52 protein-coding genes and 5 tRNA genes (2 of these 57 only partly in view) are annotated in these 57076 nt (G+C 66.8%); 27 read left to right on the top strand and 30 right to left on the bottom strand.

Annotated elements, in window-relative coordinates; translation table 11 throughout:
- Nucleotides 1–361: the 3' portion of a DUF6069 family protein gene (locus ACTWPB_RS03235; RefSeq protein ID WP_446224244.1), read on the top strand. 74 nt of this gene lie to the left of the window's left edge; only the last 361 of its 435 coding nucleotides appear in the window; the start codon falls outside the window, past its left edge; its stop codon occupies nt 359–361.
- Nucleotides 362–413: 52 nt separating this feature from the next.
- Here the strand turns inward: ACTWPB_RS03235 and ACTWPB_RS03230 are convergent, their stop codons facing one another.
- Both ACTWPB_RS03230 and ACTWPB_RS03225 read right to left on the bottom strand, forming a co-directional pair.
- A complete protein-coding gene (locus ACTWPB_RS03230; protein ID WP_446224243.1) occupies nt 414–1133 on the bottom strand; it encodes a polyprenol monophosphomannose synthase in 720 nt (239 codons plus the stop codon).
- Between the two features lie 124 nt (nt 1134–1257).
- A complete protein-coding gene (locus ACTWPB_RS03225; RefSeq protein ID WP_446224242.1) occupies nt 1258–1941 on the bottom strand; it encodes a GAP family protein in 684 nt (227 codons plus the stop codon).
- A 222-nt stretch (nt 1942–2163) separates the two neighbouring features.
- On the opposite strand from ACTWPB_RS03225, the gene ACTWPB_RS03220 reads away from it, so the two are divergent.
- Genes ACTWPB_RS03220 through ACTWPB_RS03210 form a run of 3 tightly spaced genes read left to right on the top strand, consistent with a single transcriptional unit; the run spans nt 2164 to nt 4795 of the window.
- Complete coding sequence (locus ACTWPB_RS03220) at nt 2164–2472, top strand: hypothetical protein (protein WP_446224241.1); 309 nt, start codon at nt 2164–2166, stop codon at nt 2470–2472.
- The gene (locus ACTWPB_RS03215) at nt 2472–3758 is read left to right on the top strand and encodes a hypothetical protein (RefSeq protein WP_446224240.1); all 1287 of its coding nucleotides are present in this window, start codon (nt 2472–2474) and stop codon (nt 3756–3758) included. Before ACTWPB_RS03220 ends, ACTWPB_RS03215 begins: the two co-directional genes overlap by 1 nt.
- A gap of 8 nt (nt 3759–3766) precedes the next feature.
- Nucleotides 3767–4795 carry a hypothetical protein gene (locus ACTWPB_RS03210; protein ID WP_446224239.1) on the top strand — a complete coding sequence of 343 codons (1029 nt, stop codon included), beginning with the start codon at nt 3767–3769 and terminating at the stop codon, nt 4793–4795.
- A 98-nt stretch (nt 4796–4893) separates the two neighbouring features.
- Here ACTWPB_RS03210 and ACTWPB_RS03205 read toward each other — a convergent pair.
- Nucleotides 4894–4970 (bottom strand) — tRNA-Asp (locus ACTWPB_RS03205).
- Nucleotides 4971–5170: 200 nt separating this feature from the next.
- Here ACTWPB_RS03205 and ACTWPB_RS03200 point away from each other — a divergent pair.
- From ACTWPB_RS03200 to ACTWPB_RS03180, 5 genes are all read left to right on the top strand, one after another.
- The gene (locus ACTWPB_RS03200; RefSeq protein WP_446224238.1) at nt 5171–5497 is read left to right on the top strand and encodes a hypothetical protein; all 327 of its coding nucleotides are present in this window, start codon (nt 5171–5173) and stop codon (nt 5495–5497) included.
- Nucleotides 5494–8706 (top strand): carboxyl transferase domain-containing protein, encoded by a 3213-nt coding sequence (locus tag ACTWPB_RS03195; protein WP_446224237.1) that lies wholly within the window; start codon nt 5494–5496, stop codon nt 8704–8706. Before ACTWPB_RS03200 ends, ACTWPB_RS03195 begins: the two co-directional genes overlap by 4 nt.
- A gap of 307 nt (nt 8707–9013) precedes the next feature.
- Nucleotides 9014–9835 carry an SDR family oxidoreductase gene (locus ACTWPB_RS03190; RefSeq protein ID WP_446224236.1) on the top strand — a complete coding sequence of 274 codons (822 nt, stop codon included), beginning with the start codon at nt 9014–9016 and terminating at the stop codon, nt 9833–9835.
- 14 nt (nt 9836–9849) lie between these two features.
- Entirely contained in the window at nt 9850–11055 is a 1206-nt protein-coding gene (locus ACTWPB_RS03185; RefSeq protein ID WP_446224235.1) for an acyl-CoA dehydrogenase family protein, read from the top strand.
- Nucleotides 11056–11072: 17 nt separating this feature from the next.
- A complete protein-coding gene (locus ACTWPB_RS03180) occupies nt 11073–11762 on the top strand; it encodes a TetR/AcrR family transcriptional regulator (protein ID WP_446224234.1) in 690 nt (229 codons plus the stop codon).
- Nucleotides 11763–11826: 64 nt separating this feature from the next.
- On the opposite strand, the gene ACTWPB_RS03175 is transcribed toward ACTWPB_RS03180, so the two are convergent.
- The 4 genes from ACTWPB_RS03175 to ACTWPB_RS03160 all read right to left on the bottom strand — a co-directional run bounded on the left by ACTWPB_RS03175 (nt 11827) and on the right by ACTWPB_RS03160 (nt 12880).
- A tRNA-Phe gene (locus tag ACTWPB_RS03175) sits at nt 11827–11900 on the bottom strand.
- A 30-nt stretch (nt 11901–11930) separates the two neighbouring features.
- Nucleotides 11931–12004, bottom strand: a tRNA-Asp gene (locus ACTWPB_RS03170).
- 40 nt (nt 12005–12044) lie between these two features.
- A tRNA-Glu gene (locus ACTWPB_RS03165) sits at nt 12045–12117 on the bottom strand.
- A gap of 91 nt (nt 12118–12208) precedes the next feature.
- Nucleotides 12209–12880 (bottom strand): TetR family transcriptional regulator, encoded by a 672-nt coding sequence (locus tag ACTWPB_RS03160; protein ID WP_446224233.1) that lies wholly within the window; start codon nt 12878–12880, stop codon nt 12209–12211.
- Between the two features lie 731 nt (nt 12881–13611).
- Here ACTWPB_RS03160 and ACTWPB_RS03155 point away from each other — a divergent pair.
- From ACTWPB_RS03155 to ACTWPB_RS03145, 3 genes are all read left to right on the top strand, one after another.
- A tRNA-Lys gene (locus ACTWPB_RS03155) sits at nt 13612–13687 on the top strand.
- A 137-nt stretch (nt 13688–13824) separates the two neighbouring features.
- On the top strand, nt 13825–14412 hold the full coding sequence (locus ACTWPB_RS03150) for a DUF937 domain-containing protein (RefSeq protein WP_446224232.1): 588 nt from the start codon (nt 13825–13827) through the stop codon (nt 14410–14412).
- A 229-nt stretch (nt 14413–14641) separates the two neighbouring features.
- Nucleotides 14642–15598 carry an acyl-ACP desaturase gene (locus ACTWPB_RS03145; RefSeq protein WP_446224231.1) on the top strand — a complete coding sequence of 319 codons (957 nt, stop codon included), beginning with the start codon at nt 14642–14644 and terminating at the stop codon, nt 15596–15598.
- 63 nt (nt 15599–15661) lie between these two features.
- Here the strand turns inward: ACTWPB_RS03145 and ACTWPB_RS03140 are convergent, their stop codons facing one another.
- Entirely contained in the window at nt 15662–16231 is a 570-nt protein-coding gene (locus ACTWPB_RS03140) for a hypothetical protein (RefSeq protein WP_446224230.1), read from the bottom strand.
- Nucleotides 16232–16432: 201 nt separating this feature from the next.
- On the opposite strand from ACTWPB_RS03140, the gene dusB reads away from it, so the two are divergent.
- The 3 genes from dusB to phoU all read left to right on the top strand — a co-directional run bounded on the left by dusB (nt 16433) and on the right by phoU (nt 20637).
- Nucleotides 16433–17587, top strand: a complete 1155-nt coding sequence (dusB, locus tag ACTWPB_RS03135; RefSeq protein ID WP_446224229.1) for a tRNA dihydrouridine synthase DusB — start codon at nt 16433–16435, stop codon at nt 17585–17587.
- Nucleotides 17588–17833: 246 nt separating this feature from the next.
- A complete protein-coding gene (locus ACTWPB_RS03130; RefSeq protein ID WP_446224228.1) occupies nt 17834–19897 on the top strand; it encodes an LCP family glycopolymer transferase in 2064 nt (687 codons plus the stop codon).
- Nucleotides 19898–19983: 86 nt separating this feature from the next.
- Entirely contained in the window at nt 19984–20637 is a 654-nt protein-coding gene (phoU, locus tag ACTWPB_RS03125) for a phosphate signaling complex protein PhoU (protein ID WP_446224227.1), read from the top strand.
- A 179-nt stretch (nt 20638–20816) separates the two neighbouring features.
- On the opposite strand, the gene pstB is transcribed toward phoU, so the two are convergent.
- From pstB to ACTWPB_RS03090, 7 genes are all read right to left on the bottom strand, one after another.
- A complete protein-coding gene (gene pstB / locus ACTWPB_RS03120; RefSeq protein ID WP_378913935.1) occupies nt 20817–21593 on the bottom strand; it encodes a phosphate ABC transporter ATP-binding protein PstB in 777 nt (258 codons plus the stop codon).
- A 19-nt stretch (nt 21594–21612) separates the two neighbouring features.
- Nucleotides 21613–22518 carry a phosphate ABC transporter permease PstA gene (pstA, locus tag ACTWPB_RS03115; protein WP_446224226.1) on the bottom strand — a complete coding sequence of 302 codons (906 nt, stop codon included), beginning with the start codon at nt 22516–22518 and terminating at the stop codon, nt 21613–21615.
- Complete coding sequence (gene pstC, locus ACTWPB_RS03110; RefSeq protein ID WP_446224225.1) at nt 22518–23489, bottom strand: phosphate ABC transporter permease subunit PstC; 972 nt, start codon at nt 23487–23489, stop codon at nt 22518–22520. The genes pstA and pstC overlap by 1 nt, the downstream gene beginning before the upstream one ends.
- Before the next feature lie 91 nt (nt 23490–23580).
- Nucleotides 23581–24696: a phosphate ABC transporter substrate-binding protein PstS gene (gene pstS / locus ACTWPB_RS03105; RefSeq protein ID WP_446224224.1), complete on the bottom strand. Its 1116-nt coding sequence runs from the start codon at nt 24694–24696 to the stop codon at nt 23581–23583.
- A gap of 296 nt (nt 24697–24992) precedes the next feature.
- On the bottom strand, nt 24993–25901 hold the full coding sequence (mshD, locus tag ACTWPB_RS03100; protein ID WP_446224223.1) for a mycothiol synthase: 909 nt from the start codon (nt 25899–25901) through the stop codon (nt 24993–24995).
- A gap of 121 nt (nt 25902–26022) precedes the next feature.
- Nucleotides 26023–26787 carry a winged helix-turn-helix transcriptional regulator gene (locus ACTWPB_RS03095; RefSeq protein WP_446224222.1) on the bottom strand — a complete coding sequence of 255 codons (765 nt, stop codon included), beginning with the start codon at nt 26785–26787 and terminating at the stop codon, nt 26023–26025.
- Nucleotides 26788–26933: 146 nt separating this feature from the next.
- Entirely contained in the window at nt 26934–28367 is a 1434-nt protein-coding gene (locus ACTWPB_RS03090; protein ID WP_446224221.1) for an RNA-guided endonuclease InsQ/TnpB family protein, read from the bottom strand.
- Nucleotides 28368–28511: 144 nt separating this feature from the next.
- On the opposite strand from ACTWPB_RS03090, the gene ACTWPB_RS03085 reads away from it, so the two are divergent.
- The 6 genes from ACTWPB_RS03085 (at nt 28512) to ACTWPB_RS03060 (ending at nt 32662) form a co-directional block, all read left to right on the top strand.
- Nucleotides 28512–29360 carry an LmeA family phospholipid-binding protein gene (locus ACTWPB_RS03085; RefSeq protein WP_446224220.1) on the top strand — a complete coding sequence of 283 codons (849 nt, stop codon included), beginning with the start codon at nt 28512–28514 and terminating at the stop codon, nt 29358–29360.
- Nucleotides 29357–29791, top strand: coding sequence for a thioredoxin family protein (locus ACTWPB_RS03080; RefSeq protein WP_446224219.1), 435 nt, complete (start codon nt 29357–29359; stop codon nt 29789–29791). The genes ACTWPB_RS03085 and ACTWPB_RS03080 overlap by 4 nt, the downstream gene beginning before the upstream one ends.
- A gap of 279 nt (nt 29792–30070) precedes the next feature.
- Nucleotides 30071–30613 carry a DUF4395 domain-containing protein gene (locus tag ACTWPB_RS03075; protein ID WP_446224218.1) on the top strand — a complete coding sequence of 181 codons (543 nt, stop codon included), beginning with the start codon at nt 30071–30073 and terminating at the stop codon, nt 30611–30613.
- 32 nt (nt 30614–30645) lie between these two features.
- The gene (locus ACTWPB_RS03070; RefSeq protein ID WP_446224217.1) at nt 30646–31479 is read left to right on the top strand and encodes a sulfurtransferase; all 834 of its coding nucleotides are present in this window, start codon (nt 30646–30648) and stop codon (nt 31477–31479) included.
- A gap of 5 nt (nt 31480–31484) precedes the next feature.
- Nucleotides 31485–31790 (top strand): DUF1416 domain-containing protein, encoded by a 306-nt coding sequence (locus ACTWPB_RS03065; RefSeq protein WP_101464578.1) that lies wholly within the window; start codon nt 31485–31487, stop codon nt 31788–31790.
- 179 nt (nt 31791–31969) lie between these two features.
- Nucleotides 31970–32662 (top strand): FABP family protein, encoded by a 693-nt coding sequence (locus ACTWPB_RS03060; protein ID WP_446224216.1) that lies wholly within the window; start codon nt 31970–31972, stop codon nt 32660–32662.
- Between the two features lie 264 nt (nt 32663–32926).
- Here the strand turns inward: ACTWPB_RS03060 and ACTWPB_RS03055 are convergent, their stop codons facing one another.
- The 7 genes from ACTWPB_RS03055 to ACTWPB_RS03025 form a co-directional block, all read right to left on the bottom strand.
- A complete protein-coding gene (locus ACTWPB_RS03055) occupies nt 32927–33343 on the bottom strand; it encodes a hypothetical protein (protein WP_446224215.1) in 417 nt (138 codons plus the stop codon).
- Between the two features lie 59 nt (nt 33344–33402).
- On the bottom strand, nt 33403–34368 hold the full coding sequence (locus tag ACTWPB_RS03050) for an Rpn family recombination-promoting nuclease/putative transposase (protein WP_446224214.1): 966 nt from the start codon (nt 34366–34368) through the stop codon (nt 33403–33405).
- Between the two features lie 229 nt (nt 34369–34597).
- A complete protein-coding gene (cydC, locus tag ACTWPB_RS03045) occupies nt 34598–36268 on the bottom strand; it encodes a thiol reductant ABC exporter subunit CydC (protein WP_446224213.1) in 1671 nt (556 codons plus the stop codon).
- Nucleotides 36265–38286 (bottom strand): thiol reductant ABC exporter subunit CydD, encoded by a 2022-nt coding sequence (gene cydD / locus ACTWPB_RS03040; protein WP_446226220.1) that lies wholly within the window; start codon nt 38284–38286, stop codon nt 36265–36267. Before cydD ends, cydC begins: the two co-directional genes overlap by 4 nt.
- A 99-nt stretch (nt 38287–38385) precedes the next feature.
- Entirely contained in the window at nt 38386–39414 is a 1029-nt protein-coding gene (cydB, locus tag ACTWPB_RS03035) for a cytochrome d ubiquinol oxidase subunit II (RefSeq protein WP_446224212.1), read from the bottom strand.
- A 9-nt stretch (nt 39415–39423) separates the two neighbouring features.
- The gene (locus ACTWPB_RS03030) at nt 39424–40878 is read right to left on the bottom strand and encodes a cytochrome ubiquinol oxidase subunit I (RefSeq protein ID WP_446224211.1); all 1455 of its coding nucleotides are present in this window, start codon (nt 40876–40878) and stop codon (nt 39424–39426) included.
- A 137-nt stretch (nt 40879–41015) separates the two neighbouring features.
- Nucleotides 41016–41921: an aminodeoxychorismate lyase gene (locus tag ACTWPB_RS03025; RefSeq protein ID WP_446224210.1), complete on the bottom strand. Its 906-nt coding sequence runs from the start codon at nt 41919–41921 to the stop codon at nt 41016–41018.
- A 122-nt stretch (nt 41922–42043) separates the two neighbouring features.
- Between ACTWPB_RS03025 and ygfZ the strand changes: the two genes are divergently transcribed.
- The 4 genes from ygfZ (at nt 42044) to ACTWPB_RS03005 (ending at nt 45212) form a co-directional block, all read left to right on the top strand.
- Nucleotides 42044–43147: a CAF17-like 4Fe-4S cluster assembly/insertion protein YgfZ gene (ygfZ, locus tag ACTWPB_RS03020; RefSeq protein WP_446224209.1), complete on the top strand. Its 1104-nt coding sequence runs from the start codon at nt 42044–42046 to the stop codon at nt 43145–43147.
- Nucleotides 43144–43827 (top strand): MOSC domain-containing protein, encoded by a 684-nt coding sequence (locus ACTWPB_RS03015; protein WP_446224208.1) that lies wholly within the window; start codon nt 43144–43146, stop codon nt 43825–43827. The genes ygfZ and ACTWPB_RS03015 overlap by 4 nt, the downstream gene beginning before the upstream one ends.
- Before the next feature lie 31 nt (nt 43828–43858).
- On the top strand, nt 43859–44809 hold the full coding sequence (locus ACTWPB_RS03010) for an asparaginase (protein WP_446224207.1): 951 nt from the start codon (nt 43859–43861) through the stop codon (nt 44807–44809).
- Between the two features lie 175 nt (nt 44810–44984).
- Complete coding sequence (locus tag ACTWPB_RS03005) at nt 44985–45212, top strand: DUF3073 domain-containing protein (RefSeq protein ID WP_266297215.1); 228 nt, start codon at nt 44985–44987, stop codon at nt 45210–45212.
- 292 nt (nt 45213–45504) lie between these two features.
- Here the strand turns inward: ACTWPB_RS03005 and purM are convergent, their stop codons facing one another.
- The 6 genes from purM to ACTWPB_RS02975 form a co-directional block, all read right to left on the bottom strand.
- On the bottom strand, nt 45505–46584 hold the full coding sequence (gene purM, locus ACTWPB_RS03000; RefSeq protein ID WP_446224206.1) for a phosphoribosylformylglycinamidine cyclo-ligase: 1080 nt from the start codon (nt 46582–46584) through the stop codon (nt 45505–45507).
- Between the two features lie 83 nt (nt 46585–46667).
- A complete protein-coding gene (locus ACTWPB_RS02995; protein WP_446224205.1) occupies nt 46668–48356 on the bottom strand; it encodes an ABC transporter ATP-binding protein in 1689 nt (562 codons plus the stop codon).
- Nucleotides 48349–49299, bottom strand: coding sequence for an ABC transporter permease (locus ACTWPB_RS02990; RefSeq protein ID WP_446224204.1), 951 nt, complete (start codon nt 49297–49299; stop codon nt 48349–48351). Before ACTWPB_RS02990 ends, ACTWPB_RS02995 begins: the two co-directional genes overlap by 8 nt.
- A complete protein-coding gene (locus ACTWPB_RS02985) occupies nt 49300–50340 on the bottom strand; it encodes an ABC transporter permease (RefSeq protein WP_446226219.1) in 1041 nt (346 codons plus the stop codon).
- 68 nt (nt 50341–50408) lie between these two features.
- A complete protein-coding gene (locus ACTWPB_RS02980) occupies nt 50409–51995 on the bottom strand; it encodes an ABC transporter substrate-binding protein (protein WP_446224203.1) in 1587 nt (528 codons plus the stop codon).
- Nucleotides 51996–52295: 300 nt separating this feature from the next.
- Nucleotides 52296–52607 (bottom strand): type I restriction-modification enzyme R subunit C-terminal domain-containing protein, encoded by a 312-nt coding sequence (locus tag ACTWPB_RS02975; RefSeq protein WP_446224202.1) that lies wholly within the window; start codon nt 52605–52607, stop codon nt 52296–52298.
- Nucleotides 52608–52911: 304 nt separating this feature from the next.
- Here ACTWPB_RS02975 and ACTWPB_RS02970 point away from each other — a divergent pair, with 304 nt between their 5' ends.
- Complete coding sequence (locus ACTWPB_RS02970) at nt 52912–53580, top strand: hypothetical protein (RefSeq protein WP_446224201.1); 669 nt, start codon at nt 52912–52914, stop codon at nt 53578–53580.
- Nucleotides 53581–53656: 76 nt separating this feature from the next.
- Here ACTWPB_RS02970 and purF read toward each other — a convergent pair whose 3' ends face one another.
- Nucleotides 53657–55222 (bottom strand): amidophosphoribosyltransferase, encoded by a 1566-nt coding sequence (gene purF / locus ACTWPB_RS02965; RefSeq protein ID WP_446224200.1) that lies wholly within the window; start codon nt 55220–55222, stop codon nt 53657–53659.
- Nucleotides 55223–55427: 205 nt separating this feature from the next.
- Here purF and ACTWPB_RS02960 point away from each other — a divergent pair, with 205 nt between their 5' ends.
- Nucleotides 55428–56846 carry a YhgE/Pip domain-containing protein gene (locus ACTWPB_RS02960; RefSeq protein ID WP_446224199.1) on the top strand — a complete coding sequence of 473 codons (1419 nt, stop codon included), beginning with the start codon at nt 55428–55430 and terminating at the stop codon, nt 56844–56846.
- Between the two features lie 20 nt (nt 56847–56866).
- Here ACTWPB_RS02960 and ACTWPB_RS02955 read toward each other — a convergent pair whose 3' ends face one another.
- Nucleotides 56867–57076 carry the 3' portion of a sterol carrier family protein gene (locus ACTWPB_RS02955; protein ID WP_446224198.1) on the bottom strand. Its footprint extends 204 nt past the window's final position, so only the last 210 of its 414 coding nucleotides appear in the window; the start codon falls outside the window, past its right edge; it ends in the stop codon at nt 56867–56869.

Raw genomic sequence — 57076 nt, 5'->3', positions numbered from 1 at the left:
TGCCCTCGCCGTGGTGCTGAATCTGATCGTCTGGGCCATCGGCGCCGCCGCGGGCGGGTCGTTCGTCATGACCGACCAGGGCAAGGCTGCCAGTGTCGCGCCCGGCGGGGTGATCATGATGTCGGCTGTGCCGCTGCTGATCGGACTGACCGTCGCCGTGCTGGTGTCCTACGTGTGGACCGGCGTGCTGCGGACCGCCGCGGCGGTCGGGTCGGTGCTCTCGATCGCGACGATCGCGCTGACGGTGTCCACCGACTTCGACACCGCCTCCACCATCGCCCTGTCGGTGATGCACGTGGTGCTGGTGCCGGTCATGGTGATCGCGCTGGAAGGTGTGCGTCGCAGCATCACCGCGAAGTGACCCGACAAACAGCAAAGGCCCCGCCGAGGCGGGGCCTTTCGCGTGTCGAGTGCTAGACCGAGCGGCCGAACAGCAGCTTCCACGGCATGAGCGCCGACTCGAGCTGCACCTTCAGGCTCATCTTCGACGCGCCGATGGTGCGCTCCTCGAAGCGGATCGGCACCTCGGCGATCGTGTAGCCCTTCTTGATCGCGCGGTAGTTCATCTCGACCTGGAACGAGTAGCCGTTGCTGCGGATCGAGGCCACGTCGATCGCGCGCAGAGTATCGGCCTTCCAGGCCTTGAAACCGGCGGTCGCGTCCTTCACACCGAGGCGCAGGATCAGGTTCACGTAGAAGTTGGCCCAGGCCGACAGCGCCTTGCGGTACCACTTCCATTCCGCGGCGGTCGAGCCACCGGGCACGTAGCGCGACCCGAGCGCTACGCCGACATCGCCGGAACTCAGCTTCTCGAGCATCGACGGGATCACCTCGGCGGGGTGCGACAGATCGGCATCCATCTGGATCACCACGTCGGCACCCTCGTCGAGCGCCGCGGTGATGCCCGCGATGTAGGCGCGGCCGAGGCCGTCCTTCTCGGTGCGGTGCAGCACGCTCACCACGTTCGGCAGCTCAGCGGCCAGTTTGTCGGCGACCTCACCCGTGCCGTCGGGTGAATTGTCGTCTACCACCAGCACGTGCAGATCGGACACCGGCAGAGCCGTCAGCCGCTCTACCGCCACCGGCAGATTTTCCCGCTCGTTGTAGGTCGGCACAACAACGGTAACCCTCAAGGGTCGCCCTCCCTGCTCACCTGGATAGCCCCGCGGCCCAGGATGCGGGCACGGGGCATGTCATCGATTCGTTATGACGGTACTCGATGGTCCTGACGCTTTCCTACAGTGGCCGTGCGGGCGCTCACCACAGCCGGCCCGCGTGGACAAGCGCGTCGATGACCAATCCGATGCCGAACACGACGAAAAGCACCCTGATCGCCGGCGGCCCGAAGCGGGTGACGCCCCGCACGAGCAGGCGGTAGACCCGCCGTGCCCGCGGCGTTCGCCGCAGCGCCGATGCCAGCACCACCAGCGGCAGGACCAGGGCGATCGCGCAGTAGCCTGCCACGATCAGTGGCCACACCACCGGCAGCGGGCGCTGCGCGGACAATAGCGCGAGGGCCGCGAGGTACGGCACCGAGGTCGGCACCTTCGCCAGCCCCAGAGTGAACCCGATCACGCCCATCAGCCACGGGTATTTGCGCACCGGCTCGACCCAGCGGCCGCCGGTGGACGCGGTGGTGTCGACCGGCAGCGCGGCGACCGCGATCAGCACCAGGCCGATCACCAGCTCGCCCCAGTAGCGCAGGGCGGGGGTCAGCTCGAAGTCGAGGAGCCGGACCAGGAAGTCGATGCCGAGCACGGCGCACACACCGAAGGCCACCGAGACCGCGAAAACGCCGCCGAGGAAGCTGAGCACCCCTGTCATCGGCGAGCGCCGGGTCAGCCTGGCGTCGGCGACCACGGCCGTGGTGATCGCCACCAGCAGCACGTCGAGCGCGTCGAGCAGGGCGAACCCGAGCAGTGCGAGCAGCAGGACAGCCATAACGTGGCTGACCCTACTCGCCGGTCATGTTCGATCGCCGACCCGTCAGTCACACCAGCACCATGGGCGAGCCTCACGGTGAAAGTCCGTGACCTGCGCACTCTCTAGATCGATCCTGCCATCTGGACTGGACTTCCCCGCAAACGGCGCCGGGTGGTTACGCTTTTCAGCACCGGCCGTGCCGGGATCCGCGATCGTGAAGGGGCAGACATCGTGGCAGAAATGTCATTCGACCCGTCAGCGCTCGACGCTTATCAGCGTGCGGCAGCTCGGGTTTCCGAACTTCTTGGCACAGCGGCCAACGATACGACGATCGCGGCCGGGGTCGACCTGTCCGGGCTCGGCGTGCTCGGGCGTGAATTCGCCGCCGCCTGGACACAGGCCGCGGGCGACCACGCGTCGACGCTGAGTACCGCGGGCAATCTGGTCACCGCCTATCAGGACATCTTGAATCGCTTCGGCGCCACCGTGACCGGGATCGATACCGGGCTGGCAGGCGATCTGCGTGTGGCCGAGGGTGAGGTGGCGTGATGCGTGCCAAATCGCTGGTTACCGAGACCACGGTGAGCACGATCACGCCCGCCGAGGCCGAGGCGAGGATCGCGCCGGTGATCGCGCTGCTCGAAGTGCCGTTGCTCGAGTTGCGGAGCTCGTTGGGCAGTAATACTTCTGCCGATCCCGATGCCTCGGTGGTCGCCGCACTGACTTCGGCGTCGGCCGCCACCACGGCTACCGAGGACCCGCATCGGCTCGGGCTGTACGCGCTCGAGTCGACCGAGACCGCAGCGCCCGCCACACCCGCGCTGCGCCAGACCGCGACCGAGGTCTCGGCCGCGGCCGATCGTGGGACCAGACTGAGTTCCTTACTCGGGCAGGCGCATTCGACCCAGTCGACCGCGGCCGCCAAGGTCGATGCGATCATCGCCGACTTCCGGGCCAAGGCGAAGAAGGCCGCGCCCGCGGTGAACGGGAACAACCTCGACGCCATCGTCGAACTCGCCGAAGCGGCCATTTCGGAAGCGGTCGGCGTGGTGGGTAACGCCAGCACCGAGATGGATCAGTACACCCGCGACACCAGGGGACTCACCAGCGACCTCGGCGGGACCAACGGGGTGACCGTTCCCACCGGCGCGACGGAGGTGGCCCCCGGGGTCTACGTCCTCGGGACCGGCGGATCCGATACGTCGTCGTGGGACGACTCCTCGTGGGATGACAACAACAACATCGATCCGGCGACCGCGGCGCAGATCGCGTTGCAAGAGGCCCTGATCGACGGTGGGGTCGCACTGGGAACCGCGGCGATCGATGCCGGTGTCACCTTCGGAACGCATCTGATCGACAAGATCGCCGAAGTCGCGATGCACGGGCTCGACAAGGGTTCGGAGCTGGCGACGACCGGGATCGACACTCTCGCCGCGAATGCCGCCGGAGCCGAGGCGGCGGCCACCGCGCCCGCGGGCACCTCACCCACCGCACCGTCGACGAATGGCGGTGGGACCGGCACGAACACACTGTTCGGCGGATTGGGTGGCGGAACAAGCACCGGCGGCGGCACCAGCACCGGCGCCGGGGCGAACAACGACAGTGGCGCTTCGGCGAAACCGGAAACACCCGCCCCGGCTGCTCCGTTCCAGTCCAATCAGGCGCCGAAAACCGAACAGCCCCAGCAGGCTCCGAGCACGCCCGCGCCCGCTCAGCAGCCGATGCAAGGCGGAGTTTTGCCGCCGGGAGCTCGCCCCCAGCAGGATCAGGAGACCGAAAAGCCTTCCGCCGCACCAAGACACGGCCAACCGGGAGTCGTCCCGGCGTCGGCGTAGGACGCCGCATGGACAATCCGTTCGGGGCCTACTTCACCTCGCCGGACGCCACGCCGCCCGGCCGCCGCGGCCCGCAGGGTAAACGGCGGCGCAGGCGGCGGCGCGAGGCCGAGCCGCAGACGATCGGCACGAACCCGGAGATCTGGCCGCCGCCGGACCCGGAACCGTTCGACGACGGCCCGTTCCAGCCCGCGCCGCCCGTCGAACCGGTGTATCGAAATCCGGCCGATGACGACGGTTTCACCGGCGATTGGAACGACTGGAACGACGGCGACGTGCCGGCCGAGACCAAGCGCGGTGACGATGTCGACTGGAACGACTGGGCCACCACCACCGCGAGCGAGCAGAGCGGTGACCACGTCGAGATTCCGGTATTGCCGCGCCTCAAGGACTTCGGTGGCGGCGGCCAGATCGCACGGCGCCCCCGCAAGAACTTCGACGACGAACGCTATGACGAAAGCGGTGGCAAGGTGAAGGCCGCGGCCGCGATCAAAGGCATTGTCGGCGCGGTGGTATTCGTCGTGCTGCTCGGCGTGGCCGCCACCATTTTCCTCGGCCCCGCCGACAAGCCGACCACCACGACGCAAGCCGCCGTCTCCGGCACGCGGGCAACGACTTCCACCGTGGTGCCCCCACTTCCCGCACACGCCCTGTCCGGCTGCGAATCCTTCCGCACCCCCTCGATCACCATCAGTGCCGAACGTGGCGACACCGCCAGCCCCGAGGGCGCCATCCTCGGCTTCGAATACAGCTACTACGTCGACCGCGACGCCGCCAAGGCCCGTTCCTTCGTCACCGACAACGCCCACGTGGGCGACGCGTCCGCCCTGGCCGCCGGCATCGGCACGCTCCCCCTCGACGTCAAGTACTGCGTCCACATCACCAAAGCCGACGCCGCCGACCCCACCCTCTGGAACGTCACCATCCACCAGAAATGGCCGGGCGACGCCACCACCGAGAAGATCAACCAGATCATGCGCACCACCGAGGTGGCCCCAGGCCGACACCGCATCACCAGCATCGACCACCGCGTCTGAGAAACCCACCTCGACCTCGCTCATGCCGCGATGGGCTGGAGCCCGCTGATACGACAAAGTCCCCCGCACCGGAATCGGTGTGGGGGACTTTCCTCGTGTGGCGACCCTGACGGGACTCGAACCCGCGACCTCCGCCGTGACAGGGCGGCGCGCTAACCAACTGCGCTACAGGGCCTTGCTTCCTTATATCGGGGGCGATATTACCCGGTGAACTCACCGTTTCGGTAACCGAACAGGTCAGGTGGCAAATCGGTTGTAGACACTGACGTAAACGTCAATAACACTTGTGACGGTGACCACAAGCGAGGCGCAGGAACGGGCACGGTCGGGGCGGCCGAGGTCATCGGGGCGACCACACGGGCGTTCACGGAAGCCGTGTTCGCCAACGGCGCGCTGGTGGCGCTGATCGAGCACCGGGCGGGGATCGATCCCGCGATCGGCGCGCAGTGGTCGCGGGTGCGCACTCGCCTGCGCAAGCGGTTCACCACCTTTCTCGAACGCGACGAGATCGACCCGTGCTCCCCGCTGCCGCGGATCGTCGAGACCCTCGCCGACGCGCTGCTGATCGGCGCCTCCCGGCTCGCCGGAGCCGACCGCGACCGGCGCGAACAGTTCATCACCGACCACATCGCCATCGCCGAATGCCTGATCGGCTTCACCACCGAGCGCATCGCCGCCACCGAATCCGAGGACATCCCATGAAGCTGCTGATCGCCAATCGCGGCGAGATCGCCCTGCGGGTGATCCGCACCGCCGTCGAACTCGGCATCGACACCGTGGCGGTCTACGCCACCGACGACGCCGGCAACCCCGATGTGCACGCGGCGGGCGAGGCGATCGAGTTGGCGGGCACCGGCGCCACGCCCTATCTCGACCACGCCGCGATCCTGGCCGCCGCCAAGGAATCCGGCGCCGACTACCTCCATCCCGGCTACGGATTCCTCAGCGAGAACGCCGCATTCGCCCGTGCGTGCGCGGCCGATGGCGTGATGTTCGTCGGCCCCGATCCCGCGGTGCTCGACCTGTTCGGTGACAAGTCCTCGGCCCGCGCGACCGCCGTGGCCGCGGGCGTGCCCGTGTTGCCCGCGACCGAGGGACCGAGCACCGCCGAGCAGGTTCACGCGTTCTTCGGCACGCATCCCGGCGCGATCATGATCAAGGCGCTGGCCGGTGGCGGCGGCCGTGGCATGCGGGTGGTGCGGACCGCCGGGGAGATCGACCACGCCTACCGCCAGTGCGCCGCGGAGGCGCAGCTCGGTGTCGGTAATCCCGCGGTCTTCGCCGAGGTCCTGTTCGAGAACGCCCGGCACATCGAAGTCCAGATCATCGCCACAGGGGGCACGGCGCTCGCGCTCGGTGATCGCGATTGCAGTGTGCAGCGCAGGCATCAGAAGCTGCTCGAAATCGCGCCGGCTCAGGGTCTTTCGGAGGACCTGCGCAGGGACCTTCACACGGCGGCAGCGCGGCTGTGCGCCCAGGTCGGGTATCGCGGACTGGCGACCGTCGAATTCCTGGTCTCCGGCACCGAATTCGTGTTCCTCGAGGTGAATCCGCGAATCCAGGTGGAGCACACCGTGACCGAGGAGGTGACCGGTGTCGATCTGGTCGCCGTGCAGCTCGCGATCGCCCAGGGTGTGCCCTTCGACGACCTGGGTCTGCCGGGCGGAATCGTCTCCGACGGCACCGATTCCACCGGCGAACCCGCCGCCGCGGACGGCATCGCGATCCAGGCCAGGGTGAACATGGAGACGATGGCGGCCGACGGTTCGGCGGTGCCGACCGCGGGCACGCTGACCACCTTCGCACCGCCGACCGGGCCGGGCGTGCGAGTCGACACCTTCGGCCGCTCCGGGCTGACCCCGAGCCCGCGCTACGACTCGCTCCTGGCCAAGGTGATCACCCGTACCCGCGGCCAGTCCTTCCCCGCCGCCGCCCGCAAGGCCGCGACAGCGCTCGCCGAGTTCACCGTCACCGGCATCGGTACGAACATCTCGTTCCTGCGAGAGATCCTCGCCGACAGCACCTTCCAGTCCGGCCTGGCCACCACCGGCTTTCTCACCGAGCGACTGACCGAACTGGTCGCGGCGGCCCAGACCGATCAGCCAGCGGTCGCGGTCGCCGCCGTCGAGCTGTATCCGGGTCAGGAGGCCGTGCGCGCACAGCTCGCGGGCACGGTGGTCGAAATTGCGGACGAGGGTGTCGAGATCGGCGCCGGTGGTCAGCTCGCCGTGCTCGAGGCGATGAAGATGCAGCATGTGCTGGCCGCACCGGATGCCGCCAGGACCGTCCGGGTGCTGGTGCGCCCCGGCCGGGTCGTCGCGCCGGGCGACCCACTCGTCATCATCGTCCGCACCGGTGCGGACGAAACCGGCAGCGCCCGCGCCGATCTGGACCCCGACCGCGCCCGCGCCGATGTGGACGAGATCCGCGCCAGGCACCTGGCAACGCTCGACGAATCCCGCCCGGCGGCCGTGGCGAAGCGGCACAAGCTCGGTCGACGCACCGCACGGGCGAACATCGCCGACCTGGTCGACGCGGGCAGCTTCGTCGAATACGGCGCACTCACCCTCGCCGCGCAACGCAGCAGACGCACCGAAGCGGACCTGATCGCCAACACCCCCGCCGACGGCCTGATCACCGGCTTGGCGACCATCAACGCCGACCGCTTCGACAAGGCCGAGGCGGTGGTGATCTCCTACGACTACACCGTGCTCGCGGGCACGCAGGGCAAGAACAACCACGCCAAGACCGACCGCGCCTTCGAACTCGCCGAACGCAAGCGGGTGCCGGTGGTCCTGTTCGCCGAGGGCGGCGGCGGCAGGCCGGGCGACACCGACTGGACCGGCATGGGCCTCGACGTGACGACCTTCCGCGCGCTCGGCGCCCTGCACGGCAAGGTGCCGCTGGTGACGATCGTGTCGGGCCGCTGCTTCGCGGGCAACGCCGCGCTGGCCGGCGCCTGCGACGTGATCATCGCGACGCCGGACGCCACTATCGGCATGGGCGGTCCGGCGATGATCGAAGGCGGCGGGCTCGGCGCCTACCGCCCGGAGGACATCGGCCCGATCGACGTGCAGCGCCGCAACGGCGTCGTCGACCTGGTCGCCCGCGACGAGGCGCACGCGGTGGCGCTGGCCAAGCAGTACCTGGGCTATTTCCAGGGCCGGGTCGACGATTTCGAAGCACCCGACCCGCGCCTGGCCCGGCATGTGGTGCCGGAGAACCGGTTACGTGCCTACGACATCCATCGCGCCATCGACGCGATCGTCGACGTCGGCTCGGTGCTCGAGTTGCGGCCCGACTACGGGGTCGGTGTCGTCACCGCGCTGGTGCGGGTGCACGGCGAACCGTTCGGCTTGATCGCCAACAGCAGCCATCACCTGGGCGGTGCCATCGACGCCGAGGCCGCCGACAAGATGGGTGAGTTCCTCACCCTGTGCCAATCGTTCGGGTTGCCGGTCGTCTCCCTGTGTGACACACCGGGTTTCATGGTCGGGCCGGAGTCGGAGAAGACCGCGACGGTGCGCCGGTTCAGCAAGTTGTTCGTGCTCGGCGCCCAGCTGAGCGTCCCGTTCGGCACGATCATCCTGCGCAAGGGCTACGGCCTAGGTGCGATGGCGATGACGGCGGGCCATTTCCACGCGCCGAACTTCACCGTCGCCTGGCCCACCGGCGAGATCGGCCCGATGGGGCTGGAGGGCGCCGTTCGCCTCGGCTTCAGCAAAGAGCTTGCCGCCGTGGCGGATCCGGCCGAGCGCGAGACGCTGTTCCAGCAGTTGCTCACCCTGGCCTACCAGCAGGGCAAGGCGATCACCGCCGCAACCGGTTTCGAGCTCGACGACGTGATCGACCCTGCCGACACCCGCACCTGGATCGCCACCCTCGTCAGTAGCCGGGCGCGCGGCTACTGACCGCGGTGACCAAGGCCCGTATGCGGTCCACCGGCTCGGCATGGGGCGCGACGGCGGCTTCGATGGTGGTCAGGGTGTTCTCGACGGCTCCACGGACTCACACTGAGCAAGGTCTCCAACTTGAAGTTGACGTCAACTTCTAATAGATTCAAACCCAGCGGGTTCACCGAGGAGTCACTGATCATTGCCATGGGACTGATCACCACCCCGGCCGTCCGCGATCACCCGGAAGCGGCCAGGTACTGACCGATCCCCTTCGATACGACCGTTGCTCGGGCTGGGAACAGCCCGAGCGAAAGGATTTCCGATGAGAGTTGCCGAGAAAGTGGCCATCGTGACCGGTGGCGGCGCGGGCATCGGCGCCGCACTGGCCGCCGCGCTCGCCGCCGCCGGTGCGAAGGTCGTGGTCTCCGACCTCGACGCGGCCGCCGCCCTGGCCGTGTCGGCGCAGATCAACGCCGATCACCCCGGCACCACCGTCGGAATCGGCGCCGACGCCGCCGACACCGCGGCGATCAGCGGCCTCATCGCGTTGGCGCAACAGCAGTTCGGGCCGGTCGACCTGTACTTCGCCAACGCGGGCATCGTCGGCGCACCCGGGCTCGACGTCACCGACGACGACTGGGACCGCGCGCTCGCGGTGAATCTGCGCGCCCACATCCGCGCCGCACAGCTGCTGGTACCCCAGTGGGTCGAACGCGGTGCGGGCTACTTCGTCAGCACCGCCTCCGCCGCGGGACTGCTCACCCAGATCGGTTCGGCCACCTATTCGGTGAGCAAGCACGCCGCGGTCGGGTTCGCCGAGTGGCTCAGTGTCACCTACGGCGACCAGGGTGTTCGCGTGAGCTGCCTGTGCCCGATGGGCGTCAACACCAAACTGCTGTACGCGGGCCAGGATTCGGGCGAGGAGCTCGGTGTCGCGGCAACCCGCGCCGTCGTCTCGGCGGGCGAGGTCCTCGAACCCGCCGACGTGGCCGACATCGTGCTCACGGCCGTCGCCGCCGAGGAATTCCTGATCCTGCCGCATCCGCAGGTGCTGCAGATGTACCGCCACAAAGGTGCCGATTACGACCGCTGGCTGGGCGGCATGCGTCGCTACCAGTCGTCGCTGCTGGCCGAAACCCGCTGAGCGAGAGAGAAACCATGTCACTGTTCGATCTGAGCGACCGCTCGAAGAAGTACTCCGAAGACCTGCTCGACTTCATGGACGCGCACGTCTACCCGGCCGAGGCCGTCTACTCCGCGCAGATGCGCGAATCCGGCGACCCGCATTTCCAGCCGCCGATCCTGGAAGAACTCAAAGCCGAGGCCAGACGGCGCGGCCTATGGAACCTCTTCCACCCCCACCCCGGCCGCGGCCCCGGCCTGACCAACCTCGAATACGCGCCGCTGGCCGAGATCATGGGCCGCAGCCATCTCGCGTCCGAGGCCTGCAACTGCAATGCCCCCGACACCGGCAACATGGAAGTACTCGAGCTGTTCGGCACCGACGAGCACAAAGAGAAGTACCTCGAGCCCCTGCTCGATGGCACCATGGCCTCGGCCTTCGCGATGACCGAACCGCGGGTGGCCAGCTCCGATGCCACCAATATCGAACTGTCGATGGTGCGTGACGGCGATAACTACGTGCTCAACGGCCGAAAGTGGTTCGCCACCAACGCCTTGCACAAGAACTGCCGCGTGATGATCGTGATGGGCAAGACCGATCCCACCGCGGCACCGCACCGCCAGCAGACCATGATGGTGGTCCCGATCGACGCGCCGGGCGTCACGATCCTGCGCGGGCTGCCCGTATTCGGCTACCAGGAACGCGAAGGCCACGCCGAAATCGACTTCGCCGACGTGCGGGTGCCCGCCACCGACGTGCTCAAAGGCGAGGGCGAGGGGTTCGCGATCAGCCAGGCCCGGCTCGGACCCGGCCGCATCCACCACTGCATGCGCAGCATCGGCATGGCCGAGCGCGCACTGGAGATGATGTGCAAGCGCGCGCAGGCGCGGGTCACCTTCGGCAAGCCGCTGGCCGACAACGCCAACATCCAGGACTGGATCGCCGAGTCGCGCATCGATATCGAGATGATCCGGCTGCTCACGCTCAAGGCCGCCCATCTGATGGACACCGTCGGCAACAAGGCCGCGCGCACCGAGATCGCCGCCATCAAGGTCGCCGCGCCGAACATCGCGCTGAAGGTCCTCGACCGGGCCATTCAGGTGCACGGCGCGGGCGGGGTTTCCGACGACTTCCCGCTCGCCGCCGCCTGGGCGCAACTGCGCACGCTCCGCCTCGCCGACGGCCCCGACGAAGTACACAAGCGCGCCATCGCAGGTCAGGAACTACGCAAATGGCGCTGACCGGCATAATTACAACCATGGAACGAGCCGCGGACACCGAGAGCGAGGGCGCGCTGCCCTCGATGGCACGCACCTCGCTGTTGCGCGACCTGCCGACCACCCAGCGCGGCCTGCGCACCCGCGACGCGCTGATCGCGGCGGGCCGCACGGTGTTCGAGCGGATGGGATACCTCGATACCCGGCTCATCGACATCACCCAGGAAGCCAGCTGCTCGTCGGGCACTTTCTACACCTACTTCGCGAGCAAGGAGGAGATCTTCGCCGCGATCCTCGAGCACGCCCAGGAAGACATGATGCATCCCGGCATGCCGCATGTGACCGGCGAAGACGACCCGGCCTCGATCATCGAAGCCGCCAACCTGGCCTACTTCGAGGCCTATAAGCGCAATGCGAAGCTGATGGGCCTGCTCGAACAGGTCGCCCAGATCGACCCCGAATTCAGCAAGCTGCGCCAGAACCGTGGCGATGCCTTCATCGGCCGCAATGCCCGCGGCATCGCCGACCTGCAGCGACGCGGCCTCGCCGACCCCGATGTCGATCCGATGCTCACCTCGCGCGCCCTCTCGGGCATGGTCAGCCGCATGGCCTTCAACTATTTCGTCATCGGCGATGGCGAGCTCGACGGCAGGCAGATACCGATGGAAGAAGTTGTCCACACCCTGACGCGCCTGTGGGCCAACGCCCTGCGGATGCCGGTCACGAGCTGACCCGGTTCGCCACCGGAAAACGAAAAAATCCCCTCACCGCGTACTTCGGTGAGGGGATCGAAGGTGGCCAGAGCCGGGATCGAACCGGCGACCTACCGCTTTTCAGGCGGTCGCTCGTACCAACTGAGCTACCTGGCCGGAAGTACCGGATTGCTCTGGTACTACGTGCGACCCTGACGGGACTCGAACCCGCGACCTCCGCCGTGACAGGGCGGCGCGCTAACCAACTGCGCTACAGGGCCATGCATACCTGCAGTACTACTAGACACAGTCCGAAGACTGTACCCCCTACGGGATTCGAACCCGCGCTACCGCCTTGAAAGGGCGGCGTCCTAGGCCGCTAGACGAAGGGGGCTCGTTCCGAATCTCTCCGGGGCGGCTTCAACGTTTCCGTTGGGAGCTCGCATAGCTTATGACAGGTGTGCGCAGAGTTCCAAATCGCCTGGTCAGGCGCCCAAACCGAGGTCATCCAGGCGTGCTTGCTCGCGCCAGCCCTCGATGCGGAAATTCTGAATCCACAACGGGGTGGCCATCGCCTCCACGATAACCTCCAGCACCTCGGCGAAGCGGGCGCGCAGGTCGGCGGCGGAACCGTTGGCGATCGGGTCGACCAGATAGCGCTGGCCCGCCAGTGCCGCCGACAGGGTTCGGGTGAAGCGATCAGGGTCGGCGTCGGCGCGCAGGTGGCCGTCGTCGATGGCGCGGACCGCGAGCACGCGGGTGGCACGGCCGACGATGCGTCCGCCGCCGTTGCCGGTGTCGCGATGGAAGTCGGGTTCGATCACCAGGCGGTACTCGGCTTGCACGATGGTGTCGTGCTCGAGGCGCAGCGCGATCTCGTCGACCATGCCGTGCAGCACATCGAGCGGTCCGAGGTCAGCGCGCGCCAGCCAGCGCTCCGCGCAGATCCGGTACCGCTCCACCGCGGTCTCGAGCACCGCGCGCGCCAGGTCTTCCTTGGAGTCGAAGTGGAAGTACATCGCCCCTTTGGTGGCGCGCGAACCTTCCAGAATGCGGTTGAGCGATGCCGCGGCATATCCACTCTTCCCGAACTCGACGGCCGCGGACTTGATTATCGCCGCGCGTGTCCGGCGCGCCCGCTCTTGCTGCCGTGCCATGCTCGAAACGCCTCCGAACCTTCTCGACGCCGGCGGTCGAATACAGACCGTTGGCGCGAATTGTGGTTTTAATTCAAACTTTCGGTATGAAAAACTCGCGGTGCCTCGCACTGCGGCGCCGCCACGTGTGAGAACCGCCTTCCTCCTGCGGTAACGACTACCCCTTTGCCGGGAGTTCGCGCACCCATCGCGATCACCTCGGCCCGCAATCCGTCGGTGAATTGCGAAACGCCGCACCCTGCACCGGAGCCACGGAAAACGCCGCACCGGTGATTGTTTCGAAATTCACCAGGCGATCACCGTACCCGCATTCCCGAGTCGACACGCGGCGATTGGAGTACCTATCCGAACATCCGGTCCGGTTATCCACCTCAGCAAACGAGGCGCTACCGGAACGGTTACTTCGGGTACGAATTCCGTAGGCGCACAGCCCAGTTGAACGGCTCACCGGCGCCGCCGACGTTCGCCGAACGGTCGCGAGACCGGCGCCCACCTTGGACCACTCCATCGCTTCTGCACCCCTGCTTGTCGAAAGATGTTGCGATACAACAGCATTCGACGACCATACGCAACCCGTAGCGCGAACGACCATGGGCACCAGGTGTTTACCGAGAATCGTCGCCGACGCCGGTGTCGTTACCGGCCGCCACCAGCGGCGATCAGCCGCCCGCGACCCGACCGGGGACCACTGTTCGGCCCTTCGGCACAGCGTCCGCTAGACTCCGCTGCGCGCCCCTTTAGCTCAGTTGGTAGAGCTGGTGACTTTTAATCACTAGGTCGTAGGTTCGAGTCCTACAGGGGGCACCATCACTACCACCGTGACCATCGTCACGTGGCGACGCGCCACACCCAGACGCCGCCGAAACCACCGGTTTCGTGCATCGATTCACTTAACCTGAGCGCGACCCGGGCTACCGGGCACCCTCGACCTCAGGCGGAGTGAGATGACTTCCTTCGACGATTTGCTGTCCCAAGTACCCATCGCCCAGATCGCCGACCAGCTCGGCGTCGACCAGGCGACTGCGACCACGGCCGTGCAGGCCGCGCTGCCGACGCTGCTCGGCGGGCTCCAGGCCAACGCCGCCCAGCCACAGGGCGCGGCGTCACTGCTCGGCGCGCTCAACAACCACGGCGGCCTCGTCGAAGGCGAGGGTGCGGTCGATCTGCACCAGGTGGACGTCGACGACGGCGAGAAGATCGTCGACAACGTCTTCGGTGACGAGAAGAACACCGTGATCAGCGCGCTCGGCGCGGGCGGCGGGACCGGCGGCAACGATCTGATCGGCAAGCTGCTGCCGATTCTCGCCCCGATCGTGCTCGCCTACGTGGCCAAACAGCTCACCGGCGGTGGCGGCGCCGCGGCACCGGCACCGCAGGCCTCCGGCGGCGGTCTCGGTGATCTGCTCGGCGGTCTGCTCGGCGGCAGCAGCAACACCGGCGGGCTCGGCGGCGTGATCGGTGACGCACTGTCGAAGAACGCGGGCGGTGCGCTCGGCAGCGTGCTCGGCGGCCTGCTCGGTGGGAAGCGCTGAGAGTTCATCTACCGGGGGCTAACACCGCGAGGCCCGCAGCGATAGTCCCTATGCTGCGGGCTGAGCACCTAGACTCGTCAGCACGACCATCGGTCCTACCGTCGAGTTGTGGCGTTGCTCAACTTCGTCGGAAAACCACTCTGTTGCGTTCCGCATCACACCTACGGTGCCGTAAGGTATGGCCGCATCGCGACGTTCGACCGCAAGCACGACAGCGAAGGGTTTTTACATGGCAAGGGATCTGACTCAACTCGAACTGCTCACGGAGTTGGAGCCGGTTGCCGAGGAAAACGTCAACCGCCACATGTCGCTCGCTAAAGAATGGCATCCGCACGACTACGTCCCGTGGGACGAGGGCCGCAACTTCGCCGCCATGGGCGGCATCGATTGGGATCCTGAGCAGTCCAAGCTCAGTGAGGTCGCCAAGGCGGCCATGATCACCAACCTGCTCACCGAGGACAACCTGCCCTCTTACCACCGTGAGATCGCGGAGAACTTCTCCCAGGACGGCGCGTGGGGCACCTGGGTCGGTCGCTGGACCGCCGAGGAGAACCGGCACGGCATCGTGATGCGCGACTACCTGGTGGTCACCCGCGGCGTGGATCCGGTCGCCCTCGAAGAGGCGCGCATGATCCACATGACCAACGGCTTCGCCTCCCCCGCCGAGGTCGACGCGGGCTTCCTGCACTCGGTCGCCTACGTGACCTTCCAGGAACTGGCCACCCGGGTGAGCCATCGCAACACCGGCAAGGTGTGCGACGACCCGATCGCCGATCGCATGCTCCAGCGCGTGGCGGCCGACGAGAACCTGCACATGATCTTCTACCGCAACCTCTGCGGCGCGGCGATGGACCTGAGCCCCGACCAGACCATCGAGGCGATCTCGCTGATCGTCGAGAACTTCCAGATGCCAGGCGCAGGCATGCCGAACTTCCGTCGCAACGGCGTGCTGATGGCCAAGCACGGCATCTACGACCTGCGTCAGCACCTCGAAGAGGTCGTGGCGCCGGTGCTCAAGAAGTGGAACGTCTTCGATCGCACCGACTTCACCGCCCGCGGTGAAGCCACCCGTGAGCGGCTGGCGGGCTTCCTGGAGAAGCTGGGCTCCGACGTGCTGAAGTTCGAGGAGCAGCGCGACCGGATGCTTGCTCGCGAAGCCAAGAAGCGCGAAATGGTCTCGGTCTAGGTTTCACGACGAAAAGCGCCGCCCACCGGAACTCCGGTAGGCGGCGCTGTCGTCGGTCGAGGGTTACTTGATCGGAAGCGCACCATCGGCACTGCCGACGTCGGTGATCTTCCAGTCCTTGCCCGCATCGACGGTGATGTTGTAGGTGACCGTGTTGCGCAGGCCGTCGGGGTTCTGCGCGTTGGTGGTGCTCACGTCGACAAAGGCCGCGACCTTGTAGACCTCGCCCTCCTGTGCGAGCACCTTGGCGGTGATCGGTGCCGCGGTGGAGGTCCACTTCAGCGGGATGATGATCTGCTCGAGCTTCGCGCCGGTGGCATCGAACTTGTTCGACAGCTCGGGCGAGGTACCGGCCTTGAGCTTGGCGACCCAGGCGTTGACGTCCTGGTAGTTCAGGGTCGCCGAGCCGACGGAGTAGTCGAGGGCGATCTGCTCGGCCTTCGCATTGCCGGCGGCCTCGGCCTTCATATCGGAGATCTCCGAGCGAGCCGAGCCGAGCAGCACGCCGAGCACGATCGCCAGGATCGCGAGGACGGCGATCACGGCACCGCCCACCAGCGACGAGACGCGCACGGCGACCGTGCCCTTGTCGGGCGTGGCAGGGGTTTTCGTCAGGTCGGTGGCGTCTTCCATGGGGTTCTCCGATTGAGTGGGGACAACGCACCGCCGGAGGCGACGATGCCAGCAGAATAAGGCTACTGAGGTTTCGGACCTGCTCCGGACACGGCGTAGCAGGTAAACGATGTCAGCTGGGTCGCAGTGACGGCGATGACCCGCGGATAAGCACCAGGACGCGAGATCGATCACATCGGGGCGGATGAGACAATCGTGTGCGTGACTACCACACTGCCCCAGGCGCCGACCGCGCTGCGGATCGGGCCCTACCCGGTTGATCCGCCGGTTGTGCTCGCGCCGATGGCGGGCATCACCAACCGTGCCTTCCGCAGGTTGTGCCGGGAGTTCGGTAGCGCGACCTCGATCTACGTGTGCGAGATGATCACCGCACGCGCGGTGGTCGAGCGCAACGAGAAGACACTGCACATGATGTCGTTCGACGCCGACGAGCATCCGCGCTCGATGCAGCTCTACGGCGTGGACCCCAAGACCCTCGGCGAGGCGGTGCGGATCATCGTCGGCGAGGGCTGGGCCGACCACATCGACCTCAATCTCGGCTGCCCGGTCCGCAAGGTGACCAAGCTCGGCGGCGGTTCGGCGCTGCCGTACAAGCGCAGACTGTTCGCCAATATCGTCCGCGAGATGGTGGCAGCGGCCGAACCGGCGGGCGTTCCGGTGACCTTCAAGTTCCGGATCGGCATCGACGACGACCACCACACCTACCTCGACACCGGCCGCATCGCCGAGGCCGAGGGCGCCGCTGCCGTGGCGCTGCATGCGCGCACCGCGGCCCAGCTGTACTCGGGCGCGGCCGACTGGTCGGCCATCGCACGGCTCAAGGAAGCCGTCACCTCCATCCCGGTGCTCGGCAACGGCGATATCTTCACCGCCGACGACGCGCTGCGGATGATGGACGAGACCGGCTGCGACGGCGTGGTCGTCGGGCGCGGCTGCCTCGGCAGGCCGTGGCTGTTCGCCGAACTCAGCGCGGCCCTGCGCGGCGAACCGATCCCGCAGGGGCCGACGCTCGGCCGCGTCGGTGAGATCCTGGTGCGCCACGCCACCCTGCTCACCGAGCACGACGGTGAGGACAAGGCCATGCGCGATATCCGCAAGCACATGGCCTGGTACCTGATGGGTTTCCCGGTCGGCTCGCAGCTGCGGCGCAGCTTCGCCACCGTATCGAAGTTGTCGCAGATCGAGGATCTGGTCGGACAGCTCGACCCCACTGTGCCGTTCCCCACCGACGCGCTCGGACCGCGCGGACGGCAGGGTTCGCCGCAGACCAAGGTCGTGCTGCCGGAGGGCTGGCTCGACGACCCGGAGGACGACACTGTTCCGGCCGCGGCCGATGTGATGCACAGCGGCGGCTGATCAGGGCCCGGCGACGAGCTGACATCAATTCGTCAGTGGTCGCTGTTTCGGCCGATCGCACCCGCTCGAGCAGGGCTTTCCGAAGCCTTCCCGAACTTCGCAATCAGATTGTCAGCGATTCCGGTGCGCACTGGAGTGGCCACTCGTGGCGGAATCGTTATCATTGCGGGATCGTTCGACTCTGGTTCGAATCGGAGCCGCGCGATGACGCGCAGGCTGCGCCAGATAGAGAAGTGAGGTTCGTTGGTGGGTGACGATCGGCGCGGGCGTACGCCCCGGCCCGGAAATCGCGCCCCCTGGGAGCGCTACCCAGCGGCCGAACCCACCGAGCAACCGGAAACCGGCTCGCGCCGTTCCCGGCACGCGGACTCGACGCAGGACGCCGCGCCGCTGACGGTGGCCGACCTCGTCAACCGGGTCGACAGCGAACGCACCAGGCGCAACAGACGGGTGCCCCCCGCCGAGAGCGGCGAGCCCGGCTCGCGCGCGGGCCGCCGCGCCCGCGAACAGGCACCACGTCCCACCCCACGTCCCGACATCGCACCCCGCACCGACGGCTCCCCCGTCGTCGACGACATCGCGGGTGCCCCGCCACATCGCGCCGAATCCCCCGCCGACCGCACCGCGACCACCGCGCTGCCCGCCCAGGCGAAGGAGCAGGCCCGCCCGGCCGCCCCGGCGCGGCGCGTGGCCGATCCGATCGATCCGCCCACCGACATCCTGCCCACGGTGACCGCCACCGAGCCCAAGCGCGCCAGGCCGGTCAAAACCGCGTCCGCCGCACCGCCGCGTCGTCCGGGCAGCGACAGTCGGCGTAGCAAGCAGGCGCGGATGGCGGGCCGGGTCACGCTGACGTTCATCGCGGTGCTCGCCCTCGTCATCACCGGCGGCGGCTGGAGTTACCTGCAGGCCACCAACAGCAGCTTCACCCGGGTCGACGCGCTCGGCGGCGGTGCCTCCGGCGACGTGCTCGACGGCGATATGCAGCTCGGCGACGAGAACTACCTCATCGTCGGCACCGACACCAGAGCGGGCGTCAACGCCGAGATGGGCGCGGGCTCCGCCGCCGACACCGAAGGCGCCCGCGCCGACACGGCGATGCTGGTGCACATCCCGAAGAACCGCTCGCGCGTGGTGGTTGTCTCGTTCCCGCGCGATCTCGACGTCACCCGTCCGGTGTGCTCGGGTTGGGACAACGACACTGGCACTTACACCGACCAGAAACTCGAGTCGGCCATGAGCGACAAGCTCAACGCCGTCTACGCCCGCGGCGGGCCCAAGTGCCTGGTCGACGTGGTTCGCAAGATGTCGGGCCTGACCATCGGCCACTTCATCGGCATCGACTTCGCCGGCTTCCAGGCTATGGTCGATCAGATCGGCGGTGTCGAGGTGTGCTCGACCAAACCGATCATCGACGGTGTGCTCGGCACGGTGCTCGAGAGCTCGGGCAAGCAGCGGGTCAACGGCGAAACCGCACTCAACTATGTCCGCGCCAGGCATGTGGTCGGCGAGGAACGCAGCGACTACGACCGGATCCACCGGCAGCAGCAGTTCCTCGCGGCGCTGTTGCGCGGCGCGTTGTCGGGCAAAGTACTGCTCGATCCGGCGAAGTTGCAGGGCTTCGTCGAGGCATTCCGTCAGCACACCTTCGTCGACGGCGTCGGCACGCAGGATCTGATTCTGCTCGGCCGGTCGCTGCAGAAGGTCAACGCGGGCGCTGTCACCTTCATCACCGCGCCCACTGCCGGTACCACTGCCTACGGCAACGAGATTCCCCGTGAGTCCGACATCAAGGCGATCTTCCGCTCGATCATCGACGATCAGCCGCTGCCCGGTGAGGAGACCGCGCCGCCGGTGACGAGCTCGAGCGAGGCGCCGCCGACCCAGGCGCCCAAGCTCTTCGCCGTCAGTCCCGGCTCGGTCTCGCTGCGGATCTCGAACGGAACCGGCCGCACCGGCGTGGCGCAACAGGCCGCGAACAAGCTCTCCAACCTGGGTTTCGGGATCTACAACGTCGGCAACTACCCCCAGGGCAGCGAATCCACCGTGGTCCGCTTCTCCACCGGCAACGAGGCCGCGGCCGCCACCGTCGCGAGTTCGATTCCCGGCGCGGTGCTCGAACGCGCGGATGAACTCGACGGAATCATCGAGGTCATCCTGGGTTCGGACTACGCCGGACAGGTCCGCACCCCGGCCTCGATCGGTACCGAAATCCCCGACGTGGGCACCGGCAAGCCGATCACCGCGGCGCCGGTAACCCTCCCGTCCGACCTCGAACACATGAACGCGGCCGACACCAGCTGCGACTGACCGCGCTGACCTGCCACGACACTGCCATGCGGCATTAACCCGGTGTTGGGTGACAGCGGTGCGGGTACCCACTAGGGTCAGCAATCATGCGTGTCATCTACAACGAGCAAATGGCCGACCTCGCCAACCTCCTCGGCGAGATGGCCGGTCTCGCTGGCCAGGCCATGGAACTGGCCACCCAATCGCTGCTGCAGGCCGACCTGGGACTGGCCGAGCAGGTTATCGGTGAGCAGGATCAGATCTCGGTGATGATCACCGAGGCCGAGGAGAAGGCCTTCGCGCTGCTCGCACTGCAGGCACCCGTCGCGGGCGACCTGCGTCAGGTCGTCAGCGCGATCCAGATCGTCGGCGACGTCAACCGGATGGGCGCGCTCGCGCTGCACGTCGCCAAGGTGACCCGCCGCCGCCACCCGGCCCACGCTCTCCCGGAGTCGGTGAACGGCTACTTCGCCGAGATGGGCCGCATCGCGGTCAACATGGGCGCGGGCGCCAAAGAGGTACTCGAGACCCGCGACCCCGAGCGCGCCGCCCAGCTCAACCAGGACGACGAGGCGATGGACGACCTCCACCGCCACCTGTTCACCCTCCTGATGGACCGTGACTGGAAGTACGGCGTAGCCGCCGCCGTCGACATCACCCTCCTCGGCCGCTACTACGAGCGCTTCGCCGACCACGCCGTCGAGATCGGCCGCCGCGTGATCTTCCTCGTCACGGGTGTCCTCCCCGGCGACGAAGACTAGTCCGCCTCCCCGCGTATTCAGGCCAGAGCTGAGCGCGGGCTGCTTGCCTTCGCGGCCAGCGGTAGGTCGCCGGGCCCGGCCAGCCGGTACCCGGCGAGTTACCCATGTGCTAACGAAATCACTTGTCCCGCAACGGAAAAGGCCCGTGCAAGCTGCACGGGCCTTCCTGTGTCCAGCTTCTATCCGAAGCGGCCGGAGATGTAGTCCTCGGTGGCGCGCTGGGTGGGGTTGGAGAAGATCTTCTCGGTGTCGTCGATCTCGATCAGGCGGCCGGGCTTGCCCTGGGCCTCGAGGTTGAAGAAACCGGTCTGGTCACTCACTCGCGCGGCCTGCTGCATGTTGTGGGTGACGATGACGATCGTGAACTCTTTCTTGAGCTCGGTGATCAGGTCCTCGATCGCCAAGGTGGAGATCGGGTCGAGGGCCGAACACGGCTCGTCCATCAGCAGGACATCGGGCGAGACCGCGATGGCGCGGGCGATGCACAGACGCTGCTGCTGACCACCGGAGAGGCTGCCACCGGGCTTGTCGAGGCGGTCCTTGACCTCGTTCCAGAGGTTGGCGCCCTTGAGCGAGCGCTCGGCGACCTCGTCGAGTTCCTTCTTGTTGCGCACACCCTGCAGCTTCAGCCCGGCCACCACATTGTCGCGAATCGACATGGTGGGGAACGGGTTCGGGCGCTGGAACACCATGCCGATGGTGCGGCGCACGCCGACCGGGTCGATCGCCGAGCTGTAGATGTCCTCGCCGTCGAGCAGCACGGCACCTTCGACGCGGGCGTTGGGGGTCACCTCGTGCATGCGGTTGAGCGAGCGCAGCACGGTGGACTTGCCGCAGCCGGAGGGACCGATGAAGGCGGTGACGCTGCGCGGCAGCACGGTCAGTTCCACATTCGCCACGGCGTGGAAGCTGCCGTAATAGATGTTGAGATCTTTGACGTCGATCCGCTTGGCCATCTGAGTATTCCGTTCGCTTCTATCGGTTCCGGGTGAGCAGCTTGTTGACGCCGGCGGCCGCCAGGTACAGCACGGCGATGAGCAGGATCAGCGTGAGCGCCGCACCCCACACACGTGCGCGGCCCGCGGGCTCCGGGTTCGCCAGCTCTTGGTAGATCAACAGCGGCAGCGAGGCCATGTTGCCGTCGAAGATGTTCTGGTTGATCGACTTCGAGTAACCGACCAGTACCAGCACCGGCGCGGTCTCACCCATCACGCGGGCGAGCGCGAGCAGGATGCCCGAGATCATGCCGGGCGCGGCGGTGGGGATGACGATCCGCAGGATGGTCTTCCACTTGGGCACACCGAGCGCGTAGGACGCCTCACGCAGCTCGTCGGGCACCAGCTTCAGCATTTCCTCGGTGCTGCGCACGACCACCGGCAGCATCAGCAGCACCAGCGCCAGCGAGACGGCGAAGGAGCTCTGCGGCATACCGAAGGTGGCGATCCACAGCGCGAAGACGAACAGCGCGGCGACGATCGAGGGCACACCGGCGAGGATGTCGACCATGAAGGTGGTGACCTTGGCGAGCCGGCCGCGGCCGTATTCGACCAGGTAGACCGCGGCCATGATGCCGAGCGGCACCGCGATGATCGAGGCCACCGCCGACTGCACGATGGTGCCGTAGATCGCGTGGTACACACCGCCGCCGGTCTGCTCCGGCAGGATGCCCTTCTGGGAGTTGAACCACCAGTCCGACGAGATGATGGTGCTGAAGCCCTTGGTGATCACCAGGCCGAGCACCCACACCAGCGGGATCAGCGCGATGACGAAGCACAGCGTGACCAGGCCGGTGGCGATGTTGTTCTTGATCCGCCTGCCGGTGCTGACGTGACGGAACGTCGGCGCCTTGACCGGTTTGTCGAGGACAGTTGTCGGAGGCATCAGCCGTTCACCTTTCCGCCGGAGGCCAGGCGGGCCAGCGCGTTGACGATGAAGGTCAGCGCGAAGAGAACGAAGCCGGCGGCGATATAGGCGCCGGTGGGCAGCGGTGAACTGAACTCCGAGGCCGCGGAGGCGATCTTGGAGGCGAAGGTGTAGCCGCCGTCGAACAGCGACCACTCACCGGGCACGGTGGCGGTGCGCAGCACGACGAGCACCGCGATCGTCTCACCGAGCGCGCGGCCGAGGCCGAGCATGGAACCGGCAATCACACCACTGCGCCCGTAGGGCAGCACCGTCATCCGCACGACTTCCCACTTGGTGGCGCCGAGGGCCTGCGCGGCCTCGATGTGCGCGCGCGGGGTGAGCGCGAACACTTCGCGGGCGACCGAGGTGATGATCGGCAGGATCATCACGGCGAGCACGACACCGGCGGTGAAGATGGTGCCGCCACCGCCGATCGAAACGTTGCCGTCGGAGAAGAGGAAGAACCAGCCCAGGTTCTCGTTGAGGAATTCCTGCACCGGCGCGATCTGCGGCGCCAGCACCAGGAAACCCCACAGACCGAACACGATGGACGGCACCGCGGCGAGCAGGTCGATCAGCATCGTGAACGGCCTGCCGAGCCGCGACGGCGCGTAGTGCGTCAGGAACAGCGCGATACCGACACCGATCGGCACCGCGACGACGAGGGCGAACACCGAGCTCAAGACCGTGACCATGAACAGGTCGCGGATACCGAAGCGAAGATTGTTGGCATCGCCGGTCGAGAACTCGGTGCTGGTGAAGAAGTTGGCATTGTCGGCCATGAGCGAGGGGACCGCGCGGATCAGCAGGAACAACGCGATCAACGCGATGGCGGCGACGATCGTCGCGCCTGCTGCGGTGGCCATCCACCGGAAGATCGTCTCGGCGTTCAGGCGGCCGGGACGACCCCCGGCAGGGGCCTTGTCGATTTTCGGTTCGGTCGGCATATTCGCAGTATCTCCGGCCGCCCGTGGGCTCGTCGAATTCGACGAGCCCACCGCGGTCACCTCAGGGTGCATGGTCATGGCCAGAAAGCGATCAGGAAATGGCGTTGATCGCGGTGGTCAGCTTGGTCTTGAACGCGTCGGGCAGCGGCACGTAGCCCGCCTCGGTCAGCCCGGCCTGGCCGTTGGTGACGGCCGAGGTCAGGAACGCCTTGACGGCCTTGCTGGTGTCGGCGTCAGCGTACTTGGAGCACACGACCTCGTAGGTGGCCATGACGATCGGGTACGAGCCGGCGACGGTCGGCTTGTAGAACGAGCTGGTGTCGAGGACCAGGTCGTTGCCCTCGCCCTTGACCTTCACGCCGTCGATGGCCTTGGCGGCCGACTCGGCCGACAGCTTGACCGGGTCCTTGCTCGCGGAGGTGATGATCTGCGAGATGGACAGGTTCTGCGCCTTGGCGAAGGACCACTCGTTGTAGGTGATCGAGTTCTTGGTGCTCTTGATGGCGGCCGAGGTGCCCTCGTTGCCCTTGGCACCTTCACCGACGCCACCGTTGAAGGTCTTGCCGCCGCCCTTGCCCCACGCGCCGTCCGAGGCCGCGTCGAGGTAGAGCTGGAAGTTGTCGGTGGTGCCCGACTCGTCGGAGCGGAAGATCACGGCGATCTTCTCCGAGGGGAGCTTGGCGTTGGGGTTGAGCGCCTTGATCTCGGGGGCATCCCAGGTGGCGACGGAGCCGTTGAACACCTTGGCGGCGGTCGGGCCGTCGAGCACGAGGTCGGTGACGCCGTCGACGTTGTAGGTCACGGCGATCGGGCCGAAGACGGTCGGCAGGTTCCACGCGGGGGCGCCACAACGCTCCGCGGCCTTGGCCGGCTCTTCCTTCTTGGAGCTCAGCGCCGAGTCGGAGCCACCGAAATCGGTCTGGCCGCCGATGAACTCGTTGACGCCGGCGCCCGAGCCACTCGAGGTGTAGTTCAGGGTGAAGCCGTCGCAGTTGTTCTCGTAGGCCGCGACGAAACGCTCCATGGCGTTCTTCTGCGAGGAAGCACCGGACGCCTTGAGCGCCTTCTTGCCACCACAGGCAACGCTGGTGTTGGCGGCGTTGCCGGCATCGCCACCGGTGGTGTTCTCGTCACTGCCACAGGCGGCCAGGGTCATGGCGCCCACGGCGAAGACGCCGACCAGGGCACTGGTGCGCTTGAAGTTCACTATTCCTCCGACATGCTGGGTGTCTCACTCGGTCCCTCACCGGCCCGAGCGAGGCTGGGTGGCGCTCGCGATCCCAGGAGGAATGCGCGCACCAGGCGACGACTGTGCCGCCCAGAAGTAACTTAAAGTCGTCCGGTTGACAGTTGGCCCGACGTGGGTTAACGGAGAATGAACAGCCCGGCGCGATCCATGCCGCGAATGTGACGTTAGCCCCAGTTTTACTCGCACGTACCCGGTCGTCCTCGCAATATTCTCCTCGCGCACCAGAATTCATCTCGCGTGTGAGGTAACTCGCATCAGGGCAGCGCGTACGCGACGTCGATGTGGGCGGGGGCGAATCCGAGCTTGGTGTAGGTGTGCACGGCGGCGGTGTTGTCGGCCTCGGTATAGAGCAGGACTTCCGTGGATCCGGCCGCGCGCAGGTGTCGCAGACCGGCCAGGGTCAGCAGTCGGCCGAGGCCACGCCCCTGCGCGGACGGGTCGACCCCGACCACGTACACCTCACCGGCGGGAGCGGCGTCGGGGTGCTGTTTGGTCCAATGGAAACCGAGCAGGCGGCTCGGGTCGGCGGCGTCGAACGCCAGGAAAAGACCGGCCGGTTCGAACCAGGATTCCGCGCGCCGGGCGGCGATATCGCGCTCGGTCCAGCCGCCCTGTTCGGGATGCCAGGCGAATGCCGCGTTGTTCACCCGCAGGATTTCGAGGTCGTCGACGGGACCCGCGTAAGTGCGCACGATGAGGTCTTCGGAAAGCTCGAGTTCCGGTAGCTCCGGGATTGCCAGCGAGCGGCGCATCTGCCACAGCTCACGGGCGGTGATCAGTCCGAGGCCGGTCGCCAGCGCCTTGGCCGCGGGCAGGTCACCGTGCGCCCACACCCTGGCACCCGCGCCACCTTCGGCCAGCGCGGCGCGGACCAGCTCCGCGCCGATGCCGCCACCACGCGCGGCGGGGTCGACGGCGACCTCGGCCATCGCGGGGTGTTCGTCATGTGCGGCAACGAGATTCGCGTACCCGACCACCTCACCAGCGCGCATCGCGAGCAGGTGCCGGGTCGATGGGTCGGCTTCGGCGAGGAAGAGCACTGCCTGCTCGGAGACCGGGGCGACGCCGTCGACGTCAGCCGCGCGTTCGAGCAGCGCGCGCACCCTTTTCACGGTGCCGGGATCGACCTGATCGGTCCAGGTCAGGGTTGCTGTGTCCGGCATCGCGTCCTCCTCGAAGCGTGGCAGTGGCTACCGCGCGATCCAGCCGGTCGCTGTCGCGCTGCCCCTTCGCACCGTATTGCGCCGCGCCGACGAGCGCTACGCGCGGTTCCGACCAGCGCTGCTACTGCGCGGTGCCGTTGAGTGGGGGGGCGAAGGAGTCGTCGCCGTCGATGTCCTCGTCGACGAAGGTCACCACCTCACCCTTGGCGGCGGTTGTCCGGGCCGGGCGCACGGCCTTGTAGCCGACGTTGCGCACGGTGCCGATCAGCGACTCGTACTCGGTGCCGAGCTTGGCGCGCAGGCGCCGCACGTGCACGTCGACGGTGCGGGTGCCACCGAAGAAGTCGTAGCCCCAGACCTCTTGCAGCAACTGGGCGCGGGTGAACACCCGGCCCGCGTGCTGAGCGAGGTACTTGAGCAGCTCGAATTCCTTGTAGGTGAGGTCGAGCGGGCGACCACGCAGGCGCGCGGTGTAGGTGCCTTCGTCGATCACCAGCTCACCCAGGGTGATCTTGCCGGTGTTCTCCGGGCTGGCGACCCCACCGTTACGTCCGACCAGCAGCCGCAAGCGCGCGTCGAGCTCAGCGGGGCCGGTGCCGGGCAGCAGGATGTCGTCCAGGCCCCAGTCCGCGTTGACGGCCACCAGGCCGCCCTCGGTCAGGACCGCGACCACCGGCACCGAGGACCCGGTGCTGCCGAGGAGCCGGCACAGACCGCGCGCGGCGGCCAGGTCCGTTCTGGCGTCGACCAGCGCGACATCGGCGCTACTCGCCTCCAGCAGGGACGACACCTCGGTCGGCGCGGGCCGGACGTTGTGCGCCAGTAGCGACAACGATGGCAGGACCGCATCGGGGTTGGGGTCGGAGGTCAGTAGGAGCAGCTCCATGGGGCTCTCCTCCTATCTCGTTGCTCCGCGGACGACAGCAGCCGCGTAGCTACGTCGCCGAAACACAGGTTAAGTCGTGTGCAACATTACAGCGTGCCTGGAGTCCTGGATGACCGCCGGCACCGCCCTTCTCGGGCGTCGTCGGTTCACGCCACCAGCGGGGCAGGAACTTCGGTTTCCGTGTCAACCGGGACAGTTTCACCGACACCTGTCAAGTGTCGGTCAGCGCCTTCCCGTCGGCGGACATTGGTAACCCGGCCTCGTGCTCGGGGGTCCGGGGATCGTGAAAAGTTCTGTTGCAACGTCGGCCAGAGTGCGAGGTTGATCGCCGCGTTGCGGTCGCGGTCGGCACGGAACCCGCACCCGCAGACGAACACTCGATCCGCCATCGACAGCGCCGGGTTGCGCGTGCCGCAGGACGAGCACCGTTTACTCGACGGGTACCAACGATCCGCGACGATGACCGTGCCACCACGCCACGCCTGCTTATACGACAACAGCCGAGCGAAATCCGCCCAGCCGACATCACTGATCGCACGCGCCAAACGACGGTTGCCGAGCATTCCCGCCACGCTCAAGTCTTCGATAACGAGTCGGTCGTGAGTCTTGACCAACTGGTTAGCGACCCGATGAGCGAAATAGCGACGAATTTCGGCGACCTTGTGATGGTGGCGGGCCAGCCGGGCGACCGCCTGCCGATGGTTGTAAGAACCATGCTGTTTCCGAGCCACCGACTTCGCGAGCTGTCGTTGCCGACCGAGTCCGGTGGTCAGTGGTTTGGGGGCGGCGCCGATACGAGCGACCTCGGTTCCGTCGGAGTTCGCGGCGACAGCGAACGCGATCAATCCGCGGTCAATCCCGACCCAGCCACCGTCGTCGCCATGTTCGCGGGACCGGTGATGATGTGCTGTGTGTAGATCGGATGCTTCGACGGTCAGGCTGATCCACCAGCGTCGCGCCCGATAGGAGATGGTGGCGTGAAGGATCTTCGCTCGGCCTTTGGTGAGCATCCGCCGCAGTCGGCGTGTGTCGTCGTGCACCCGAAGTGCACCGATCCCGGGCATAGTCACTGATCGGGCGGCGCCATGGTCACCGACTCGGATTGCAGCCCGCCCAGCCTTGGCGTGCTTGTTGCGGATCCGGAACGCCGGGACGCTCTTGCCTTTCTTCTTGAACCGGGGGAACCCAACCCGTTTACCTGTGCGTTTGCCGGTCCGAGAATCGGAGAATGCGGCCAGCGCACGACCGCAGTCGACGGCGGCTTCCTCGAACACCTGCTGAGACACCTGGTTGCGCCACGCCAACCCGGTCACCTGCACTTCGGTGACCCCGGAAATACCAACAGCGAAGACTCTTCCGGCGGCTTCGGACTTCTTCCAGGCGTTGAACGTATTGATCAGGTCGAACCGGGTCCACGGCACTAGATGCTCTGGACAGGTTTTGCGCTGCGCAAGCGCAGTTCTAACGAAATGCAGGCTTTGGTTGAACGCGAACCGGGCCGCCCCGGCATGCCGGTCGAGCACGACGGACTGCTCGACCGTGGGGTCGAGGCAATACCGGAAAGTCGTGTGGCGGCTCATCGCGACGAGTGTGACACAAGCCACCGACACCGATTGGTTAGCTCCTATCTGTGGGCGCCCCGAGGTTGTTCGGTGTGCATCAACTCGTGTCTTGGTTGCCGACCAGCACGCACGATTTGCAGCGCCAGCGGCTACTCTCGGCTCATGCGCAAGCTGATCATCGGGCTTCTCTGCCTGGCCGGTTTGGCGGTGGTCATCGATTTCGGCGCCGCCGCCTACACCGAATACCACGTCTCCCGTCAGCTGCGGGCAGGCGCGGATCTGTCCGCCGACCCGGAAGTCACCTTCCACGGATTCCCGTTCGCCGCCCAGGCGATGAGCGGCCGCTACGACGACGTGGCGATCCGTGCCCGCAGCGTGCGCCCCGACATCCCCGGCGAGGTCGGCATCGAGGCCAAGCTGCAGGGCTTGCACGCCCCGGCGAGCGAATTGCTCGACGGCGCGGCGCGCAAGGTGCAAGTCGACCGGATCGACGCGTTGATGCGTTTCGAACCCACCGAGCTCGGCAAACTCTTCGGCATCCCGGACCTGCAGGTCCACACCCCGCCCGCCGACAAGTCCGACGGCACGGGCGGTTCCGGCGGGTCCGGGATGACAACCGCGGGCGTCCTCGTCCTCAAAGGCACCCTGCCGACCGCGCCGAACGGCCGCCTCCTCCCCGCGGGGGTCACCCCGTCCAGTTCTGCGACGCGCGTCCCGGTGCAGATCCAGGCCGACCTGCTGCTCGAGGGCGACAAGGTCCGCATCCAGGCGACCGGTTTCTACACCGACACCACGCGCCCCGTCGACACGACCGCCGCCGTGACCACCGATTCGAAGATCCCCGAGAGCGATCACGCCGCGGTCCTCGCCCGATTCAGCCGTACGATCGATATCAAGGAGTTGCCGTTCGGTGTCGCACCGACCGAGGTGTCGGCGCTGGGCGGCCAGATCGTTGTCGAGGGTGTCGGCCGCAATGTCACCATCGACCTGGACCGATTGCAGCAACCATGATCGAGATCGTCATACTGGCCGCCGTCATCGCGGCGGCCATCGCGGTGGGCTTCTACCTCTCGCGCAGGCAAGGGCAGGTTCGTCCCGCCACCCTCGACCCCGAGACGCACCAGCGCACACGCCTGCTCGACGCCGCCGGTGTGACCGGCGAGGTCCCCGCAGTGCTGCACTTCTCCGCCGACTGGTGCGGCCCGTGTGACGCGGTCCGCCGGGTCGTCGCAGGCGTCACCGCCGAGCTGTCGGAGTCCCCGAATGCCCCGCGCGACATCGAGATCGATATCGACGCCGACCCCGCGCTGGCCCGTGAGCTCAACGTCTTGTCCCTGCCGACGACCTTCGTCTTCGACGCCGCGGGCAAGGAGCGCTTCCGCATCTCCGGCGTCCCGAAGCCGGGCGACCTGCGCACCGCCCTCGAGCCCCTGACTGTGTGATCCAGCCCCGTATTCAGGGGGGCCGAGACATTCTCCGGGGAGACCGGGTAAACTACTTCTCGTGCAAACCGACCACGAGCTGATGCTCACCCGACGCCGCACAGTTGACCTGTGTCGCCTCGGCGGTTGTTGCTGCCTGTGCTGCTGAACGATCGGCCCTTTCTCTCCCGAGATTTCTGACGTCGATCTATGCCCGCCGCGCGAGTGATCCTCATCGATCCCCCGGCGAACAGGTAGATCCCCCTGAAAGTGCTCATATGAAGCGCAGGAGTTCGCACAATGACCGTCTCTGATTCCCCACCTCGCGTCGACGTACGCGGGCCACGTTTCGTCGCCTGGATAACCACCGGCGTCCTGATCCTGGTGCTCCTCGTCAGCGCCGTCTCGACCGCCGCCGCCGCGATCCTGATCGGCCTGCAGGCGGTCGTCTTCGCGATCGGCGCGGCCGCGGGCCCTGCCGAGCACCCTTACGGCCGGATCTACGCCGCGTTCGTCGCGCCGCGTCATGGTCCGCCCACCGAGACCGAGCCCGTGCCACCGCTGCGTTTCGCGCAAGCGCTCGGCTTCGTGTTCGCCGGTCTCTCCCTGCTGGGCTTCGCGCTCGGCTCCTCGATCGTCGGCGCGGTGTTCGCCGGCTTCGCCCTGTTCGCGGCGTTCTTGAACGCGGCGTTCGGGGTCTGCCTTGGTTGCCAGATCTATCCGCTGGTAGCTCGCTTCCGCCGGTCAGCTCCACACATCGGCGGAACTGGCCTGCCCTCCGTGGTTACGCAGGCTGCCTCCTCCGGGCCTGATGCCAACTCCGCCGCTCCGGCACCGAACTGACCCTCCTGCACGTCATCTCTGAAAGGAACAACATGGCTCGCTCCGATGTCCTGGTCTCCGTTGACTGGGCCGAAGAGAACCTCAACGCCCCCGGCGTCGTCTTCGTCGAGGTCGACGAGGACACCTCCGCCTACGAGGGTGGCCACATCGAAGGCGCGATCCGCCTGGACTGGAAGGACGACCTGCAGGATCACGTTCGTCGTGACTTCGTGAACCAGGAGCAGTTCTCCGACCTGCTCTCGGCGCGTGGCGTCAGCAACGACGACACCGTGGTGCTCTACGGCGGCAACAACAACTGGTTCGCGGCCTACGCCTACTGGTACTTCAAGCTGTACGGCCACAACGACGTCAAGCTCGTCGACGGCGGCCGCAAGAAGTGGGAACTCGACGGTCGTCCGCTCTCGCGTGACGCGGTCACCCGCCCGGCCACCCAGTACAAGGCCGCCGCCCCCGACCTGACCATCCGCGCCTTCCGCGACGAGGTCATCGCGGCCATCGGCGCCAAGAACCTGGTCGACGTGCGTTCGCCCGACGAGTTCTCCGGCAAGATCCTCGCCCCCGCGCACCTGCCGCAGGAGCAGAGCCAGCGGGCCGGCCACATCCCGACCGCGATCAACGTGCCGTGGAGCAAGGCCGCGAACGAGGACGGCACCTTCCGCAGCGACGCCGAACTGGCCGAGCTGTACAAGGACGCGGGCCTGGACGGCGAGAAGGAAACCATCGCCTACTGCCGTATCGGCGAGCGTTCCTCGCACACCTGGTTCGTGCTGCAGGAGCTGCTCGGCCACCAGAACGTCAAGAACTACGACGGCAGCTGGACCGAATACGGTTCGCTCGTCGGTGTACCTATCGAGTTGGGAGCGTAATCAATATGTGTGCAGCACCTACCCAGGGTCAGGCCATTCCGGCCGGCGTCGATGTGGAGAAGGAAACGGTCATCACCGGCCGTGTCCTGAGCACCGACGGCCAGCCCGTCGGCGGCGCGTTCGTGCGTCTGCTCGACGGCAACGGTGACTTCACCGCCGAGGTCGTCGCCTCGGGCACCGGTGATTTCCGCTTCTTCGCCGCGCCGGGTTCGTGGACCCTGCGCGCGCTGTCCTCGTCGGGCAACGGCTCCGCCGAGATCAGCCCCGAGGGCGCGGGCATCCACTCCGTGGATGTCGCGGTCGCGAAGTAAGAAGCTCACAACGGCCCTGGTAGTTCCTGTGCGGGAACTACCAGGGCCGTTTTCGTATCTGTTGCGAGGGGTAGCTAGACTTCGGTTGTGGTCATCTTCTTCGAGGTACTCCTTGTTGCCGTGTCGATTCTCATCGGCTGGTTCGGCCTTTACGTCTTCTACCGCCTCTTCACCGAGTCATGAGCGGACTCGCTGGCGAAGGTAACGAACAGGCCGAGCGAGCGAGTAACGAGCAAGGCGCCGCGGCCGAGCGTCGTAGTGGCGACGAGGCAGTGAATGTCGCCGCTGAACGGGCGAAAGAGACCGGCGCCCGAAACATTTCGGTCCTGCCTGGTCTTCCCCTGCCCGAAGACACGGCCAATCTGCGCCTCGGCCCGGATCTGAACCACGCCATGCTGGCCCTGCTGCCGCTGGTCGGTGTGTGGCGCGGTGAGGGCGAAGGCAATCACCCCACCCAGGGCGACTATCACTTCGGCCAGCAGATCATCGTCTCCCACGACGGCGGCGACTACCTGGCCTGGGAATCGCAGACCTGGAAGCTCGACGCCGAGGGCAACTACACCGGCCCTGACCTCCGGGAGAGCGGCTACTGGCGGGTCGGCGGTGAGGGCTCCGAGGAGATGCTCGAATTCCTGCTCACCCACAGCAACGGTGTGATCGAGCTGTACTACGGCCAGGCCCGCAACCACGCCTCCTGGGAGCTCGCGACCGACGTCTCCATCCGCAGCACCTCCGGCGCGGTGGTCGGCGGCGCGAAACGCCTCTACGGCATCGTCGAAAACGGTGACCTCGCCTACGTGGAGGAACGAGTGGACCCCGACGGTGCCCTCGTCCCCCGCCTGTCGGCGCGGCTGGTCCGCTACATCGGCTGACAATCTTCGCGAACGGCCCGTCCAGATCTGGGCGGGCCGTTGTCGTCATGACATGGAGCGACCCCCGAGCCTTTCCATCGCGTTCGGTGAACGCGGTGGTCCCGGTTGGATCATCCGGGGGCTCGGGGGTCGGGTGACTGCCTGGGATTCGCTCAGCGCACCGCTGGGGAATCTCCCGCAGTGGAGCTGCTAGCGGGCAGCCACCTCACGCATCCGATGAACATACATTCTTCAGACCACCTCCTCTCTTGTGTACTGATGAATCTATCCGCGCCCGGCGCGGTCGGCAATTGATTTAATCGCGGCAGCCAGCCGCCCGACTTCTCGAGCCAGCGCGATCCCTTGTCGAAGCAGAATCCGCTGCGCGTCGACGCCGATGATCGGCCCCTCGGCGTAGGTAATGTCCACCGGCACAAAATCTTCCAAGTGAAAGTCGGTATGCGAACACCCCCACCCGGTGAGATCTTGGAAACGACCTGGTGCGTCATCAGCGTGCGCGGGAACCGGGGCCAAGCACACCACCTCGCCACGGCATTCGATCCCACCTTCCAGCCTGGCCCACAAGCCGGATGCCAAACCGTCTGGATCCAGCCCACCAAAGCCGCCCTGCAGATCGAGCAGTCTCGTCGCTCGATCGTTCATCAACACCGTCAGCACCATCAAAAGGTATCGCTCGATCATCCAAGAGCGTCTCTGGGCACCGCCGACTTTGTGGCATCAGCCTTGCGGAGTCCAGCAGGCTACGCGAACACTTCCGTCAAGGAACCAGCGGTCAGCACCCGCCTGGCCCACAGGTGAAGTTCGTCAGCATCAGCCACCTGAACCCGCTCAGTCACAGCGCTCGGCAACGGACCGAACTTGACGGTCAACAGCTCGACCAGCATCTCGACACGGCCTGCCACGCGCCCACGTGCTTCCAGCCGTTCCGCTGTGGTCATCACAACTTCCTTCGCTCGAGGACCGAGACGATCGGTCAAGGGCTGCAGATCAGTGACGCTCACGTCGCCGACGATGAACAGATACGTCACCAAAATGTCGAACTCACGCGCACCCGAAGGACCATCCAACAGCGCCCGCAGCTCGTCAACCACCTCCATGATATCCGAGCCGAGGTGCGGATTACCTGGTCCGATCTTGTCCATGATCAACATCAGCCGCGCCGCCGGGGTCAACTCGCGCGCCCGCAACGCCGTGATATCCAGCGGGGCCACGTCATCGAGAAGGAACTCGAACCGGGGCAGGTACCGGTACAGCAGGTCGCGGGCGGAGTCGTCGAGGTCGATCAGATCGCTGAGCTGGGTAGGAGCAGTCCAACGCAGACCCGTATGGGCGCTGTGCACGACCAGCGGGATGACAACGGGAAGCACCTCCGGCTTGGGATGCTCATCCAGGTGACGCCGCCAAATATTGACCACGTAACTGAGCATTCGGAACGCCATCAGCTGGTCACTGCACGACTGGTGCTCGATCAGAATGTAGAGATAAGCACCGCGATCATCGATCGTGGTCCGGTACAGGACATCGCTGTACTGAGACCGGAGGTCCTCGGTGACGAAGCTGCCCGGCACCAACACCATCCCGTCGAAATCGATGCGAGCCGCGAGTTCTGCATCGATGTTGACCCGGATCTCACTGGCCGCGTCGGCCGCACGACTGAGGACCTCACGAGCATAGGCATCGTGCGGGTTCGACGGCTTCTTGGTCATAGCGAAAAGCTACCGTTCGTGCCCGACACGGCGCCAATCAGATCATGTTGCGCGGCAACGCTGTTCAACATGTCCACGTCCGACCCCGAAGCGCGGCTCGCGCGCTTCGCGGGAGCCTGGGATCAGGCCGGGACCCGCGGCACGGGCACGCCTAGACCGTCGACAATCGCTTATCACCTCGGAACGCCTGTCTCACGCGACTGAGCCCCAGGTTCGCCATCAGCGCGGCTCAGGTCGCCGAGACGCGCGCGCCATTGATTTCGCAGATTCCGTCGGCGTCGACAGTGACTGTCGTGTCGGCACGATGGTCGGCGGGGAGTTGGTGGGTGACGACGACAACGGTGCGATCGGGGGCGACGAGGCCACTGTCCGCGTCGAGGAGGTCGCGGAGGAGCTGGTCGCCTTCGGCGGCGGACAGGTGTTCGGTGGGCTCGTCGAGCAGGAGGGTGCGCGCCGGGGAGACGAGGGCTCGGGCCAGCAGGATGCGGCGGCGCTGGCCACCGGATACGGCGGCCGCGCCCGCGGTGAGCGAGGTGTGTATGCCGTTCGGCAGCGAATCGAGCCACGGGTCGAGACCGACTGCGCGCATGGCGCTTTCAGCCTCGTCGAGGGTGAGATCGCCTCGTGCCACCCGTAGGTTCTCCAGAATCGAGGTGCCGAACAGATGTGCGTCCTCGGCGAAGAATGTGACGCCCTCGCACGGCGTATCGAAGAGCCCTGCCCAGGCCATCAACAACGTTGTCTTCCCCGCCCCGCTCACCCCGACAACGACCACCCGCCGCCCGTCCGGCATCGGTACCCGCCTGGCTACGGTCGTCTGTCCTTGTTCCGTCGATGGTCGCGTGCGGTCCTCATCAGGGCGGCTGGTTTCGGTGCCCGGGTCTGCCGCCGAGATGCGGCGAAGTCGGTGCAGCGCCGCACGGGAGGTGGTGAGGGTTGTCGCGGCGGCGGGGAGCGCGCCCACGGCTTCGAAGGCGGACAGCGGCACGAGGACGAGGATCGTGAGGGCCATCGGGGTCATGCCGCCGGGGAGTCCGCCGGTGGGCCCGTAGGCCGCGATGCCGACCAGCAGGGCCCCGAACGCGCTGACGCCGATCGCGAGCGGAGTCGCCGCGGCCGCCCACGCGCTACGCGAGGCAGCCGAATCCTCCGCGATCACCGCACGTCGAGCAGCCTTGTCCGCCACCGCGAGTGCCGCATCGAGGCGCCCGGCGACACGCAGTTCGGCGGCATGATCGAGCACGGTGAGCCCTTCGGCGCTGAACTCGGCCCGATCGGCCCGCACCGCCCGCTCGGCGTCCCGCGCGGCCGCCGCCGACAACCACGGCGCGAGAATCCCCGAAACTCCGAGCGCCACAGCCAGAATCATCGCTGCCAACGGCGAGATGGTCGCGATCAGGCCGACCGCGGCAAGTGACAGCACCACGGCAACCGCCGTCGGCACCAGCACTCGCACGACGACGGCTCCGAGGTCATCGATATCGGTACCGATCCGCACGAGCACATCACCGCGTCGCAGTTCACGACCGGATCTGCCGTCGGACACGCGCCCTTCGGAGGAACCGCTCCGGTCTCGCCAGAACCAGACATCGGACTGGGCGAGCGTGCGATACACCGAGGTCCGGGCAGTCGTCATGGCCCGCAGGGCCACATCGTGGGTAGCCAGGCGTTCCAGGTACCGGCACAACCCCCGCGAGATGCCAAGCGCCCGCATCGCGACCACCGCGACGCTGAGGTCGAGCACCGGCGGCATCTGCCAAGCCCGCGCGATCAACCAGGCGGCCAGCGCCGCCAACCCGAGCCCGCTCCCCAGCGCCGCCACTCCCCACGCGATCGCCACCGCGACCCGCGCCGGCGACAACGCGAGTAGCCGCCACATCTCCCGCAGATCGCCGATCATGAGACCTCCACTCCGTGCCCGCGACCGGCCGAATCACCGGAGGTACCCGCCTCGCGCCATGACTCCGAATCGGCGCCCGGCGAATCGATCGCCACCAAAGGGTCCGAGGCGTTGGCCGCAGAGGTCGGCTGGCCGGTGTCGGGTGCGGAGTTGCCCGTCGGCACCGAATCCGGAACGACGCTCGCAGGCCTGTCCGCCGCGACAACCTCGATCACCGCGTCGGCCGCTGCCAGCACAGTCGGGCGGTGGGCGACGACCACGACGGTCGCACCCGCGGCAGCCCAGTCGCGCAGGGTGGTGAGCACGCGTTGCTCGCTGTCGGGGTCGAGGTGGGCGGTGGGCTCGTCGAGCAGCAGGATCGGGCGGGAGGCGGCGAGAACACGGGTGAGAGCGAGACGCTGGCGTTGGCCGAGGGAGAGGCCGGTGCCGTTCTGGCCGACGATCGTATTCCAGCCGTCGGGGAGTTCGGCCAGCACGCTCTCGAATCCTGTTGCAGCGCTGACTAGTTGAAGATCATCAGCGGACCGATCCGCCATAGCCCCGAGCAGCTCGATATTCTCGCGCAAAGTCCCGGGAACCAGCACCGGCCGCTGTGGCAACCAAGCGATGCGACTCCACCAGCTCTCGAGGTCCAGCTCACGAACGTCGGTGCCGTCGACGAGGACAGCGCCGTCATCGGGTTCGATCAGTCCCAGAATCGCTTGCACCGTAGTCGATTTCCCGCACCCGTTCGGCCCGGTCAAGACGGTCACAAGTCCGGGTTCGAGCACGGCGGTCAACTGATCGGGTGCGGTGCCCGTCCTGGCGGCAACAGACAATCCGAGCAAGGTAATTCGTGCCGACCCAGCGCTCGCATCTGCACGCGCGGCGCCGACTACCACCGCCCGTGATTCCGATTCGCCGACCGCACCCGCATCGGACCCGCCCACCCGCGCTGTCCCGGCGCCGAATCGGACGACATCGCCCCACGCGGCACGCGCAGGCGCGGAGGCAACCCGCCCCGCCGGTTCGAGCACCGCGAAAGCCCGGTCGGCGGCCGCCATTCCGTCCTGCGCGGCATGGAACTTCTCCCCCACCTGCCGCAGCGGCCAGTACACCTCAGGAGCGAGGATCAGCGCCACCAGCCCGCCGTACAACGCCATTTCCCCGAATACCAACCGCAGCCCGATCGCCACCGCGATCAACGCGACACTCAGCGTGGCAAGGCTTTCCAGCACCATCGACGACAGGAACGCGATCCGCAGCGCGCGCATGGTCCGCTGCCGCAGCGAATCACCCAGCGCCTGCACCTGATTCGCCATACTCGGCGCATCGCCGCCTTCGCGCCCGAGCGCGCGCAAGGTGGGCATGCCCGCGAAGAGGTCGAGGATCTGGTCGGACAGCCGCGTGGTCGCGGCAAGCGTGGCCTCGGCTCGCCCCTGGGTGAGTAACCCGATGAGCACCATGAACACCGGGATCAGCGGCACCGTGATCACCGCGATCAGCGCCGAGGTCGGATCGTGCAACGCGATGACCACCAACACTACCGGCGGCACCAGGCACGCCAGCAACAGCGCGGGAAGATAGCCGGTGAACCAGCCGCGCAATCCGCTCAGGCCGTTGCCGACAACGACCGCGATCTCGGTACGTCGCGCGTCGAGTTCCCGCGGCGGCAGTTCGGCTCCGGCCCGCAGCACCGCCGTCTCGAGCTCGGCGACCACCGCGCTTCCCGCCCGATGGGCCAGCCGAGCTTGCCACCAACTCGCCAGACCCCGCACCGCGACGGCACCGGCGAGCACCACTAATTCCGTTGTCCACGAGCCGAACTCGCGGGTGTTCGGATCAGTGATGACCCCGGCGAGCACCCGCCCCAGCACGATGGCGATCACCACGATCGTCGCGGTGATCACCAACGCCAATGCCACGGCGATGACCAGGTGCGGCCGCGCCGACCGGGCGTACCGCCACAATCGCGGATCGACCGGTCGCCGCCCTGATCGCCGTCGAGCGGGCCCCTCCTGCGACAGGTCGGGCGCCACCGTCGACCGTCCCGGTCCGTCCTGCGACAAGCTTTCCGACACCACCGCGTCCGACCTTTCGCGAGCGAAACCTTCTCGGGACGAGGCCGACTCCATCGGTCAGCCTTTACCGCTCAACGGCAAACCCACCGGCGGCGGAATCTGTTCCACCCGAATCCGCTGCCGGAAAACCCAATAGGTCCACCCCTGATAAATCAGCACCACCGGCGTAGCGATCAACGCCGCCCAGCTCATCACCTTCAACGTATACGGCGTCGACGACGCGTTGTAGATGGTGAGGTCGTAGAGCGGACTGATGGTCGAGGGCAGCACATTCGGATACATCGACCCGATGATCAACACCGTCGCCGAGACAACAGTAAGCGTCGTGCCGGCAAAGGCCCATCCATCACGCCCCGCGGAATTGGCTACCGCGGCGAGAACAAGCCCGAGCACGGCCGTCACCAGAACAATCCAGGTCCACCCGGCGCCATAGGCGAGCTGAGTCCACAACCCGAATCCGCCGACCACCACCGCGGTGGGCATCAGCAGCAATCCGGCGATCCGCAAGGCATCCGTCCGAACCTCACCCGCCGTCTTGAGCACCAGGAACATCGCACCGTGCAGCGCGAAGAGAACAGCGGTGGTCAACCCACCGAGTAACGCGTACGGGCTGAGCAGATCCCCGACCGAACCGACGATCTGCTTGTCCGCGTTCAACGGCACGCCCCGCACCATATTCGCGAACACCCATCCCCAGGCCAGCGCCGGAATCCACGATCCGATCCCGATCCCGATATCACACCAGGCCCGCCACTTCGGATCATTGATCTTGCCCCGGTATTCGATCGCGCACACGCGCAGAATCAGCGCGACCAGCAGGAGCAGCAGCGCCAGATAGAACCCCGAGAACACGCTGGCGTACCACTCGGGAAATGCCGCGAAAAGCGCCCCGGCCGCGGTGATCAGCCACACCTCGTTGCCGTCCCAGACCGGCCCGATCGTATTGAGCACCACACGCCTGCGCGCATCGGCGCCCTTACCGAGTATCGGCATCAGCATGCCGACGCCGAAGTCGAATCCTTCGAGCACGAAGTAGCCGGTGAACAGCACGCCGATCAAGATGAACCAGAACTGTTGCAGACCCATCGTCGGCTCCTAGTACGCGAAGGAAAGCTGGGGAGTATCCGAGTCGGCCGAACTCGCCGCGTGCACCTGCGTGTCCGGCCCCTCGACGACATAGCGCCGCATCAGGTAGAACCACACCATCGCGAGCGCACCGTAGAGCAGCGTGAACACCGCCAGCGAGAACAGCACGGTGCCGGCATCGTGTTCGGAGACCGCCTGCTGCACCGTCATTCGAATGTTCGGATCACCGGTTGGATTGGGCACCACCGCCCACGGCTGACGCCCCATCTCGGTGAACACCCATCCCGCGGCATTGGCGAGGAACGGCGTGGGGATCGCGAGCAGGCTCAGCCAGGCGAACCATCGCTGATTCGGCACCCGGCCACCGCGCGTCACCCAGAATCCGGCCAGCAGCAGCAGCACCGACCCGCCTGCCAGCCCGATCATGGCGCGGAAGGACCAGTAGGTGACGAACAGGTTGGGCCGATAGTCGCCGGGCCCGTACGCGACGTTGTAGGTCTTCTGTAGATCGACCACACCGTCGAGCGTCACCCCGGTGAACTCACCCTTGGCGAGATAGGGCAGCACATAGGGCACCTCGAGTACGTGAACCACACTGTCGCAATTGTTGTGCGTGCCGACGGTGAGAATGGAGAAGTCGGGATCAGTCGCCGTGTGGCACAACGATTCCGCCGATGCCATCTTCATCGGCTGCTGTTCGAACATCAGCTTGCCTTGGATATCACCGGTGAAGATCAGCGCGACACCCGACAGCGCGACCACCACCAGCGACGCGCGTCCCACCGGTCGCCACATTGTCCGCGCCGCTTCGAGTTTCGCGGGATCGCCACTGCGCGCGTTGCGCACCATCCACCATCCCGCGATACCGGCCACGAAGGTGCCCGCGGTGAGAAACGCGCCCGCCACCACATGCGGAAACGCAGCCAATGCCGTGTTGTTGGTCAGCAGCGCCCCAATGCTTTCCAGCTCAGCACGTCCGGTCTCCGGGTTGTACCGCGCGCCTACTGGGTGCTGCATGAAGGAATTGGCCGCGACGATGAAGAAGGCCGACGCGTTCACTCCGATGGCGACGATCCAGATCGTCGCCAAGTGCACCAGCTTGGGCAGCCGGGTCCACCCGAAGATCCACAATCCGATGAACGTCGACTCCATGAAGAAGGCGATCAGCGCTTCCAAAGCCAGTGGCGCACCGAAGACGTCGCCGATGAAGCGGGAGTATTCGCTCCAGTTCATCCCGAACTGGAATTCCTGCACGATGCCCGTCGCGACCCCGAGGGCGAAGTTGATCAGGAACAGTTTGCCGAAGAATTTGGTCAGCCGGTACCAGCGTTCATTGCCCGTGACCACCCAGGCGGTCTGCATCATCGCGATCAGCGGAGCCAGACCGATGGTCAGTGGAACGAACAGGAAGTGGTAGACGGTCGTGATCCCGAACTGCCACCGGGAGACATCAAGGGTGTCCATCCGACCTCCACCGATCTACTACGACGACTTGTAGTAGATCGTACGCCGGGATTCACCGCACTAGAGCGTGACAACCGCCACGGCGCGCGGAAAAGCCCGTTCCGCAGGGGCACGCCCACCCGTGCCCCACGCACGGATCACCAGTCGCCGATGGTCCCCGGCCGTTCGATGCCGCGGTCGACCATGTCGATGATCTCCTGAGCATTGCCGGGGGCCGACATGCGCACACCGTCGAGCTGGTTCACTCGGGCGGCGAGGGTGATACTCGACAGCAGCCAGATGCTGTCACAGTCGAAAAGGTCTGCGGTGAACAGTGTCTGGTACTTGCAGGACCACCCCGCCTTCTCCGCCACGTTGAACAGCGCCCGCTGCGTGACACCGGGCAGCACACCGCTCTTGGCCGGCACGGTAATGAGTTCCTTGCCGCGGGCGATCACCACCGACGAGCGCGGTCCCTCCAGGACCTTGTGTTCGGTGCTGTGGAAGATCACGTCCTCGGCGCCCATCCGCCGCGCGAACCGCAGCGCCGCCATATTGGTCGCGTACGACAGGGTCTTCGCGCCGAGCAGCTGCCACGGCGCCGCCTGCGCGAGGTCGACCGAGATGCCGCGCGCCAGCGACATCACCTTCACGCCCTCCGCGCGCGCCGTCGCGACCCGCGCGGGCACCGGGGAGACGAGCACATACGCGGTGGGCTGCGGGTCCTCCGGCGCCAGTTCCGAGCGCGGCGCGTCGAATTCCGAGTCGCGACCGCGGGTGTAGATCAGCCGCAACATCCCTTCCTCTTCCGATCCCCATTCCTTCACGGCCAGTTCCACCGCGGTGCGCCATCTCGACAGACCCGGCTCCGGTAGTTCCAGCGCCTGCGCCGAACGACGCAGCCGCGCCAGGTGGAATTCCAGCGCGGTGGCCGTGCCGCCGCGCACCAAAATCGTTTCGAATACTCCATCGCCGCGTAGCGCGCCGATGTCGTCGGCATACAGCGACGGCACGTTCGCGTCAGCGACCGTTCCGTCGAGTGTCACAAGAACCCGTTCTCCCATGTGCCGAGCGTAGGCGTTATCGCTCTGTTATGCCTACGGCTGGATCGAATCGAGCTCGCGACGCGCACCGTGAGGACGACCAGGTTCAGCGCGTGCCGGCAGACGCGCCTACAGTGGGTGTCGTGTCACAGGTCGTCGTCCCCAGTCCTGTTCTCCATACGCCGGGTGCCGTCGCGGGTGCTCCCGACACTCCGGACGCCGCGGTCGCCTGGCATTACGGTGACCCGTTCGGAGAACAGAAGGCTGCCGCGGAGCGGGTCGCGGTCGTGGATCGCTCCCATCGCAGCCTCGCGACGATCACCGGCGCCGAGCGCCTGACCTGGCTGCACACCATCACCAGCCAGCACATCGCCGCGCTGCCCGACGCGCACAGCGCCGAAACGCTCGACCTCGATCTCAACGGCCGCGTCCTCAATCACTTCGTCCTCACCGACCTCGACGGCACCCTGTGGCTCGATACCGAGGCCGACCGCGGCGCCGCGCTGCTGGCGTTCCTGAAGAAGATGGTGTTCTGGGCCGACGCCAAACCCGAGGCCGCCCCCGATCACGCCGTCCTGAGCCTGCTGGGCCCGCGAGTGGACACGCTGCTCGACGCGCTGGGCATCACACAGCTGCCCGAGACCTACGTCGCCGCCGCGCTGCCCGGTGGTGGCTTCCTGCGCCGGATGCCGGACTCGTTCGACCTGATCGTCCCCCGGACCGAGCTGTCGGCATGGTGGACCAAGCTCACCGCGGCCGGGGCCGCTCCGGCGGGCATGTGGGCCTACGAGGCGCTGCGAGTGGCCGCGCTGCGGCCCCGCATCGGCGTCGACACCGACGAACGCACGATCCCGCATGAGACCCGCTGGATCGGCGGCATCGCCGAGCACGGGGCCGTCCACCTCAACAAGGGGTGCTACCGCGGGCAGGAAACCGTCGCCCGGGTCCACAATCTCGGCAAGCCCCCACGCAATCTCGTGCTCCTGCACCTCGACGGCTCGGCCGACGAGCGCCCGTCGACCGGTGACGACGTGACCGCGGGTGGCCGCACCGTCGGCCGCCTCGGCACCGTCATCGACCACTACGAACTGGGCCCGATCGCCCTGGCCCTGGTCAAGCGTTCGGTTCCCGCGGGCACCGAACTCGTGGTCGGCAGCATGGCCGCCGCCATCGACCCCGACTCGATCCCCGCCGACGACACCGAGCAGGCGGGGCGCGCCGCCGTCAACCGGTTGCGCGGGCGATGAACCGTCCGGTCCTGCGCGTGGGCGATACCGGCCGCGTCGAGGCCGTGTGCGTCGTGCACGCCGAGATCGAGGTCCGTACGCGCGTCGGCCGCACCGCCATCGACAAGCGTCCTGTCGATGGCCGCGTAGCCGTGGCCGCGCTCGGTCTGGCCGGTGACCATGTCTGCGACACCGCCAACCACGGCGGCATCGACCAGGCCGTCTACGCCTACGCCGAGGAGGACGCCCGCCGCTGGGCCGGTGAACTCGACCGCGAACTACCCGCGGGCTGGTTCGGCGAGAACCTGCGCCTGACCGGCCTCCCGGTCAGCGACGCGGTGCTCGGCGCGCACTGGGCGATCGGCGACACCCTCCTCGAGGTGAGCGCGCCCCGCGTGCCCTGCGCGACCTTCCAGCAGTGGTCCGGCGAACCGCGCTGGGTGAAACGCTTCGCCCTGCGATCCGATACCGGCGCCTACTTCCGGGTGCTCACCGAGGGCACGATCGGCGCGGGCGACGAAGTCCGCGTGGTTCACGTCCCCGAACACGGCATCACCGTGCGCGATCTGTTCACCGGCGCCGACCCCGCCCGCCTCGAACGCCTGCGCGCGGAAGAACCGACGATCTCCGCCGACGTGCACATGCAGATCGACCGCCACACCAGAACCCGCACCGAGGTCACTGTGGAGGTCCGGGCATGAACGGTCCACAGGTCAGCACGGAGGTCAGCGCATGAGTGTCGAATTGGTCGAAGTCGTCCGTTCCGGTTTCCGTGAGTGCGTGCACCGCGGTTCCGTCGTGATCCTCGACGCCTTCGGCACCCCCACCCTCGAACTCGGCGAGATCCACGGCCCGATCTTCCCGCGCTCCACCAACAAGCCGATGCAGGCACTGGCCCTGCTGCGCAACGGTTTCGACCCGGTCGACGACGACGAACTCGCCATCGCCACCGCCTCCCACTTCGGTGAACCCGACCACATCGCCCTCGTCCGTCGCCTGCTCGACCGTTTCGGCTACACCGCCGCGGACCTCGCCTGCCCACCCGACCTGCCCTTCGAGGAAAAGGCCCGCGCCGCCGCGATCACCGGCGAAGGCCCGAGCCCGCTGTACATGAACTGCTCCGGCAAACACGCCGCGATGCTGGCGACCTGCGCGATCAACGACTGGCCGCGCACCGGATATCTCGAGATCGAGCACCCACTCCAGCAAGCGGTCCTGGCCACCGTCGCCGACGTCACCGGCGAACCGGAGACCGATCTGGGCATCGACGGCTGCGGCCTGCCGATCGTGCCCGTCTCGCTGATCAACCTCGCGCGCGCGTTCGCCGGCTTCACCACGGCCGAATCCGGCACCGCGCCGCGCCGGATCGCCGACGCCGTTCGGGCGAATCCACGAGTGATTTCCGGCACGAGCGGGCCGGATCTACTGGCCATGTCGGCGACCCCCGGACTGTTCTGCAAGATCGGCGCCGACGGCGTCCACGCGGGTGCGCTACCCGACGGAAGGGCCTTCGCGTACAAGATCGAAGACGGTCACGATCGGGCCAGGATGCCGCTGACGCTGGCGATTCTGCGCGAACTCGGCGTCGAGTGGACCGATCAGCACACTCAGCTCGCGGCCACCGCGGTGTTCGGCGGCGACGCCAGAGTCGGTGTGATCCGGGCGATCCCGGGAGTCATCTGAGACCGGGCGGTCTGGGCGAAGACGGGGCAAACCGGGGCGCTTCGACAGGTCTTCACCCACTCCTGGGAGCGCGACGGTCTGACACACGCTAAAGTGTCTGTCAGGAAGAGTATTAATTCGAACGGGGCCGCCAACAAACCCCAGGCCGCCCCGCAGTGACGCGAGGGGGTCAGCCATGGGCCGTGGCCGGGCTAAGGCAAAGCAGACCAAAGTCGCACGTGAGCTCAAGTACAGCTCCGCGCCGACCGACTTCGCGAGCCTTCAGCGCGAGCTGTCGGATAGCGATGCTCCGCCCTACTCCCAACCAAGGAGTGGTGCAGTGCTGTCCGATGAGCATGATGCGGACGAGTCGCCGTCTCGTTGGAACGACGAGGACGACGGCTACGACAGCTGGCGCCGCTGACCTGACAGCGACGAAGGGGGAGGCCGGCCGGCCTCCCCCTTCCAGCCGTTCTCAGGTGAGTGACGACAGGCTCGCAGTAGCAGTTACGGCGAATACCTGAATACGCGACGAGCGTCCTGTGCATGCACAGGACGCTCGTCGTGTTCGCTCGCCTCGAGGCCCCGGCCACTCCGAGCCGCCGCGCAATCGCTCCGGGTACGGGTTAACCGATCAGCGACCGGAACAAACCCCCTCAACGCAGCTGAGCCGGGTCGCGGCAATCGCGACCCGGCTCAGTGGTGTTTGTCGTTGCTCAGAACCTGGGGTGGTCGCCCAGCAGCACCGCACGCGGCGCTTCGACATCGGCGGCCTTCTTGACCTGACCCAGTGTCCAGCAGTCGATGTGGCGGGCGGTGAGCACCGCCAGCGCACGATCGGCGTCCTCGGGCGCCACGATCGCGACCATGCCGACGCCCATGTTGAACGTCTTCTCCATCTCGATGCGCTCCACGCGTCCGCGCTGGGCGATCATCTTGAACACCGGTGCCGGGTTCCAGGTGCCACGATCCAGCTCGGCCACCAGGCCCGCGGGCAGCACGCGCGCCAGGTTGGCGGCCAGGCCACCACCGGTGACGTGCGAGAAGGTGCGCACATCGGTTTCGGCGATCAGCGCGAGGCAGTCCTTGGCGTAGATGCGGGTCGGCTCGAGCAGTTCCTCACCGAGGGTGCGGCCGAACTCCTCGACGTGGCCGGTGAGCGACATCCGGTCGATGTCGAGCAGCACCTTGCGGGCGAGGCTGTAGCCGTTGGAGTGCAGACCCGACGAGCCCATCGCGATGACGACGTCACCGGGACGCACCCGGTCGGGACCGAGCACCGAGTCGGCTTCGACAACGCCGACGCCCGTAGCAGACAGGTCGTAGTCATCGGGATCCATCAGACCCGGGTGCTCGGCGGTCTCGCCACCGAGCAGTGCGCAACCGGCCTTGATGCAACCCTCGGCGATGCCGGAGACCAGCTCGGCGACCTTCTCCGGGATGACCTTGCCGATGGCGATGTAGTCCTGCAGGAACAGCGGCTCGGCGCCACACACCACCAGGTCGTCGACGACCATGGCGACCAGATCCAGCCCGACGGTGTCGTGCTTGTCCAGCGCCTGGGCGACGGCGATCTTGGTGCCGACGCCGTCGGTGGAGGCGGCGAGCAGCGGTTCCCGGTATCCGCCCTTGAGCGCGAACAGCCCGGCGAAGCCGCCGATACCGCCCTGCACCTCGGGTCGGCTGGCCTTCCTGGCCAATGGTCCGAACAATTCGACGGCGCGGTCACCGGCTTCGATGCTCACGCCTGCCGCGGCGTAGGAAGCGCCTGCACCGCTGGGTGTCTGTTCAGTCATCGTGGGGGAAAGCTCCAAACCGAATCGGCGGATAGATGCCTAGTAACTCTAAGCGATCCGCCAGTCCGGGTGTCGTGCGGCTCCTAGCTCATTGTTCCTCGCTCGGTGGCGAATGTCGGCGCTTCGCGCAGGTCGGCGGCGATCTCGGCGCGGCGGCGCCGCTGTTCGACCGGGTCGGGGACCGGAACGGCGGCAACGAGGCGGCGGGTGTACTCGTGGTGCGGGTTGCGCAGGATCTGTTCGTTGTCGCCTTCCTCGACGCAGGATCCCTCGCGCAGGACCATGATCCGGTCCGCCAGCTGGTCGACGACGGCGAGGTCGTGGCTGATGAACAGACACGCCCAACCGCAACCACGCTGCAACTCGGCGAACAGCTCGAGCACCGCCGCCTGCACCGACACATCCAGCGCACTGGTCGGCTCGTCGGCCACGAGCAGATCCGGGTCGAGCACGAGCGCCCGCGCCAGACTGGCCCGCTGACGCTGCCCACCGGACAGTTCGTGGGGATATCGGTTTTCGGTGCCCGCGGGCAGCTGCACGTCGTCGAGCATGTGCCTGACCCGCTCGCGGATGCTCGCCTTGTCGCCGATGCCGTGCACGACCAGGGGTTCGGCGACGCATTCGCCGACGGTCAGGCGCGGGTTGAGCGACCCCGCCGGGTCCTGGAACACGAACCCGAACCGCCGCCGGATCGGCCGCAGTTTTCGCTGGGACAGCTCCGCGATGTCCTGGCCACGAATCAGCACGTGCCCCTCGCTCGGCCGCTGTAGCGCGGCCACACAGCGCCCGATGGTCGACTTGCCCGACCCCGACTCGCCGACCAGCCCCAGGGTCTCCCCCGGCCTGATCTGCAAGCTGACGCCGTCGACCGCACGGAAAGCGGGCCGCCCGAACGGCCCGGGGAACGTGACCACCAGATCCTTCACATCCAGCACCGGCGCGACCGTCCGGTCGACCGCGGGCCGCTCGATAGTCGCCGCACCCAGATGCGGAACAGCATCGAGCAGCGCCTTGGTGTAGTCGGCCTTCGGGCTCGCGAACAGCTCGTGGACGGGCGCCTGTTCGACCACCTCGCCCGCGCGCATCACCACCACCCGGTCGGCCAGGTCGGCGACGACACCCATGTTGTGGGTGATCAGCACGATCGCGCTGCCGTGCCGATCACGCAGATCCCGCAGCAGTTCCAGGATCTCGGCCTGCACGGTGACATCGAGCGCGGTGGTCGGCTCGTCGGCGATGATCACCTTCGGCTCACACGAAATGGCGATCGCGATCATCACGCGCTGCTTCTGCCCGCCGGAGAGCTGATGCGGGTAGTAGTCCACCCGATGCTCGGGATCGGGCAGCCCGACCGTGCGCAGCAGCTCGATCGCTTTGGCCTTGGCGGCTTTTCGGCTCATCCCACTGTGCGCGCGCAGTGCCTCACAGATCTGGAACCCGACCGTGAACAGCGGGTCGAGCGCACGCGCCGGTTCCTGGAACACCATCGACACCTCGCCACCGCGCAGTGCGGTGAGCTGACGTTCGGTCATCGAGGTGACCGGCCGATCGCCGATGGTGATCAGCCCGCGCACCGACGCCGAATGCGGCAGCAGCCCGATCGCGGTGCGCGAACTCACCGACTTGCCCGACCCGGACTCCCCGACGATGGCGAGCACCTCACCGGGGAACACCTCGTAGGACACATTGCGCACCGCGTTCACGGGGCCGCTGTCGGTCGAAAAGGTGACCGAAAGGCCCGAAACAGCCAGTGCGGCAGTCTTCTCACTCATCGACTGTTTCCTTGTCTGCCGAGGTGACCGCACGCCTGGTGCGCAGCAGCGGATTCAGCGTTTCGTCGAGGCTCTCGCCGACCAGCGTCATCCCGAGTACCACCAGCACGATCGCGGTTCCGGGGAAGATCGAGGTCCACCAGATGCCGTTGGAGACATCGTTGAGCGCCTTGTTCAGGTCGTAGCCCCACTCGGCGGCCTGGGTCGGCTCGATGCCGAATCCGAGGAAGCCGAGCGCAGCGAGGGTGAGGATGGCGTCGGCGGCGTTGATCGTGACGATCACCGGCAGCGAGCCGGTGACGTTGGACAGGATGTGCCGGAACATGATTCGCGCCGTCGACGCGCCGGTCACCCGGGCGGCGTCCACATACGGCTCGGTCTTCACCGCGACCGTCGCGTTGCGCACCACCCGGAAGTACTGCGGCACATAGACAACCGTGATCGCGATGGCCGCCGACAGCATGCCGCCGAGACTGCTCGACGTACCACCGGCGACGACGATCGACACCACGATGGCGAGCAGCAGCGACGGGAACGCGTAGATGGCGTCCATGATCAGCACCAGTGTCTTGTCCACCCAGCGCCCCACATACCCCGACAGCAGGCCGAGCGGCACCCCGATCAGCAGCGACAGCGTCACCGAGATCGCGATCACCAGCAGCGCGGTGCGTGCGCCGAACAGCACCCGTGAGAGCACGTCCTCGCTGCGCACCGAGGTTCCGAACCAGTGCTCGGCCGACGGACCCTGCTGCGGCACGAAAGCCACACCGTCAGCGGTGTTCTGGGCCAGCCCGTAGGGCGCGAGCAACGGCGCGAACGCCGCCACGAGCACGAACACCGCGACCAGCACCAACCCGGTGATGAGGGTGACCCGTTGCAGTCCAACGGTTTTCGACAACAGCTCGGCGCCGGGCAGACGCCGGCGTTTCACAGCGGTGCCCATCTAGAACCTCACCCTCGGGTCGATCAGCGCGACGATGGCGTCGACGACGAAGCTCATCACCGCGACGACCAGCGCGATGAACGCCACGATGCCCTGCACCGCGATGAAGTCGCGCGCCCGCAGATACTCGGCGAGCTGATAGCCCAAGCCTTTCCACTCGAACGTGGTCTCGGTGAGCACCGCGCCGCCGAGCATCATCGCGATGCACATGCCCATCACCGTGATGATCGGGATCAGGGCGTTGCGCACCGCGTGCCTGCCGGCGACCACCCGCGTGGACAACCCGCGCGCCCGCGCCGCCTCGACGAAATCGCTGCGCAGCGTCTGGATCAGGTTCACCCGCACCAGCCGCAGGAAGATGCCGCCGGTGAGCAACCCCAATGCCACCGCGGGCAGCACCGCGTGTTCGAGCACGTCGAGCACATAGGACGGTTCGCCGTAGAGGATCGAATCGACGATCAGGATGTTCGTCTTCGGCGAAACATGTTGCAGCGCGAGCTCTACATCCGTGCTGGCCCGCCCGCCGACCGGGAACCAGCCGAGCCACACCGAGAAGATCAGCTTGAGCAGCATGCCGACGAAGAACACCGGCGCGGCGTAGGCGAGCACCGCGGCGAACCGCAGAAACGCGTCCGAGGGCGTATCCCGGTGTGTCGCCGCGTATCTGCCCAGCGGAACGCCGACAGCGAACGCGACGAGCAGGCCCCAGAAGACGAGTTCGAAGGTGGCGGCACCATAGGTGATCACCACCTCGCTGATCTGCTGGTTGTCCTGGGTCCGCCCGAAATCACCGTGCAGAAAACCGGTGATGTACTCCCAATATTGCGTCAGGATAGGGCGATTGAGCCCCGCGGCTTCCTTGCGGTCCTCGATCTGATCCTGGGTCAGTCGACCTCCCATGGCCGCGCTGATCGGGTCGCCGATCACCCGCATCAGGAAGAACACCACTGTCACCAGCAACCACGCGGTCGGCAGAATCAGCAACAGCCGAATCAGCAGGTACCGCAGCAAAGCCACCTGGCGGGAACCCCTGCCGCGCATCCACCCGAAACGCTGCGCCCGGACCGGTGATCCGGGCGCAGCGGCAACGTCGCTCACTTGCGCGTCGCCTACTTGCTCAGCACCGTGAAGCGGAACTTGAACGAGCCGTCGAGGGTCTGATCGACACCGTTGACGCCCGGCTTCGATACCGCGACCTGCTTACCCGAGAGCAGCGGCAGGGTCGGCAGGAAGTTCTGCGCCAGATCGGTCTGGATCTTCTTCAGGAGCTCGGTCCGCTTCGCCGGGTCGGATTCGGTGGCCTCGGCGGTCAGCTGAGCGTTGATGCCGGGGTTCTCGAAGTGCGACTGCAGGAAGTTGTTCGGGCCGAAGAACGGCGTCAGGTAGTTGTCGGCGTCCGGGAAGTCAGGGAACCAGCCGAACTGGTACATCGGGTAACCGTCGGAGGCACGCTCCTTCTGGTAGGTCACCCACTCGGTGGACTGCAGGTTCACCTTGAACAGGCCGGAGGCCTCGAGCTGGGACTTGACCGCCGCGTACTCCTCCGAGGAGCTGGAGCCGTAGTGGTCGGGGTTGTACTGCAGGTTCAGCGTCACCGGGGTGGCGACGCCCGCGTCGGCGAGGAATTTCGCGGCCGCGGCCTTGTCCGGCTTGGCGCCGTAGAGATCCTCGAGCGGCTCGGCCGAACCGGCCATGCCCGCGGGCACGTAGCCGAAGGCGGGCTGGTAGGTGCCCTTGTAGACGCCGGCGGCCAGCGCCTCGCGGTCGACGGAGGACGCGAATGCCTTGCGTACGGCCAGCTTCTGCTCCGGCGTGTCGCCCGGCATGGTGTTCATGTTGAACACGACGTAGCGCAGCTCGCCGCCGGGGCCGTCGGTGACCTTCACCTTGGAATCGGCTCGCAGGGAGTCGATATCGGTGGGGGTGAACGAGCGGTAGCCGACGTCGATGGCGCCGTTGCGCAGGTCCAGCTTCAGGTTGTCGGAGGTGGCGTAGTACTTGGTCGACACCGTGGTGTTCTTCGGCGTGCCGAGGATGCCCTGGTAGTCGGGGTTGGCCTGGTACTCGACCAGTTTGTTCTTGTCGTAGCTGCTGATCGTGTACGGCCCGGAGTAGCCCTTGGCCTTGACGACCTCGTCGTCGGTGGCGACCTTGTCGGCGGGCAGCGACTTCTCGTCGACGATCGGCCCGGCCTGGGTCGGCAGGATCGTCGGGAAGGTCTGATCATTGGCGACCTTCAGGGTGAACGCGACGGTGAGATCGTCGATCACATCGGTCTTGTCGAGATTGCCGAGCAGCGACGCGGGACCGTGCGGGTCGTTGATCTTGACCATCCGGTCGAAGGAGAATTTCACGCTCTTGGCGGTCAACGGGTTACCGTTGGCGAATTTCAGGCCGGACTTGATCTTGCAGGTAAAGACCGTGGGAGTGGTGAATTCGCACTTTTCCGCCGCATCGGGCTTGGGCGTGGTATCGCCCGGCGCGAAGTTCAGCAGATAGGAATAGATCTGGTTCTCCACCAGCAGCGAACCGTTGTCGTACGCCGCGGCGGGATCGAGCGAGAAGATCTTGTCGGTGGTGCCGACGACCAGGCCCGCACCGGAGCCCGCTTCATCGGTGCGGCCAGCGCCGCAACCGGCCAGCGCGGCGGCGACAGCGGCAGTAATACCCACCGCGGCAATCTGTTTCGCGCGCATACTTCGTGCCTTGTTCAACATCAGGTCCCATTCTCGAACGCCGCGCAGCCGTCGCACCCGGATCACAGGAGCGACGACTACATGGTGAGCTAGCGATATATCGAGGGACCGTACAGGTGAACCATTACCGGCCAGTTTCAAATGGTCCGAAACATTGCTGCCATGTTATGAACTAATCTTACGAAATTGCGGGTCACCGGAATACTCTCGTACACAACACAAAAGGGGCCGATCAGGTTTATCCTGTCGGCCCCTCACGCTACGCCGCTTCAGATTCAGCGAAGGTTCGGCGCGAAGCACTCACGCGGTCGTGGCTGTATACGGCTCCGCTGCCGCGTCATCCGGTTCGGCTGTGTGCCGGATTCGGTACAGGACGTCCTCGAGCTGCACGATCTGCGCTTCGTCGAACAGTCCATCCGGGCCGGTCCGGGCGATGCTCGTGAACGGCTGGTCGTAGCGGCTGTCGATGTCGAGCAGCCCACGGCGCGCGATCGCTTCTTTGATCTTGCCGAGGAAGCGGAGCTGATTGACGGAGAGGTTCTGGCCATCGAACACCGCGAACGCGTCATCGACGGCGCTACCGTGCAGGCCCGCCAGGGCGCGGGCGAACAAGCCGAGACCGCCATGGGCCTGTTTGGCTGCCTCGACAACGCACGATGCTCGGCGGGTCGTCCTGACGCGCCGAGAGCTGTTCGCGTGGATCGCGCACGGGCACATACGTTCCCGCCATGCCCAGCTACCTACACGAGGGTCTTCTGGAGTTGTTTCGCGCTGACCTGACTCTCGCTCCGACGCTGCTCGATGAAGCTTGCGACCTGTCCGTGCGGGCTACGTCGGTGCATCCGCCGAGCCGTGTGACTTCTCCGACGTCGGCCCCAAGGAATTCCGTGGCGATCTGGCACTGAGCCTGCACGACGTGGATGGCGCCGCAGTCCTTGGCATCTGTGTTGAAGTGCAGCTTTCGAGGAAGGATCAGAAGCGGTGGAGCTGGCCGGTCTATGTGGCGACGCTGCGCGCCCGGCTGAAGTGTCCAGTAGTGCTGTTGATAGTCGTGCCCAACAGCGAGATCGCCGCCTGGGCGGGGAACCCGATCGAAATCGGGCATCCGGGCTTCGCGCTGCGGCCACTGGTCATCGGCCCGGGTGACCTGCCCTTGGTCACCGACCCGGCCGAGGCCGCGTCATCGCCGGAACGAGCGGTCTTGTCAGCGATGGCCCACGGCGACGGTCCGCACAACAAAGAGGTGTTTCAGTCCCTGCTCACAGCGTTGATGAAGACCGATGACGAACGTGCGCGGATGTACCATGATCTGGTCGATGAGGTTTTGTCCGAGGCGGCCAGCCGACGGTTGGAGGAACTGATGACCATGACCTACGAATATCAGGGTCGGATAGCGCGCAAGTACGTCGCGCAAGGCCTCGAAGAGGGTGTTGCGACCAGCATCTTCACCGTGCTCAGCACTCGTGGTTTGGTTGTGTCCGATGCTCAGCGCCTCGAAATCGAGCAGTGCCGAGATATTTCCCAGCTGAACGAGTGGCTGAGCCGTGCAGTCACAGCCGCCACCTGCGCGGACGTTTTCGGCTGAGCGTCCCCGCGCGAATCACGGACGCCGACTCAGCCCCGGAACCGTCCGAGTTCCAGGGCTGAGTTGGTGATGCTTCCTAGGGGCGACTGAGCGCGTCCACGTTTGCGTTCTCGCCCAGCAGCTTCGACTCGGCCTTGCCCGAGAGCATCCCCTCGAGCACGTTCTTGCCGATGGCGGCCTCCGGCGGCAGTTCGATCGGGTAGTCGCCGGTGAAGCAGGCGGTGCACAGGCGCGAGCGCGGCTGTTCGGTGGCGGCGATCATGCCCTCGGTGGAGACGTAGCCGAGGGTGTCGGCGCCGATGGAGCGGCGCACGTTCTCGACCATGTCGGCGTAGCTGTCGTCGGCGCCGGTGCCGTTGGCGATCAGCTCCGCGCGCGAGGCGAAGTCGATGCCGTAGAAGCAGGGCCACTTCACCGGCGGCGACGCGATGCGCACGTGGATCTCGAGCGCACCGGCCTCACGCAGCATGCGGATCAGCGCGCGCTGGGTGTTGCCGCGCACGATGGAATCGTCGACGACGATCAGCCGCTTGCCGCGGATCACTTCCTTCAACGGGTTGAGCTTGAGCCGGATACCCAGCTGACGAATCGTCTGGCTCGGCTGAATGAAGGTGCGGCCCACGTAGGCGTTCTTCATCAGACCCTGGCCGTACGGAATGCCGGAGCCCTGGGCGTAACCGACCGCGGCGGGCGTGCCCGACTCGGGCACCGGGATCACCAGGTCGGCGTCGACCGGATGCTCCTTGGCCAGCTTGCGGCCGATCTCCACGCGGGTGGAGTGCACCGAGCGGCCGGCGATCGTGGTGTCGGGACGCGCCAGGTACACGAACTCGAAGACGCAACCCTTGGGTTCGGGATTGGCGAAACGCATGGAGCGCACGCCCTCGGAGTCGATGGCCAGCAGCTCGCCCGGCTCGATCTCGCGGACGAACGCGGCGCCGACGATGTCGAGCGCGGCGGTTTCGGACGCGACGACCCAGCCACGATCGAGCCTGCCGAGCACCAGCGGGCGCACGCCGTGCGGGTCACGCGCGGCGTAGAGGGTGTGCTCGTCCATGAAGGTGAGGCAGAACGCGCCGCGCAACTGCGGGAGCAGTTCCATCGCGGCGGCTTCGATGCTGGAGTCCGCCGAGGCGTGCGCCAGCAGCGCGGTGACGATATCGGAGTCGGAGGTGGCGCCGGTCATCTGCGGGCGGCCATCGATCACCCCGGCGCCGATCAAGCCGAGTTCGCGTGCGCGACCGGCCAATTCAGCGGTGTTCACCAGGTTGCCGTTGTGGCCGAGCGCCAGGCCGGAGCCCACGGAGGTGGTGCGGAAGATCGGCTGCGCGTTCTCCCAGGTGACGCCACCGGTGGTGGAGTAGCGACAGTGTCCGACGGCGATATGCCCCGGCATGGCCGCGAGAGTCTGCTCGTCGAAGACCTGGGACACCAGGCCGAGATCCTTGAAGACCAGGATCTGTGAACCATCGGAAACGGCGATTCCGGCCGCCTCCTGCCCGCGATGCTGCAGGGCGTACAGGCCGTAGTAGGTGAGCTTGGCCACGTCTTCGTCGGGAGCCCAGACGCCGAAGACGCCACACTCCTCGCGAGGGTCGTGTTCGATCTCGTCGGGGGTATTGGGCGTGGGGACGTTGGTCACCGTTTGCTCCCTGTTCGGGCGGGCTGGGGGAGTGTCAAGTCAGTGCACGGATGCGTCGACTGTTACTCCCCGGTTGCGTAGGGCTGGGCGCACTCGTCATTCTACGGGTGAATCATGGGCAGGTAGTACGCGCGCCCGCATCCCGGCAGCAATCCACGGTCCTGATCCCGCCGATCGGCCACAAAGAGCTGTTACGGTGCGGATCGTGACGACCGACGACAGCGCACACGATGCACCCCGTGGAACCGGGTCGAACAGTGAAAACGCCAGCTCGGAGCCAGCTGATTCCCAGCAGGCCCCCCTCGGCGAAGCGACGTTCGCCACACCGGTCCTCGATTGGCGTCACTGGCTCCGGATTGTGCTCTCGCCGACTGCGGTGCTGACCGCGCTCACCGCCCTGCTCGGCGTGATGTACCTCGGCTATATCGCCGACCCGGAGAAGAATCTGCACGACTTCCCGATCGCGCTGGTCAATTCCGATGTCGGTGACGTCATGGGCTCGGGCGATCAGCAACGGCAGGTCGATTTCGGCAAGCAGATCGCGGACGCGCTCGTCGCCGGCGTGCCCGCCGACAAGGTGGACCTGCGCGTCGTCGGCAAATCGGAGTCCGAGCATTTGCTGCGCACCGGACAGGTGTACGGCGCGATCGTCATCCCCGGCGATTTCAGCAAACGCCTGGGTATTCTCGGTACGGGCAGCATCGTGCCCGGTGAGATGGAACGGCCGATCATCACCCTGCAGGCCAATCCGCGCATGGGCGCCTACGGCGTCGGGATCATGGAGCGCATCGGCAATCAGGCGCTGACCGAGGTCGACAAGCAGGTCGGCCGCCAACTCACCGAGCAGGTCAAGGCCACCCTGGCCGAGACACCGCCGGGCGCACCGGTGCCGCAGGTGTCCGGCGCGGCGATGCTCACCCTCGAGAATCCGATCGATGTGGTCGCGCAGGACTTCCGTCCGCTGCCGAGCGGCACCGGGATCGGCCTCACCTCGTTCTTCTACGCGCTACTGGTGCTGCTGGCCGGCATGATCGGGGCGATGGTCATCCACACGATGACCGACTCCCAGCTCGGCTTCATGCCCACCGAGTACGGCCCCTGGTCCGTCCACTATCCGCCGACCCCGATCTCGCGCTTTCGCACCCTGCTCATCAAGTGGGGGGTATCGGCGCTGGTCGCGGTGGTCGCTTCGCTGGTATTCCTGCTGGTGGGGAAGGCGGTCGGCATGCCGATCGACGATCCGCTCGCCCTGTACCTGTTCTCGGTGCTCGCCATGATCGCGGTCGGCTGGACCGCGCTGATGACGCTGGCCGCGCTCGGCACCGCGGGTCTGCTGGTGAACCTGACCCTGTTCGTCATCCTCGGGCTGCCGTCCTCCGGCGGTACCGTCCCGATCGAGGCGACCCCGACCTATCTCGCGTGGCTCGCCGAATTCGAGCCGATGCACCAGGTGTTTCTCGGCGTGCGGTCGATCCTGTACTTCGAAGCCGACTACGAGGCGGGTCTGGACCGCGGCATCTGGATGTCGCTGCTCGGCATCGCGATCGCGATCGTCGGCGGCACGATCATCACCCGCTATTACGACTACAAGGGCCTGCACCGCAAGCACACCGCGGCCGCCTGAGCCCGGCGACCCGGTTGCCGCTACCCGGCGGCCGGGTCGGACTTCGCGGGCAACGCCACGATCGGCAGCCACCCCGCGATCTCCCCCGCCCTGGTCCCCGAGGCCGTCAACGCACCGGACTCGGCCGCCGCCTCGAACGCCAACAGCCCCGTGGCCAGCAACAACCACGTCCGCGGATCGGTCTCCACCACATTCGGCGGATTCCCCCTGGTATGCCGAGGCCCCTCGAT

It is taken from the genome of Nocardia sp. IBHARD005, assembly GCF_052814245.1.
The sequence above is the reverse complement of the archived record's forward strand: the minus strand, read 5'-3'. Positions and strand labels throughout refer to the sequence as shown.

Coding starts and splice junctions, on each gene's coding strand:
- ACTWPB_RS03225 (WP_446224242.1), bottom strand. CDS start 1,941: ATGGCTGTCCTGCTGCTCGCACTGCTCGGGTTCGCCCTGCTCGACGCG.
- ACTWPB_RS03220 (WP_446224241.1), top strand. CDS start 2,164: ATGTCATTCGACCCGTCAGCGCTCGACGCTTATCAGCGTGCGGCAGCT.
- ACTWPB_RS03215 (WP_446224240.1), top strand. CDS start 2,472: ATGCGTGCCAAATCGCTGGTTACCGAGACCACGGTGAGCACGATCACG.
- ACTWPB_RS03210 (WP_446224239.1), top strand. CDS start 3,767: ATGGACAATCCGTTCGGGGCCTACTTCACCTCGCCGGACGCCACGCCG.
- ACTWPB_RS03195 (WP_446224237.1), top strand. CDS start 5,494: ATGAAGCTGCTGATCGCCAATCGCGGCGAGATCGCCCTGCGGGTGATC.
- ACTWPB_RS03190 (WP_446224236.1), top strand. CDS start 9,014: ATGAGAGTTGCCGAGAAAGTGGCCATCGTGACCGGTGGCGGCGCGGGC.
- ACTWPB_RS03185 (WP_446224235.1), top strand. CDS start 9,850: ATGTCACTGTTCGATCTGAGCGACCGCTCGAAGAAGTACTCCGAAGAC.
- ACTWPB_RS03180 (WP_446224234.1), top strand. CDS start 11,073: ATGGAACGAGCCGCGGACACCGAGAGCGAGGGCGCGCTGCCCTCGATG.
- ACTWPB_RS03160 (WP_446224233.1), bottom strand. CDS start 12,880: ATGGCACGGCAGCAAGAGCGGGCGCGCCGGACACGCGCGGCGATAATC.
- ACTWPB_RS03150 (WP_446224232.1), top strand. CDS start 13,825: ATGACTTCCTTCGACGATTTGCTGTCCCAAGTACCCATCGCCCAGATC.
- ACTWPB_RS03145 (WP_446224231.1), top strand. CDS start 14,642: ATGGCAAGGGATCTGACTCAACTCGAACTGCTCACGGAGTTGGAGCCG.
- ACTWPB_RS03140 (WP_446224230.1), bottom strand. CDS start 16,231: ATGGAAGACGCCACCGACCTGACGAAAACCCCTGCCACGCCCGACAAG.
- phoU (WP_446224227.1), top strand. CDS start 19,984: ATGCGTGTCATCTACAACGAGCAAATGGCCGACCTCGCCAACCTCCTC.
- pstB (WP_378913935.1), bottom strand. CDS start 21,593: ATGGCCAAGCGGATCGACGTCAAAGATCTCAACATCTATTACGGCAGC.
- pstA (WP_446224226.1), bottom strand. CDS start 22,518: ATGCCTCCGACAACTGTCCTCGACAAACCGGTCAAGGCGCCGACGTTC.
- pstC (WP_446224225.1), bottom strand. CDS start 23,489: ATGCCGACCGAACCGAAAATCGACAAGGCCCCTGCCGGGGGTCGTCCC.
- mshD (WP_446224223.1), bottom strand. CDS start 25,901: ATGCCGGACACAGCAACCCTGACCTGGACCGATCAGGTCGATCCCGGC.
- ACTWPB_RS03095 (WP_446224222.1), bottom strand. CDS start 26,787: ATGGAGCTGCTCCTACTGACCTCCGACCCCAACCCCGATGCGGTCCTG.
- ACTWPB_RS03090 (WP_446224221.1), bottom strand. CDS start 28,367: ATGAGCCGCCACACGACTTTCCGGTATTGCCTCGACCCCACGGTCGAG.
- ACTWPB_RS03085 (WP_446224220.1), top strand. CDS start 28,512: ATGCGCAAGCTGATCATCGGGCTTCTCTGCCTGGCCGGTTTGGCGGTG.
- ACTWPB_RS03080 (WP_446224219.1), top strand. CDS start 29,357: ATGATCGAGATCGTCATACTGGCCGCCGTCATCGCGGCGGCCATCGCG.
- ACTWPB_RS03075 (WP_446224218.1), top strand. CDS start 30,071: ATGACCGTCTCTGATTCCCCACCTCGCGTCGACGTACGCGGGCCACGT.
- ACTWPB_RS03070 (WP_446224217.1), top strand. CDS start 30,646: ATGGCTCGCTCCGATGTCCTGGTCTCCGTTGACTGGGCCGAAGAGAAC.
- ACTWPB_RS03065 (WP_101464578.1), top strand. CDS start 31,485: ATGTGTGCAGCACCTACCCAGGGTCAGGCCATTCCGGCCGGCGTCGAT.
- ACTWPB_RS03060 (WP_446224216.1), top strand. CDS start 31,970: ATGAGCGGACTCGCTGGCGAAGGTAACGAACAGGCCGAGCGAGCGAGT.
- ACTWPB_RS03055 (WP_446224215.1), bottom strand. CDS start 33,343: ATGATCGAGCGATACCTTTTGATGGTGCTGACGGTGTTGATGAACGAT.
- ACTWPB_RS03050 (WP_446224214.1), bottom strand. CDS start 34,368: ATGACCAAGAAGCCGTCGAACCCGCACGATGCCTATGCTCGTGAGGTC.
- cydC (WP_446224213.1), bottom strand. CDS start 36,268: ATGATCGGCGATCTGCGGGAGATGTGGCGGCTACTCGCGTTGTCGCCG.
- cydB (WP_446224212.1), bottom strand. CDS start 39,414: ATGGGTCTGCAACAGTTCTGGTTCATCTTGATCGGCGTGCTGTTCACC.
- ACTWPB_RS03030 (WP_446224211.1), bottom strand. CDS start 40,878: ATGGACACCCTTGATGTCTCCCGGTGGCAGTTCGGGATCACGACCGTC.
- ACTWPB_RS03025 (WP_446224210.1), bottom strand. CDS start 41,921: ATGGGAGAACGGGTTCTTGTGACACTCGACGGAACGGTCGCTGACGCG.
- ACTWPB_RS03015 (WP_446224208.1), top strand. CDS start 43,144: ATGAACCGTCCGGTCCTGCGCGTGGGCGATACCGGCCGCGTCGAGGCC.
- ACTWPB_RS03010 (WP_446224207.1), top strand. CDS start 43,859: ATGAGTGTCGAATTGGTCGAAGTCGTCCGTTCCGGTTTCCGTGAGTGC.
- ACTWPB_RS03005 (WP_266297215.1), top strand. CDS start 44,985: ATGGGCCGTGGCCGGGCTAAGGCAAAGCAGACCAAAGTCGCACGTGAG.
- purM (WP_446224206.1), bottom strand. CDS start 46,584: ATGACTGAACAGACACCCAGCGGTGCAGGCGCTTCCTACGCCGCGGCA.
- ACTWPB_RS02995 (WP_446224205.1), bottom strand. CDS start 48,356: ATGAGTGAGAAGACTGCCGCACTGGCTGTTTCGGGCCTTTCGGTCACC.
- ACTWPB_RS02990 (WP_446224204.1), bottom strand. CDS start 49,299: ATGGGCACCGCTGTGAAACGCCGGCGTCTGCCCGGCGCCGAGCTGTTG.
- ACTWPB_RS02985 (WP_446226219.1), bottom strand. CDS start 50,340: ATGCGCGGCAGGGGTTCCCGCCAGGTGGCTTTGCTGCGGTACCTGCTG.
- ACTWPB_RS02980 (WP_446224203.1), bottom strand. CDS start 51,995: ATGCGCGCGAAACAGATTGCCGCGGTGGGTATTACTGCCGCTGTCGCC.